Source organism: Pseudoalteromonas sp. OF5H-5 (assembly GCF_021530695.1).
Lineage (GTDB): Bacteria > Pseudomonadota > Gammaproteobacteria > Enterobacterales > Alteromonadaceae > Pseudoalteromonas.
Genome location: NZ_JAKGBF010000004.1, coordinates 173015 through 230685, shown reverse-complemented (window position 1 = coordinate 230685; position 57671 = coordinate 173015). Strand labels below are relative to the sequence as shown.

The 57671-nt window shown below is 42.3% G+C and carries 46 protein-coding genes and 4 tRNA genes (2 of these 50 running past the window's edge); 36 read left to right on the top strand and 14 right to left on the bottom strand.

Annotated features, from left to right (window positions below; translation table 11 throughout):
* The 4 genes from L1271_RS07775 to L1271_RS07760 form a co-directional block, all read left to right on the top strand.
* Nucleotides 1-122: the end of an acetoacetate decarboxylase family protein gene (locus tag L1271_RS07775; RefSeq protein WP_235367499.1), read on the top strand. It extends 856 nt beyond the left edge of the window; only the last 122 of its 978 coding nucleotides appear in the window; the start codon falls outside the window, past its left edge; the stop codon is at nt 120-122.
* Nucleotides 123-236: 114 nt separating this feature from the next.
* On the top strand, nt 237-2477 hold the full coding sequence (locus L1271_RS07770; protein ID WP_235367498.1) for an NAD(P)-binding protein: 2241 nt from the start codon (nt 237-239) through the stop codon (nt 2475-2477).
* Nucleotides 2478-2727: 250 nt separating this feature from the next.
* Complete coding sequence (locus tag L1271_RS07765; RefSeq protein WP_102056695.1) at nt 2728-4968, top strand: TonB-dependent receptor; 2241 nt, start codon at nt 2728-2730, stop codon at nt 4966-4968.
* 102 nt (nt 4969-5070) lie between these two features.
* A complete protein-coding gene (locus tag L1271_RS07760) occupies nt 5071-7752 on the top strand; it encodes an ATP-binding protein (protein ID WP_010604604.1) in 2682 nt (893 codons plus the stop codon).
* Nucleotides 7753-7817: 65 nt separating this feature from the next.
* Here the strand turns inward: L1271_RS07760 and L1271_RS07755 are convergent, their stop codons facing one another.
* Nucleotides 7818-8654 carry a M61 family metallopeptidase gene (locus L1271_RS07755; RefSeq protein WP_235367497.1) on the bottom strand — a complete coding sequence of 279 codons (837 nt, stop codon included), beginning with the start codon at nt 8652-8654 and terminating at the stop codon, nt 7818-7820.
* A 134-nt stretch (nt 8655-8788) separates the two neighbouring features.
* On the opposite strand from L1271_RS07755, the gene L1271_RS07750 reads away from it, so the two are divergent.
* The 3 genes from L1271_RS07750 to L1271_RS07740 are packed head-to-tail and all read left to right on the top strand — an operon-like array spanning nt 8789 to nt 10638.
* Complete coding sequence (locus L1271_RS07750; protein ID WP_010604606.1) at nt 8789-9178, top strand: hypothetical protein; 390 nt, start codon at nt 8789-8791, stop codon at nt 9176-9178.
* The gene (locus L1271_RS07745) at nt 9160-10152 is read left to right on the top strand and encodes an NAD(P)H-quinone oxidoreductase (protein WP_206472824.1); all 993 of its coding nucleotides are present in this window, start codon (nt 9160-9162) and stop codon (nt 10150-10152) included. Before L1271_RS07750 ends, L1271_RS07745 begins: the two co-directional genes overlap by 19 nt.
* 57 nt (nt 10153-10209) lie before the next feature.
* Nucleotides 10210-10638 (top strand): GNAT family N-acetyltransferase, encoded by a 429-nt coding sequence (locus tag L1271_RS07740; RefSeq protein WP_102056700.1) that lies wholly within the window; start codon nt 10210-10212, stop codon nt 10636-10638.
* Nucleotides 10639-11254: 616 nt separating this feature from the next.
* Here the strand turns inward: L1271_RS07740 and L1271_RS07735 are convergent.
* From L1271_RS07735 to L1271_RS07720, 4 genes are all read right to left on the bottom strand, one after another.
* Nucleotides 11255-11331 (bottom strand) — tRNA-Val (locus tag L1271_RS07735).
* Between the two features lie 11 nt (nt 11332-11342).
* Nucleotides 11343-11419: transfer RNA gene (locus L1271_RS07730), tRNA-Val, on the bottom strand.
* 124 nt (nt 11420-11543) lie between these two features.
* Nucleotides 11544-12539, bottom strand: a complete 996-nt coding sequence (locus tag L1271_RS07725) for a DUF3080 family protein (protein ID WP_235367496.1) — start codon at nt 12537-12539, stop codon at nt 11544-11546.
* A complete protein-coding gene (locus tag L1271_RS07720; RefSeq protein ID WP_235367495.1) occupies nt 12514-13872 on the bottom strand; it encodes an MATE family efflux transporter in 1359 nt (452 codons plus the stop codon). Before L1271_RS07720 ends, L1271_RS07725 begins: the two co-directional genes overlap by 26 nt.
* A 175-nt stretch (nt 13873-14047) precedes the next feature.
* On the opposite strand from L1271_RS07720, the gene L1271_RS07715 reads away from it, so the two are divergent.
* On the top strand, nt 14048-14689 hold the full coding sequence (locus tag L1271_RS07715; protein WP_010604611.1) for a riboflavin synthase: 642 nt from the start codon (nt 14048-14050) through the stop codon (nt 14687-14689).
* Between the two features lie 124 nt (nt 14690-14813).
* On the opposite strand, the gene L1271_RS07710 is transcribed toward L1271_RS07715, so the two are convergent.
* Together L1271_RS07710 and L1271_RS07705 are read right to left on the bottom strand one after the other, a co-directional pair.
* The gene (locus tag L1271_RS07710; RefSeq protein WP_102056703.1) at nt 14814-15017 is read right to left on the bottom strand and encodes a CPXCG motif-containing cysteine-rich protein; all 204 of its coding nucleotides are present in this window, start codon (nt 15015-15017) and stop codon (nt 14814-14816) included.
* Between the two features lie 70 nt (nt 15018-15087).
* Nucleotides 15088-15942: a fructosamine kinase family protein gene (locus L1271_RS07705; RefSeq protein ID WP_102056704.1), complete on the bottom strand. Its 855-nt coding sequence runs from the start codon at nt 15940-15942 to the stop codon at nt 15088-15090.
* 125 nt (nt 15943-16067) lie between these two features.
* Between L1271_RS07705 and L1271_RS07700 the strand changes: the two genes are divergently transcribed.
* Nucleotides 16068-16760, top strand: coding sequence for a DUF445 domain-containing protein (locus tag L1271_RS07700; RefSeq protein ID WP_235367494.1), 693 nt, complete (start codon nt 16068-16070; stop codon nt 16758-16760).
* Nucleotides 16761-16824: 64 nt separating this feature from the next.
* Here the strand turns inward: L1271_RS07700 and L1271_RS07695 are convergent, their stop codons facing one another.
* On the bottom strand, nt 16825-17169 hold the full coding sequence (locus tag L1271_RS07695; RefSeq protein WP_235367493.1) for a DUF3718 domain-containing protein: 345 nt from the start codon (nt 17167-17169) through the stop codon (nt 16825-16827).
* Nucleotides 17170-17611: 442 nt separating this feature from the next.
* Here L1271_RS07695 and L1271_RS07690 point away from each other — a divergent pair, with 442 nt between their 5' ends.
* Nucleotides 17612-18994, top strand: a complete 1383-nt coding sequence (locus L1271_RS07690) for an amidohydrolase (RefSeq protein WP_010604616.1) — start codon at nt 17612-17614, stop codon at nt 18992-18994.
* A gap of 12 nt (nt 18995-19006) precedes the next feature.
* Nucleotides 19007-20236 (top strand): amidohydrolase family protein, encoded by a 1230-nt coding sequence (locus L1271_RS07685; protein ID WP_235367492.1) that lies wholly within the window; start codon nt 19007-19009, stop codon nt 20234-20236.
* Nucleotides 20237-20288: 52 nt separating this feature from the next.
* Here L1271_RS07685 and L1271_RS07680 read toward each other — a convergent pair whose 3' ends face one another.
* From L1271_RS07680 to L1271_RS07660, 5 genes are read right to left on the bottom strand one after another with little or no spacing between them, the layout of a single operon-like run.
* A complete protein-coding gene (locus L1271_RS07680) occupies nt 20289-20618 on the bottom strand; it encodes a TusE/DsrC/DsvC family sulfur relay protein (RefSeq protein ID WP_045989037.1) in 330 nt (109 codons plus the stop codon).
* Nucleotides 20619-20623: 5 nt separating this feature from the next.
* The gene (locus L1271_RS07675; RefSeq protein WP_235367491.1) at nt 20624-20878 is read right to left on the bottom strand and encodes a DsrH/TusB family sulfur metabolism protein; all 255 of its coding nucleotides are present in this window, start codon (nt 20876-20878) and stop codon (nt 20624-20626) included.
* Nucleotides 20875-21234, bottom strand: coding sequence for a DsrE family protein (locus L1271_RS07670; protein WP_102056708.1), 360 nt, complete (start codon nt 21232-21234; stop codon nt 20875-20877). Before L1271_RS07670 ends, L1271_RS07675 begins: the two co-directional genes overlap by 4 nt.
* Nucleotides 21231-21584 carry a sulfurtransferase complex subunit TusD gene (gene tusD / locus L1271_RS07665; protein WP_010604621.1) on the bottom strand — a complete coding sequence of 118 codons (354 nt, stop codon included), beginning with the start codon at nt 21582-21584 and terminating at the stop codon, nt 21231-21233. The genes L1271_RS07670 and tusD overlap by 4 nt, the downstream gene beginning before the upstream one ends.
* A gap of 55 nt (nt 21585-21639) precedes the next feature.
* The gene (locus L1271_RS07660; RefSeq protein ID WP_010604622.1) at nt 21640-22305 is read right to left on the bottom strand and encodes a Bax inhibitor-1/YccA family protein; all 666 of its coding nucleotides are present in this window, start codon (nt 22303-22305) and stop codon (nt 21640-21642) included.
* Nucleotides 22306-22602: 297 nt separating this feature from the next.
* Here L1271_RS07660 and L1271_RS07655 point away from each other — a divergent pair.
* The 22 genes from L1271_RS07655 (at nt 22603) to L1271_RS07550 (ending at nt 52117) form a co-directional block, all read left to right on the top strand.
* Nucleotides 22603-22693, top strand: a tRNA-Ser gene (locus L1271_RS07655).
* 42 nt (nt 22694-22735) lie between these two features.
* Nucleotides 22736-22826 (top strand) — tRNA-Ser (locus tag L1271_RS07650).
* Nucleotides 22827-22998: 172 nt separating this feature from the next.
* Nucleotides 22999-23376 carry a hypothetical protein gene (locus L1271_RS07645; RefSeq protein ID WP_211868821.1) on the top strand — a complete coding sequence of 126 codons (378 nt, stop codon included), beginning with the start codon at nt 22999-23001 and terminating at the stop codon, nt 23374-23376.
* A gap of 121 nt (nt 23377-23497) precedes the next feature.
* On the top strand, nt 23498-23956 hold the full coding sequence (locus L1271_RS07640) for a GAF domain-containing protein (protein WP_010604624.1): 459 nt from the start codon (nt 23498-23500) through the stop codon (nt 23954-23956).
* On the top strand, nt 23956-24234 hold the full coding sequence (locus L1271_RS07635) for a hypothetical protein (RefSeq protein ID WP_102056709.1): 279 nt from the start codon (nt 23956-23958) through the stop codon (nt 24232-24234). Before L1271_RS07640 ends, L1271_RS07635 begins: the two co-directional genes overlap by 1 nt.
* Before the next feature lie 15 nt (nt 24235-24249).
* Nucleotides 24250-24900, top strand: coding sequence for an RNA chaperone ProQ (gene proQ, locus L1271_RS07630; protein ID WP_010604625.1), 651 nt, complete (start codon nt 24250-24252; stop codon nt 24898-24900).
* 10 nt (nt 24901-24910) lie between these two features.
* Nucleotides 24911-26947 (top strand): carboxy terminal-processing peptidase, encoded by a 2037-nt coding sequence (gene prc / locus L1271_RS07625; protein WP_102056710.1) that lies wholly within the window; start codon nt 24911-24913, stop codon nt 26945-26947.
* A gap of 225 nt (nt 26948-27172) precedes the next feature.
* Entirely contained in the window at nt 27173-28654 is a 1482-nt protein-coding gene (gene nhaC, locus L1271_RS07620; protein ID WP_010371552.1) for a Na+/H+ antiporter NhaC, read from the top strand.
* 135 nt (nt 28655-28789) lie between these two features.
* A complete protein-coding gene (pepN, locus tag L1271_RS07615; RefSeq protein WP_235367490.1) occupies nt 28790-31375 on the top strand; it encodes an aminopeptidase N in 2586 nt (861 codons plus the stop codon).
* Nucleotides 31376-31597 carry a DUF2835 domain-containing protein gene (locus tag L1271_RS07610; protein WP_010604628.1) on the top strand — a complete coding sequence of 74 codons (222 nt, stop codon included), beginning with the start codon at nt 31376-31378 and terminating at the stop codon, nt 31595-31597.
* Between the two features lie 249 nt (nt 31598-31846).
* A complete protein-coding gene (locus L1271_RS07605) occupies nt 31847-33946 on the top strand; it encodes a DUF1302 domain-containing protein (RefSeq protein WP_010604629.1) in 2100 nt (699 codons plus the stop codon).
* A gap of 11 nt (nt 33947-33957) precedes the next feature.
* Nucleotides 33958-35325, top strand: a complete 1368-nt coding sequence (locus tag L1271_RS07600) for a DUF1329 domain-containing protein (RefSeq protein WP_017218691.1) — start codon at nt 33958-33960, stop codon at nt 35323-35325.
* Nucleotides 35326-35403: 78 nt separating this feature from the next.
* Nucleotides 35404-36405, top strand: coding sequence for a WD40/YVTN/BNR-like repeat-containing protein (locus tag L1271_RS07595; protein WP_235367576.1), 1002 nt, complete (start codon nt 35404-35406; stop codon nt 36403-36405).
* Nucleotides 36405-38726, top strand: coding sequence for an efflux RND transporter permease subunit (locus tag L1271_RS07590; protein ID WP_235367489.1), 2322 nt, complete (start codon nt 36405-36407; stop codon nt 38724-38726). Before L1271_RS07595 ends, L1271_RS07590 begins: the two co-directional genes overlap by 1 nt.
* A gap of 211 nt (nt 38727-38937) precedes the next feature.
* On the top strand, nt 38938-43776 hold the full coding sequence (locus L1271_RS07585; RefSeq protein ID WP_235367488.1) for an NAD-glutamate dehydrogenase: 4839 nt from the start codon (nt 38938-38940) through the stop codon (nt 43774-43776).
* Nucleotides 43777-43914: 138 nt separating this feature from the next.
* A complete protein-coding gene (gene pyrD, locus L1271_RS07580) occupies nt 43915-44925 on the top strand; it encodes a quinone-dependent dihydroorotate dehydrogenase (RefSeq protein ID WP_235367487.1) in 1011 nt (336 codons plus the stop codon).
* A 121-nt stretch (nt 44926-45046) separates the two neighbouring features.
* Complete coding sequence (locus L1271_RS07575; RefSeq protein WP_081489945.1) at nt 45047-45574, top strand: cell division protein ZapC domain-containing protein; 528 nt, start codon at nt 45047-45049, stop codon at nt 45572-45574.
* A gap of 90 nt (nt 45575-45664) precedes the next feature.
* Nucleotides 45665-46048, top strand: a complete 384-nt coding sequence (locus L1271_RS07570) for a zf-TFIIB domain-containing protein (protein WP_235367486.1) — start codon at nt 45665-45667, stop codon at nt 46046-46048.
* 92 nt (nt 46049-46140) lie between these two features.
* Nucleotides 46141-48252 carry a bifunctional 23S rRNA (guanine(2069)-N(7))-methyltransferase RlmK/23S rRNA (guanine(2445)-N(2))-methyltransferase RlmL gene (gene rlmKL / locus L1271_RS07565; RefSeq protein WP_235367485.1) on the top strand — a complete coding sequence of 704 codons (2112 nt, stop codon included), beginning with the start codon at nt 46141-46143 and terminating at the stop codon, nt 48250-48252.
* The gene (locus L1271_RS07560) at nt 48245-48475 is read left to right on the top strand and encodes a glutaredoxin family protein (RefSeq protein WP_010604639.1); all 231 of its coding nucleotides are present in this window, start codon (nt 48245-48247) and stop codon (nt 48473-48475) included. The genes rlmKL and L1271_RS07560 overlap by 8 nt, the downstream gene beginning before the upstream one ends.
* Before the next feature lies 1 nt (nt 48476).
* Nucleotides 48477-50393, top strand: coding sequence for an ATP-binding cassette ATPase Uup (gene uup / locus L1271_RS07555; RefSeq protein WP_010371512.1), 1917 nt, complete (start codon nt 48477-48479; stop codon nt 50391-50393).
* 8 nt (nt 50394-50401) lie between these two features.
* The gene (locus L1271_RS07550; RefSeq protein ID WP_102056717.1) at nt 50402-52117 is read left to right on the top strand and encodes a DUF3466 family protein; all 1716 of its coding nucleotides are present in this window, start codon (nt 50402-50404) and stop codon (nt 52115-52117) included.
* Nucleotides 52118-52233: 116 nt separating this feature from the next.
* Here the strand turns inward: L1271_RS07550 and L1271_RS07545 are convergent, their stop codons facing one another.
* Entirely contained in the window at nt 52234-52743 is a 510-nt protein-coding gene (locus L1271_RS07545; RefSeq protein ID WP_010371507.1) for a DUF2062 domain-containing protein, read from the bottom strand.
* Between L1271_RS07545 and L1271_RS07540 the strand changes: the two genes are divergently transcribed.
* From L1271_RS07540 to lpxK, 3 genes are all read left to right on the top strand, one after another.
* The gene (locus tag L1271_RS07540) at nt 52723-54969 is read left to right on the top strand and encodes a DNA internalization-related competence protein ComEC/Rec2 (RefSeq protein ID WP_323054419.1); all 2247 of its coding nucleotides are present in this window, start codon (nt 52723-52725) and stop codon (nt 54967-54969) included. The two genes, L1271_RS07545 and L1271_RS07540, sit on opposite strands and share 21 nt — an antisense overlap.
* 62 nt (nt 54970-55031) lie before the next feature.
* Nucleotides 55032-56771 carry a lipid A export permease/ATP-binding protein MsbA gene (gene msbA, locus L1271_RS07535; RefSeq protein ID WP_235367484.1) on the top strand — a complete coding sequence of 580 codons (1740 nt, stop codon included), beginning with the start codon at nt 55032-55034 and terminating at the stop codon, nt 56769-56771.
* Nucleotides 56772-57671: the 5' portion of a tetraacyldisaccharide 4'-kinase gene (gene lpxK, locus L1271_RS07530; RefSeq protein WP_102056719.1), read on the top strand. The gene runs 84 nt beyond the window's last position; 900 of the gene's 984 nt are visible here — the first part of the coding sequence; it begins with the start codon at nt 56772-56774; the stop codon falls past the right edge of the window.

The window sequence follows — 57671 nt, the reverse complement described above, 5'->3', positions numbered from 1 at the left end:
TTGGCATTCCAATAGGCAAAAGCGAGGTCAAGCTACCTTACTTTGTGAAAATGGACTTCGATCAGGCAGGAGTGGAAGAAATTGTTTCCAGTGCTCAGAGTATCGCTAACCTCCATCGTTAGTGTACTGGTGGCATAAAAAACACGATTTTTTACTAAAGCGATATTTGCATGTTTAGTTGTCTTCCTATGTGGCTTTAGATGTTGCTCGTCAACAGGTTAGAAAAAGGAAGGTTTATGAGTAAACAAAAAGTAGCAATACTTGGCGGCGGTGTTTCGGCAATGACTGCTGCGGTATACATGACTGAACAAGACGATTGGCAAGAGCGCTATGATATTACCGTTTATCAGCAAGGTTGGCGCTTGGGGGGCAAAGGGGCGAGTGGTCGTAATGCTGAATACGGCGAACGTATAGAGGAGCACGGTCTTCACGTTTGGTTTGGTGCCTATGTCAATTCTTTTAGGGCAATTGAGACCGTTTATAATAAGCTTGAGCGCTCAAGTGATATCCCCATTCACACTTGGCAACAAGCGCTAAAACCACATAGTTTGGTGGTGTTGCAAGAATATATTGATCAGCAATGGCAAACTTGGTCAGTAGATTTCCCTGAGATCCCAGGTAATCCAGCAGATGGCACACTCGATTTACATTTTTGGCAGATTTTAAAATTACTTGCGGCTTGGCTACACAAGTGGGTTGATGATTTGGAATGCGAAGTTGAGAAAACCCACAAATCCACACAACTCAAAACTAAAAAAGAAAGAGACAAAACGCTGCTTGCTCACTTGGGACAGGAAGTTAAAAGCTTTTTTGATAGTGTAGAAGAAAAGGCTAGAGCTCTATTTGATGACGCAGAAAATCAAGCCCAAGAGGTCGTATCCACACCAAAGCTGTTAATAACGCAACTTAGTAATTTTCTAACGGTACGTGAAGCTGATCATCGTTTAGAAAATAAGAAAGATCACTTAGTTGTTTGGTATATGGTTCGAAAAATTAGGCGCTGGTTGCAGTCTGAAGTAAATGACTTAATTGATGACAACCCTGTCATTAGACGTCTATATATATGCATAGATTTAGGTGTTGCGATGACCATTGGCATGCTCCGAGACAAAGTCTATTCACGAGGGTTTGGTTATCTTGATCAATACGATTTTAAACAGTGGCTCAAGCGCAATGGCGCAAATGAATTGCTGTCTGTGGAGTCTGCACCAGTCCGCGGCTTTTATGATCTCGTTTTTGGCTATGAGAACGGTGATTTTAAAAAGCCGAATGTTGAAGCGGGAGTTGCGGCTTTGGCCATGCTTCGGATTATGCTGTGTTATCGCGGTGGTGTGATGTGGAAAATGCAAGCGGGAATGGGAGATATTATTTTCTCTCCTATTTATGAGCTGCTCAAACATCGAGGCGTTAAGTTTGCGTTTTTTCATCAGGTTGAATCGTTACACTGTACACAGGATGATGATGGTCATTATGTTGATAGCATTCAATTAATTCAACAGGTTAAACTAAAAGAGACGCAAAGTTACGAGCCTCTGGAATTAGTCAAAGACTTGCCATGTTGGCCAAGCTCGCCTCTGTGGCAACAAATTGACCCGCAGCAAGTGGCACTACTTAAAGAACATGAGATTAACCTAGAGTCTTACTGGTCTAATTGGGAGGCGGTTTACCAACAAGCATTTGGACAGAGGTTACCGAGAAAAACACTAAATAAAGGTACTGATTTCGATTTAGTGATTTTTGGGATCTCAGTGGCAAGTCTTGAGCCACTTTGTCAGCAATTATTGGCTAAAGATAACGGCTTAAAGTTGCAAGCTGAAAAGGTCAAAACTGTTGCGACTCAAGCATTACAGTTGTGGCTTACTAAAACTGACAGTGAACTGGGTTTTCACGATCCTTCTGGTAGTAATGAGCCACCAATATTAAGCGCATTTTCTCAACCTTTTGACACTTGGGCCGCGATGTCTAATTTAATTGAGGTTGAAGATTGGCCAAATACACAGCCAAATAACATTGCCTACTTTTGTAGTGCTTTTACCTGCGCAGATTATCCACCTCCGAGCGATCATGAGTTTCCTGAGCGCATGAAAGCTCAGGTAAAAGAAAACGCATTGCAAAAACTTAGATTACAGATGCAGCCACTGTGGCCAGAGGCTTATCATGGTAACGACTTCGACTGGAACGTATTGTTTGATGTTGATAATAACGAAGGTGAAGTTAGGTTCAACACTCAGTATTGGAGGGTGAATGTCGACCCCAGTGAGCGTTATGTCTTAAGTGTTGTTGATAGCAGTCAATTTCGACTGCCTACGGACGGCTGCATATTCAATAACCTCTACATTACTGGAGATTGGATTAAAACCGGTGTCAATGCAGGTTGTGTTGAAGCTGCTGTGATGGCTGGCATGCAAACGAGTAGAGCCATCACCGGATATCCTCAAAACATTAGTGGAGAATCAGGGTTTGAGCCGTTTAAATAACCGAGCTATTACTCTTTAGGCGCTAAACGAACGTTTGGTTTTTGAACCGTTAGTTGTACAACTGTATTAGCTTAACCTATATTCTACGCCCTGCAATTTGCAGGGCTCAAATTCCACCTTGGTATAATTTGTATGTATTATGAACGATAACTTGAACCTTAAAAAGGTAATCGGGTTCATTTGTTTGGGGGTCTTTTTAATTCAGCTATACTGATAGTGCAATTGCATGATATAGCTCGGGATTCAAACTATGCCACATCCAAATGTGCTGTTAAATACGATAACACTAACATTACTCTTAGCAGTCTCGATGGAAGCATCAGCACAAGTCGAAGAAGAAATCGAAGTCATTGAGGTATACGCCCAAAAAAGAAAGCAATCTATCAATGATGTTGCTATCGCTGTTAAACCCATATCCGGACAAGTCATCACTGACGCCGCGCTGAAAGATACGACCGAACTAGGTAGTTTAGTTGCGAATGTAAAAATCAGTCAAAATGCAGCTGAGGGTACGCCCCCAGCGGTCAGCATTCGAGGTGTCGGACTTGTCGATTATAACACGGCTAACACTTCTCCGGTTGGGGTGTATTTAGATGGTATATCTGTTGGGTCTGCGAATAATCAAATCATTAACTTGTTTGATGTTGAACAAGTTGAAGTGTTGAAAGGTCCACAAGGTACACTTTTTGGTAGAAATACCACTGGGGGGGCAATTTTAGTGCGCACGGCGCGCCCAACAGATGGTGATTTTGCTTCTGTCAGTGTAGGGGTCGGTTCTGACTCTTTATCAAGAGCTCGTGCGACGCTCAATTATAGCCTAGATCAAAATAGCGCGGTGCGACTTGCAGCTAGCCACAATAACTATGAGTACACAACGTATAACTTACAGCCTGACGCTCCTGAGGCGTATATGGAACAAAATGATGTTCGACTAAGTTATTTTGGCGAGTTTGATAAGTTCAGTGTTTTTGTGAAATTAGATTATGGTCATTGGAATGGACTGGTTCAGCCGGTCGGGAATATCGGATTATTCTCAAACCCTTTGGATGGTTCATTATGTTCTCCAGCCCAAGCGGGCACTAGCAACTGCGTTGATGCGCTTGGCTTTAATATTGGCAGTGACGATTTTTGGGCTGTACGGGTAAATAATTATCAAAAACATCACAGTATAAGCAAAGGCGTTACAACAGAGGTCGCGTATGCACTGGATGACCGGTCTCAACTTATTTATCTTGGGGCTTTCAATCGCTTAGATAGGATACATGGATTTAATTGTGATGGAAGTCCATTTTCATTGTGTGAAGGCGAGTTAGGACTTAAAAATGAAAAGCTGGTGAATGAGCTTAGGTTTGAGCAAAGTATGGAGACCGGCTTTCTAACGGTAGGTTTATTTCAACTAGAAGAGCGTATTTATCAAGATAATTTTAATGACTTATTACGTGATTTTAGGGGAACCCCTAATGGTGCAAGTGCGGCGACCTTTTTCTATGATAATGATATTAAAGTAAAATCAATGGCCTTATTTGGTCAATATGAATATGAAGTTAGTGAGCATACAGATGTACTCGTAGGAGTAAGATATAGCGATGAAGATGTGAAGTATGACTCTTTTTCCTATTTAAACGTGCCTTTTGGAGGTAATCTCGCTGGCATTTTAGTTCCTGCCTACGACATTGAGGGAAAAGAGTCCGATAGTAATTTGTCTGGAAAATTGTCGGTTATCCATAAAGTTAAATCGGATAAAAGTGTTTATTATAGTTTATCTAATGGTGTAAAAAGCGGCGGCTATAACGGTGGCTTCCTTATTTCGAAGGATGCCGCGATACAGGCAAGTTATGGCCCTGAAGAACTAATCGCTCATGAAGTAGGCGCTAAGCTGTTATTTAATGACCTTAAACTTCGTACAAATTTGGCTGCTTTTTACTATGATTATAAAGATCAACAGGTATTTATGAATCAGGCTTCAGAAGTACCTGGAGCGCCGCCTTATCAGTTACTTGAAAACGTAGGTAAGTCCAAAATCTATGGTGCTGAGATAGAAAATACTTGGTATCTATCGGAGCAAACTCAGATAGGCTTAGATGTAGGGTATATACCTGAAGCTAACTTTGAGGAGTTTATCGATCCAGTTGGCGTTGTATTGACCGACAATCGTTTACCGTTTACATCCGAATGGAATATCTCTGGGCAAATAAATTATGCATTTAATTGGGATGAAGTTAGTATAAAAAGTAGAATAGCATTTGATTATCAAAGCGAATATTACTTTGACCAAAACGAATCTCCGTATGCTAAGCAACCCAGTTATATGCTTTGGAATGCTAATCTACAGCTGGAGTATAGAGACTGGCAGTTAGGTATTTGGGGTAAAAATCTTCTAGATAAAGAGTATAGCCACCTTAAATTTGACCTGAGTAGTTTTTTGGGAATGTTAGAAGACTTTAAAGGTGAGGGAAGAAGAGTAGGCATGGATGTAACATATCGATTTTGATTTTGCTTAATCACTATACGTATAAGTCACCTGACTTGGGGGTTGAAAACTTGCAGATACAATACCGAATCACAGGTAACTTTACTGAGGTAACAGGCTAGAATGCGTTTACTCCTGATCATTTTCAGCATAATTCTGGTTTCTAGTTTTGCCTATGCAGATCAGGCTGTGTTGAAATTGACGCAGCCTTGGCAATATCAAAATTTACACCATGTTGGAAAGGCTTATGAGGCAAATTCTAGTACAAGATTTCCTCAAAACTGGGCTGAATTGAGTGCGTGGGAATCTATTCATGAACCACTAAAAAACAGAGCGCTGTTTTCTGGTCGTTATTTCTTGGTTACTAAAGTCAGAAATGAAACACCCTTAAATGAATTTGTGCTTTATCCATACAATACGGTATTAAGCAAAGTTGAGTCGAGGATATATACACCGGAAACAGTCTTGCGAGTTTTCTCTGGGGGTAAGGTCGAAAATGAATTTGCATTTCATTATGGTAATCAAGTCAAGTTGGAGCCTAGTCAAGATTATTATATCGTTACTCTCTTCGAGAGTGATTTCTTTTACACCCCGGTAAAGTTGACCATTGAGCCTCTTAGAGACTTTCAGCAGGAAGTGGTCTATGAAAATCTTATTATGACGCTTTGTTTTGGTGTCGGCATTGTTTTGGGGCTGTATAACTTATTAATCTACATCGGCTCTAAAGATATCACTCATTTTTATTACGCATTATTCACTTGTGTGTGGGTATTTGCGTGGAGCCATTTTTTTCATATTCCCGACGAGTTATTTGGGTTTTACTCTGCAAACTTACATTGGTTAGGTTTTGCGCTTGCGCCATTAACTAACGCGTTATTTTATATCCATCTTCTAAAACTCAAGGACGTTCATCCAAACTATGTGTCGATTTCTATTTGGCTTGGTGTGATAGCTGCGCTTGGACTACCGTTTTGTATTCTTTTCCCTGGCTTTGGTTTTATTTGGGCGACTTTAGTAACGGGGTTAGCGCTTTGCTTCGGACTATTTGTTGGTATTACGCGTTGGACTGAAGGATTTAAGCCCGCTCGCTATTTTGTAATGGCATATATTGCAATGGCGATCCCCAATATGGTGGGTAATTTAACGAACTTAAGTTTGCTGCCTGAATCGTCGAGTAACTTATATCTTTACGGTCTAATAGGTACTGCGCTTGATGCATTACTGCTGGCCTTCGCAGTTGCGGACAAGTTTAGAATTACCAGTGAAGAAAATATAGAACTCAATAAAAACCTTGAAGCAAAGGTGTTAAAGCGGACCTATGAGTTAGAGCAGGTGGCCTCAGAACTTAGAGATGCTAGTGAGGCAAAAAGTCGATTTTTGGCAAACATGAGTCATGAAATAAGAACACCAATGACGTCAATTATTGGCTATGCCGATGGCATTATGCTCGGAGATATTAAGCCACATGAGCGTAATCACGCTATCTCCGTTATTTTGCAAAACTCGCGTCATGTACTTGGGCTAATTAATGATATTCTGGATATGTCTAAAATTGAGGCCAATAAACTAGAAGTTGAGTTGGTGGAGTCAAACCTTTTTCAAGCGATTGCGCATGTCGATTCATTATTGGGTAAGCAAATTAGAGATAAAGGACTGGAGTTTGCGCTGAATTATCATTTTCCGCTGCCTGATTTTGTGGTTATTGATCCCACTCGTTTGCGACAGATATTACTAAATCTCACATCTAACGCAATGAAGTTCACGACGGTTGGTAAAATCTCGATTGATGTGGCGTGTCAAAACGAGCGTCTCATGATTACAGTGCGAGATACCGGGATAGGAATGACAGCGGACGAGCAAAAAGAATTATTTAGCGCGTTTTATCAAGCTGACTCTTCCACATCAAGGAAATATGGTGGGACAGGGCTTGGACTAAATATCTCCAAAAGCTTAGCGAGAAAGTTAGATGGTGATATTTCGGTAGAAAGTGAGGTAGGCTCAGGTACTGCCTTTACTCTTACTGTTGGCCTATATACCACCGAGAAAACAAAGTGGGTGCAAAGTCTCGCTCAAATCGGTGATGTTCGTGAACAAGGCACAATACCTGATGAAATAAATCAAGAGCTTAAAGGTGAGGTGTTATTAGCTGAAGATAACACAGACAATAGTAAGCTTATTAAGCGTATTTTAGAGCGTATGGGTTTATCTGTGACGGCGGTTGAAAATGGTCAGCTAGCGGTACAGGCGGTACTAGATGGTGATTTCGATTTGATATTAATGGATATCCAAATGCCTGTAATGGATGGTGAGCAGGCGTTTAGCTTTATTCAGGCAACAGGGTGTAGCACGCCTGTGATTGCATTAACTGCCAACACCATGCAGCATGAAATTGAGCGTTACTTAAAACTTGGATTTAGTGATCATCTTGCAAAACCTATTGATAGAGTCGTGTTCAGTCAAAAGGTAGCCTATTATTTGGATATCCAAGTCGACGAGGAAGTTGATCTTCCTGAAGCCGAATTTTATCAGTTAAAACAACAGTATATTTCTGGGCTGCATGAGCAAATCATTCAGATAAAGAATCAAGCTAAGTATCAGGACTACGATGCGTTAGCAAGAACAGTTCATGCGATTAAAGGTACTGCTGCGATGTTTGATTGTATTGATATTCATAAAATTGCAAACGAGTTGGATGTTAAGCTGAAGAATAAACAACTAGAGTGTGTTGAAGTGCAGCTAACTGAGTTACTTGGTGCGATGACAACCGCTATTGAGTCAGAAAAGCAGCAAACCAAACAAGCTTAGGATTCTACGCCTTGTTAATATTTATAGCGGATAGGCATGATAATGAAAGGATTTTATACAACACCTTATCTTAATGGCTGCAGACTGTAGATTTGAGCCTTACTTAGGTCAGGGAAGTCCTTCCGCTGTTTATAGTTGGCATATAGATTGGAAAATATTGTGGTTTTGGATAGTTTATCTAGACTCGCAATAAATAAACGTCCACTGTTACGGTCTCCCGATATTACACTGCCTTTACAACACTGCTGAAATGAGGAGATAAGCGCTCTGATTGTGTTCTTATTGCCCGTATCCTGCAGTGCAATTTCTGCTTCTATAAAGAATGCAACCCCACTCCAATAGACTCTTTGTTGTGCGTTTAATGACCACATTTGTTCGCTCACTGTTTTAAGTGCTCCTTTATTCATTCGCGTATTTTTTGCGCCTCGGCTGAGCCCTGAGATTAGTCTTGTACGAAACTCTGCAACATTAAAAATATCGTTCTCTAGCATAATGACATTTTGTAAATAGGTAGCAAGCCCCTCTGCAAGCCAGAAATCTGAGTGGTCAAGCAACGGGTGATAAAGGTGAGCAATTTCATGGTACAAGGTCCAATCTTTAATCAACACTCGGCTTGAGGTAAATCGTTTGATTTGGAGTAGAACAGCGTCGGGTTTGCCACGTTGAACCGTGGCCCATGGCACAGGCTCAGATGCGAATAAGCTCGGTTCAATGATAAATGGAAGTGTATATTGTTGTAATATTCCCAAGGAACGCTCTGTTGCTTTAACACCGTGTTTTAGCCAAGTTTCCACATGTTGTCTATCACTGCGACTGATCCAGCTCTTATATTCGATTTCAATTTCGGTTGCCTGAGTGGATGCAATTAAGCCAAACAACAGTATAAACATTAATAATTTCATTATTTTCTCTACAATGGTTACTTTGTAAATAGACCTGAGAACGCATTATTTCATTCTTGATGTTGAGATTATCTCAACTGACCTGGTTGGGTGATTGTGTAAAACTGAATAAAACAACGTTAAAGGGAAATAAGATGAAAGTCACCGCACTTAGTTTATTGTTATTGAGTCCAATTGCTTTGGCAAACCCACTTTTAGGTACTTGGGAATTTGTTGAGGGAAAATATGCCACCACAGATGGCATTGTATCAGCGCAAGCGCCTAGCTTGACGTCGATAAAGTTAATTACTGAGGCTCACCACAGCTACATTACGCAAAGTGAAGGAAAGTTTAAATACGCTGGTGGAGGGAGTTACAAAATAGAGGGAGATAGATTTATCGAAACCTATGAATATGGAAATGTTACTTCCTTACTTGGTCGAACGATGTCATTCAGCTACAAGATTGATGGTAATTTATGGCATCATGAACTGTATGAAGATGGTAAGTTCGTCGAGAAGGAAGTATGGAAAAAAGTTCAGTGATCCCAAAGAAGATGCGTTATATCAGTCACGCATCTTCTCAGCTTCAAATCCAGTACACCGAAACACCAACATTGAGTGCAAAGCAAGTGCTAATCAAAGTGCATGCGTTTGGGGTTAATAGAGCAGACATTTTGCAAAAGCAAGGGAAATACCCTGCGCCTGAAGGCGATAGTGAGATATTGGGTCTGGAAGTGTCTGGAACGATAGTTCAAGTGGCGTCTCCTGAGTTTGAATATTTACTTGGTGATCAAGTGTTCTGTTTAACCTCTGGAGGCGGCTATGCTGAGTACGTGGTTGCACAAAGTGAATTACTCATGCCGTTAACCAAAGGCTTGTCATTGAGTTATGCGGCAGGCTTAGCAGAAGTATATCTTACGGCCTATGATGCGATTGTGCGAACTGGGCAGCTAAATTCTAATGGGATTTTACTGTGCCATGGCGGAGCTTCGGGTGTTGGTAGTGCTGCCATAAGGATTGCAAAAAGGCTAGGTGCAACGGTCATTACGACCCAAAGTAGCAAGGAAAAGGCCAAGTACGCAAAGGCTCTGGGGGCAGATTACACTATTAATTATTTAGACTGTGATTTTGCTGAAGAAATGAAAAAGCTTGGTTTGAAAGCAAATGTCATTCTTGATCCAGTCGGTGGTGAATACCTCAGAGCGAACCTAAGAGTTGCAGCAATGGATTGTCACTGTGTGATGCTCGCTATGCTAGGCGGAAGATATACAGAACTAGACTTTGCCAAGTTACTCGCGAAAAGGTTTAACTTGCACGGAAGTACGTTGAGAAACCGCTCATTGGACTATAAAACGGAATTAGTGAAAGATTTTCTGAATGAGTTTGGCTCGGACCTGCCGGATCAGACAATGAAGATACCAATATATAAGGAGTTATATTGGGATGAAATTGAGCAAGCCCACGATATTCTCGAACACAACCAGAACCTCGGGAAGGTGATAGTTAGAGTTAGTTGACTGTTTATTTATACAGTTGTTATGCTATAACTCTTAGTGATTAGAGGAGTGATTATTTTGACGTTCAAAATTGAAGAGAAAGTACCTTGCCCAGAGGAATATTGTGATTTGCGAATAGCCGCTGGATTATCTGCAAAATCTCTAGAAGCAGCCACAAGGGGACTACCTAACTCATTATATGGGGTTGCAATTCGACATAACGAACAACTTGTGGCAATGGGCCGGGTGGTTGGAGACGGAGGTTGCAATTTTGAAATTGTCGATGTTGCCGTCAATCCGCTTTATCAAGGGCAGGGATTAGGGCGTACAGTAATGGAATATATTGATGGTTACTTAGCATCAAATGTTTTGCCGGGCTCATATGTTTCAATGATTGCAGACGAGCCAGCCTTTTACGAGAAACTGGGTTATCGCTTAGTAGCTCCAGCGAGTCAAGGAATGACAAAGAAGTTCACAGTAGGCTCCATTAAAAGCTCTAAAGTTTGAATTTTCAACTTTTTTCTTGGTAGATTAAGAAATAGCGATAGATATAGATAACTTTTGAAGGGTTGCAACTGAGTGGATTCGAACCACCGAGCTTTGGCACGGGTTATAGAGACTAGGTAGTGCTTTTTCTTTATTTGAATTAGATCTAAGGTTGGTACAATCGAATGGATTCTTATTAGATAAGACTGAATATTTAGGATTGGTACAACCGAGTGGATTCGAACCACCGACCCTTGGCACGGGTTATAGAGAGTAGGTAGTACTTTTCTTTATTTGAATTAGATCTAAGGTTGGTACAATCGAATGGATTCTATTAGATAAGACTGAATATTTAGGAGTGGTACAACCGAGTGGATCCGAATTATCGACCCTTGGCACGGGTTATAGAGAGTAGGTAGTGCTTTTCTTTATTTGGATTAGATCTAAGGTTGGTACAATCGAATGGATTCTTATTAGATAAGACTGAATATTTAGGAGTGGTACAACTGAGTGGATCCGAATTATCGACCCTTGGCACGGGTTATAGAGAGTAGGTAGTGCTTTTCTTTATTTGAATTAAATCTAAGGTTGGTACAATCGAATGGATTCTTATTAGATAAGACTGAATATTTAGGATTGGTACAACCGAGTGGATTCGAACCACCGACCCCTACCATGTCAAGGTAGTGCTCTAACCAACTGAGCTACGGTTGTATTATAAGATTTGGTACGACCGAGTGGATTCGAACCACCGACCCCTACCATGTCAAGGTAGTGCTCTAACCAACTGAGCTACGGTCGTACAATAACATTCGTTTATTAATTGTTTTCAGGTCTGTGCCTGTCAACGCGTTGTAATATATAGTGACTCAGCTAACGGATCAAGCGGCTTTCAGTAATTTTTTGATTGTTTGCCTTTTTTTTGTTCATACTGGAGGGATTTCACACAGCTCGTAAAATTTTTTCCACCATTTTACATGTGCTTTCGCAGAATCTTTAAGGTTATCCAAGTGTTGTTGAAGCGTGAGCGGATCGGCAAGGTTATTATTTTGATACAATAGGTGAATAGGCTGCCAGGCAGCGATCAACTCTTCCGTAGAAAGAGATAGCATTGCCTGATACGGCTGAAGAATGGATAAATAATACTTGTTAAAGATATTGTTTATGATCTGTGCCTGCTTTTTATTTCCGCCGCTTTTGCAAATGCCATCTTTTAGCCTAAGTTGTTGTAATTGGCGTGTAGTCGCATTATTCAGCTGAGTCTGTTTACGGACGCTTGTAACCAAAGATGAGACAAATCGCTGAGAAAGCACTTTTAAAGCGGGTGTGAGCGTGTCTGGGCTGAGATTTTCTGGCGTATCCATGTTTATTACCAGCTCTGCGAGCTCGTTAACGGCCTCTAGCATGTTGCCGTGGGCTGCTGGCAACTCTAGTGGTACTTCTTCAGCGATTAACAAACTCAAACTTGCCAACTCTCTTTCAAATGTCATCATATGAAGAAAGTGGCGTGGAAGCTGTTGTTTCTTATCCTGTACTGCTTGAGTTAATGTTTGTTTCAGCTCGTCGCTCGTGTTTGGATGCTGAATGCAGTGAGGAGCTTGTTGAATAAATAAGATGGTGTATTTCAAGCGTTCACTTGGGTAACTTACTTTCCCTAATTGATTATTGTGCGCAGCGATGAGATTTGTGACTTTGCAGTGTCCAGCGGTCGCGATGTCTAACATAGAGATAGTTAGCTCACTTGTCGGCAATGGCACTTTTTCGACCTCCGGATTGTAAAGTGGCGCTGGGAGTACCACCTCTATGTCAGTTGCGCTCGCCAAACGTTGTTGATATTCAACGGCAATATCGGTCGGCTGCTTGCTGCAACCGGCCAAAGTAAAAAGTAATAGCGTACTAGCTATTCGCTTGACTAATCTCAAATTTCACCCGTTTGTTTACGCATGTCACCAATAATACTGCCGCCGTACTCAAGCCAATAATAATACCAATCCAGAAGCCTTGAGGACCCATTGCAGGCGTTATTAAATCGGTCTTTGCTAATACATAGCCTAATGAAAAGCCAATTAGCCAATATGATACAAAGGTAACCCAAGATATTGGCTTAGTATATTTTAGCCCCCTTAACACACCATTTGCCGAGACTTGTAATGCATCGGGCAATTGATACAAACAAGCCAGCACCATAATGCTGGTTGCAAGAGCGGCTACTTCAGTATTGTTGGTATAGAGCCAAACAATCTGATCTCTTCCTATATACGTAATGAGTGCGACAAATAGAGCAATTAAGGTGGCCAAAAGAAACGCGGTATTCACCGAAAGCTTAAGTTGGTCTAAGGCTCCTTGTCCAGTTAGGTTACCGATCCGGATGGCAATAGCCATCGACAAACTTAATGGCATCATAAACAGCATTGTAGTGACGCTGGCTGCAATTTGGTGACCGGATACGGAAATAGGACCTAGATCTGCAATAAATAATGGAATGCACGCAAATAGCGTGACCTCAAAGAAGGTAGCCAGTGCAATTGGGAAACCAAGTGCTGCAACATATTTCATCATAGTTAAACTCGGTTTGGTAAAACCGCTAATGAGGGCCTTTCCATCTATGTGTTTACTGTTCAAGCTATACACCCACTGTGCAATTGCCATTGACCAAAGCACGATGGATGTAGCGAGGCCACAGCCCGCACTACCAAGCGCTGGCGCGCCAAATTTACCATAGATGAAAATATAGTTAGCAACGACATTGATACAAAGACCAACAATACTGATGTAAAAAGCAGGCTTTGTTTGGCCAACCCCTTCGGTGACATTGCGGTATACCGTAAAGATCAAAAAGCCCAAGAGACCCCATTTCACAAAATCAATATAGCCTTGAGCGAGGGCCTGAACATTCTCACTTGCCCCAATATTTGAAAAAACAATAGAAGTAAAGTTCGCTAAAACCAAACCGACGGTAAAAAGCGCTAAAGCGAGATACAAGCTTTGCTGGAAAAATCGTTTGATCCCTGCGGGGTCATTAGCACCATGGCAATGCGCAACAATACTCGTAAGTGCAAGTATGATCCCTTGTAAACTAAAAATCAAAGGGTTCCAAACACCCGTAGCAATAGAAAGAGCAGCTAAGTCTTCAGCACTGACTTGACCTGCCATCATCGTATCAACGACGGTCATTAAGACTAAAGTAACTTGAGCGAGAAAAACGGGGATCGCAAGTTGAAGCAAGCGCCTGGCTTCCCAAGTTGAAAAATTCATGGTGAGATACTACTTAAGGCGTAAAAACGTTAGTTTATTTTAGTGCTTTGTTTTTAGCAAAATTTTGCGGCTAGCAGCCGCAACTATTTTTATCTAGTCGGATATTCAATACAAATTAAGTACATCTCTTAGTGCGATTTCGCTACAATCTCAAGGATAAATTAAGAGGGTAGATATGTTTACAGGAATTGTTCAAACAAAAGCGACGGTGGTGTCGGCGAAGCAGGTCGATAATATTTTAAAATTAGTTATTTCTGTTGGTGCTGAATACCTCGATAAGCTGACCTTGGGTGCGAGCATAGCAATTAACGGATGCTGCCTAACGGTGGTGCACTTCGAACAGCCAGAAAATGACGTGGTAGGGCAAGTTTGCTTTGATGTGATTGATGAAACATTGAGACTCACTAATCTAGGTGAAGTACAAAGAGGGTCACAGGTAAACTTTGAGCGCTCGATGACATTTGGTACAGAACTCGGCGGTCATATAATTTCAGGGCACATTCAAACAAGCGCGAATATCAGTGAAATACATCGCAACGAAGGCAACTGTAGGATGCATGTAGCATTGTCAGAAACGTGGCATAAGTATGTTATGTACAAAGGCTTTATTGCGGTAAATGGTGCGAGTTTGACTGTGGGGGAGCTTGATCACACCGGCTTTTGGTTACACCTAATACCTGAAACGCTGGCGCTTACCAATTTGGGTACGATGCGTGTGGGAGATACTGTGAATATAGAGGTTGACCAACAAACCTATACGATTATTAATACCGTTGAAAACTACATGAAGAAGCAAACTCTATTGAAGCACAACTAGTACCTTGCCCGAGTAACGCCCTTTACCTCTATTTGCAGGTACCAAAAGCATTAGCTAAGGTTGTGTCAACTTGATAAGCAGCTCGCAAATGAGCTGCCCGTAATCTATAGCGCTTCTGCTTTGATTAAAACACTTGTTCGTCGTCGCTATCAACCCTAAGTTCAAGCTTATTGTGCAGTTGGTCTAAGTGCATATTTAGGTGTATTGGATTGCAACAAGCAGCACAGTCTTCGAAGTAGTCCTGATCGCCTTCACTTGTATCAAGATTGACAAAAATATGATGTCCACAATGCGGACATTCAATACGTTGTTGATATAGGTTTTTCATTGGCCCTCCACCTGAATTGGCCAAACTAAATACCTTTTAACTATAGCGCATTGTGACGAAAATATGGCAGTTATTTGAGCAGGGCTTGCACTTGTTCTGCCGCATCCCGTATGTACTTGCCAGCAAACAAGTTTGCTTGCACCAGAAGAGGATATAAGCGATAAATGTCTAAACGTTCAGGTGAATTTTCTGCGAGTGGATAGATAGACTCGTAACCACGATAGAAGTCATCTGGTAGTGGAGCGAATAACGAAGCCATCGCAATATCAACTTCTCTATCACCATAATAGCAAGCAGGGGAAAATAGCACGGGTTTTTGATGGCTAAAGCCAATGTTACCATGCCAAAAATTACCGTGAACTAGAGACGGTTGAACTTGGTGTGGAAGAAGTGGCTTAAGCTGCTCCACAAATGTGTCGATATCAGTGAGGATAATCCCTTTTTCAGCGAGCAGTTGTAGTTGCCAACCAATTCTTTCCTCAGCAAAAAAAACTTCCCATTTTTTGTGCCATTGATTTGGTTGCGGCAGCTCATGAATGTAATTGTCTTCTTCTAGGCCGTACATTTCCTGTTCATGACGTTGGTGCATTTTAGCAAGGCTTTGACCGCACTCAAGCCAGTTTTCATTGCGATGATCTAGTTCTAACCATTCCAGTACAATAAAACAAAATTCAACACTCGTACCCAGTGTTATTGTATCGGCCACGAGGAAATCAGAGTCGCGAATAAGCTTTTCACGATTAGATGCTTCACACTCAAATCGCTCTAAAGCTTGAATAGGAGCTACTTTGACCAAAAATTGATGGGTATCGTCTGCAATCTTATAAAGTTTTTTAGACCCATAACTTTTTAAGGTTTGCTTCGAAGAAAACTCAAATGCGTCATGGAGAGATTCAGAGATTTGTTGGTTGACTTTGTTCCACATAAGTTAGATCCAACATATTCACTTACTCTAAAATATGGTTGAAATTCTCAAGATCACAAATACTTGAGGCCTTTTTCTAAAAAAAATAAAATATCATGTCTGTCATTTTATCCAAGGGAAGTACATTGAATAAAAATATCATCACCAATCTACTGGCGATACTGCTAACCGGTACTGGCTTCGCACTGGAAAACGATGTGTTGTTTTCGGTTGGATTGTTTGCACTATCTGGTGCAATGACGAATTGGTTAGCGGTACATATGTTATTTGAGAAAGTGCCTTTCCTCTACGGTTCAGGGGTTATCACGCTTAAATTCGAGTCGTTTAAAACGTCGATTCGAGATCTCATCTTGAGCGAGTTCTTTAGTAAAGAAAAACTAGAAAAGTTTCTCGGCAAGGAGCACCCAAAGTTTGACTTGGCACCTATCGCTAATAAAGTCGATTTAAATCCTGCGTTCGACCGTTTGTTAAGTGTGATTGAGGCGTCTCAATTTGGCGCGATGTTACAGATGTTTGGTGGGACTGAAGCTGTACAACCGTTGCGAGAACCATTTATAGAGAAAATGCGATTAGCAATAGTTGAGCTTGGTGAACAGCCAGAGTTTGATGCTGCAATTGGTGAGTCACTCAGTAATGGCCTACTTGGCGATGATTTACATCAAACCATTGAAAAAGCGGTAGATGAGCGACTTAATGAGCTAACGCCGCAAATGGTAAAGGAAATTGTACAAACCATGATTAAGACTCACTTAGGTTGGTTAGTTGTGTGGGGTGGGGTTTTCGGTGGTCTATTTGGGTTGTTGGCTGCAATCGTATAGTAGAAAAAGGCGTAGTCAGGGATTGCTACGCCTTGCTTTTTTGTTTACAAACATGTCGACATGACTACTTTGAACCTGAGACAAAAATAGTCTTTTGGTCTACTTGAGCGATGTCTTTGATGCTGGTCCGTGTACTGCTGTCTACACCGAGGAAATCAGCGGCTTTGTTGAATCCATAGGTGGCTGCAAATTTACCGATTGGCATATCATTACAGTGTAGTTTTTCCTCGACAACTCGTTTTTTGAGGTGGTTATCTTTAATGGTGTGGAACAGGTGGATTCTATTGTCTTTGACAACCGACATACAAACTTTGGTGGCTCTGCTATCATCCGCAGCAACAAAATCTGCTGCAGAAGTTGTTCCTACTACTAAAAGCGAGGTTGCACATACTAAATTTAACAGTTTCATGATTAGCTCCTTGGCTATCTCTAGGACACGTTATTAGTATTGCGAAAGTTTTCATGTAATGCTGTAAACCAAGTAATTCTGAATGTAATAGAGTATGTCAAATGTGTACAAGAATTCTAACTGCATGTAAAATATTAGATTATTTTATTTCTGAAGATACAGATAGTTGAAACTTTTTTTGCTATAAAATACTATTATCGATAATTTAACACCTCATTCTTACATTTACCTCTTATCTGCTACTTGTGTGTCAAAACGTGTCAATATAGATGCTAATTTACATTTTGTAATGGCAGCTAAGCCTTTTCAAATTACTCACTGATGACAACATGCGTTATAATATCCGGACGTTCGTCGTAATTACTTGTGACTGAAGCTCATAATTGCGTAAAGTGCGATGGCATGAGTTAAAGTCACAAAAAAACAATAGAGATGACAAAAAATGTATAAATTTGCTCCCTCCATAGTCGTAGCTGGCATTGCCGCAGCTTTGATGGGCTGTCAGGATAACGGCCCACAAAAAGAAAAAGTTACCATAGAGAAAAACCCATACCCAAGTACTTACAAGCCTGTACCTTCTCAATCAACCCTAATCACTAACGCAACCGTTCTGACCGGAACCGGTGAAAAGATAGAACAAGGTGATGTATTTATTGTTGACGGTAAAATCAAGCAAGTTGGTAAAGACCTATCTGTTACGGCAGATATTACCATTGATGCTGAAGGTAAATGGGTAACACCTGGCATCATCGATGTACACTCTCATTTAGGGGCTTACCCCAGCCCAAGCGTAGAATCGCACAGTGATGGTAATGAAATGATTAATCCTAATACTTCACAAGTATGGGTTGAGCATTCTGTATGGCCGCAAGATCCTGGCTTTAACCGAGCTAGAGAAGGGGGGATCACCACGCTACAAATCTTACCTGGCTCTGCAAACCTATTTGGTGGTCGTGGTGTTACCTTAAAGAATGTGCCAGCACCAACAATGCAAGCAATGAAATTCCCAGATGCGCCATATGGATTAAAGATGGCATGTGGTGAGAATCCAAAGCGTGTATATGGCTCCAAAGGTGTTGCCCCTTATACTCGCATGGGTAACATGGCAGGATACCGTGAAGCTTGGATTGAAGCTGGTGAATATAAGCGCGCTTGGGAACAGTACGAAGCCGAATATGCTGCTGGCTTGAATCCGGATGCACCAAAACGTGATATCAAGTTCGATACGCTTCGTGGTGTGCTAGATGGTGAAATCTTGATCCATAACCATTGTTACAAAGCGGAAGAAATGGCAATGATGATTGACTTGTCTAAAGAGTTTGGTTATCACGCAGGAACCTTCCACCACGGTATTGAAGCATACAAGATTGCTGATTTGTTAGGTGAAAACGGTAACTGTGCAGCGCTGTGGCCAGATTGGTGGGGCTTTAAGATGGAAGCCTATGATATGGTTCAGGAAAACGTTGCAATTGTTGATGCAGTGAAAAACTCATGTGCAATTGTTCACTCGGATTCAGATACCACAATTCAACGCTTGAATCATGAAGCCGCAAAAGTGATGAACACGGCTAACCAGTCTGGCTTTAACATCAACGAACAGCATGCAATTAAATGGATCACCTCGAACGCTGCTAAATCGTTAGGCATTCAGGATAAAACAGGATCGCTTGAGCAAGGCAAACAAGCCGATGTAGTAATTTGGAACACCAACCCGTTTAGCGTGTACTCTCGTGCAGAGCAGGTCTTTGTGGATGGTGGTAAAGTCTATGATCGTCACGATGAAAAATATCAAGCGGTTAGTGATTTTATGTTAGGTCAAAAGTAAGGAGTTGATGAGATGAAAACCATGAAACTAACCATGATCACTAGCGCATTGCTAGCTCACTCTGTTGCTTTTGCCAATGTTACCGCAATTACTAATGCAACGATCCATACCGCGACAGATGCTGGCGTACTTGAAGGTGCGACCTTAGTTATCGAAAACGGTAAAATAAAAGCGATTAACCCAGACAACGTGACTGCTGATGTAACGATTGATGCCAGCGGTAAGGTTGTGACTCCAGGTTTTATCGGCTCAATGAACCAACTTGGTTTAGTTGAAGTTGGTGCTGTTGCTGCTTCTCGTGATGCTGGTGATGACGATGCCGGCGCAGACTTTGACGCAAGCACCGCATTTAATCCACGTAGTAGCTTAATTGCCTATGCAAGGAAAGGCGGTGTAACGCAAAACTTTGTCGCGCCTTGGGGTGGTAAAAGTGAGTTTGCAGGGCTTGGTTTTGTTGTTGACTTATCTGGTGAATTTAACAGTGTGACCGACAAGCAAACAGCGTTAATTATTCATCTGGGTGCCAAAAGCAAAGGGTCTCGTGCAAAAGCGTTAGATAACGTTGTTAAAAAGTTTGAAGCACAGCAAGAAAAGCTTGCTAAGAAAGACAAAAAAGACGAGGGAAAACCGAGTTCAGAAGAACAGGTGTTAACTCAAGTGCTTGCGGGTGATATGCCTGTGATTGCGACGCTTTCAAGAGCGTCGGATATTCTTGAAGCGATTAAGCTAAAAGAAAAGTTTGGTTTAGATCTGATTATTCAGGGGGCAGATGATGCGGTAGTGGTCGCTGAGCAATTAGCTGAGGCGAAAGTACCAGTTATTTTGAGTGCGGTATCAAACCTACCAGCTAGCTTTGACTCAATGCATGCAAGTCTAGATAACGCAGGTAAGCTTGAGAAAGCAGGTGTCAATGTCATCCTGTCAATTGGTGGTGATGGTAGTCATAACGTCTACCAGCTACGTTTTGATGCAGGTATTGCTGTAGCAAATGGCATGAGTCATGAAGGCGCACTTAAGGCGGTTACCGCTAACCCTGCGAAAGCACTGGGCATTGATGGCGGTGTGATTGAAGCAGGTAAACGTGCAGACATCGTAATGTGGAGTGCGGATCCTTTCGAATTCAGCACCACAATCGATAAAATCTGGATCAATGGTGAGGAAGTGTCTACTGAGTCACGCCACGATAAACTAAGAGACAGATATACGACAGATTCTGATATGCCAAGAGCGTATACGAAGTAATGTTTTTATACAGGGCCTCATTTGAGGCCTTTTTTAATTCGGTTGTCCCGTCCTAAATACACTTGGCGGGTTTTGGCAATCCTGCTATTTTTGTTGCTTGTTTGGCTGGGCCTTTTGGAAATAACTTATATAAATAGATGCTATTACCTTTATCCTCGCCTAGTGCTTTAGCCATTGCCTTTACCAGCATACGGATCGCGGGGCTGGTATTGTATTCGAGATAAAAATTTCTCACAAACTCAATGACTTCCCAATGTGCATCTGAAAGCTCAATATTTTCTTCTGCGGCTAGAAGTGGTGCTAAATCTTTAGTCCATTGAGTATGGTCTAGCAAATAGCCTTGTTTATCTGTCTCGATAGTTTGGTTGTTAAATTCTAGCATGATGATTACCAAGTAATTGAATTGTTCATCGTAATGGTCAGCTCAACCCAATCTTTGTCAGAAATAAGCTTTACTCCGGCTTCTGGGACAATACCTCTGGCACTGGCGCAAGTTTGCAGCATCACCACATTTGCATCTCCAGCTGAGATACGCGTTTGCCCAAAGCAGCCATCATTACATAATAAAATTGTGTCTTGATGGGATACAAACTGCAGCTGATCGCATGCTTCTATACTAGAAATAATATGTAGCGTACTCATAGTGTCACCACAAAGTCATGTTGTTTGATTAACGCAAGGATTTCATGTTGATTTTTGATTTCAGTAGCAACAGCAAGGGAGTGTACCGATACGTTAAACTCCTCCATCGCTGACTGACAGACATAAACCCGCTCGACATCATAAATTTCCAGAGTTTTTAATTGTTTAAACATGTCTTTTAAACCCAGTATTGGCGCATTGAGGGTTTTCTGGAGTGATAGCACAGCAGAACCGGTAAAAAGCCAGCTTACTTGTTGATCAATCGCTGCATAGATTAGTGCGACATCCAGCGCTTCTTTCAGGCTATTTTGGTCAAATGGACTGGTTTGAGAAATGATTAGCACGTTTTTACTCATTTAAACTGCATCCACTTATCAGACTTACTCGAGATCATGGCAAACTCCGCAAGGCCAGCAACGGTGAAAGGGCTAACGTCTTCGATGCTAACGCCGCGTTTTTCCGCAGCTGTGACACACAGCAACAGGGGGATCCCTTTATCTTTGATGCGTTGCCAAAGTGCGTTGACTTGCAATTCGTCGGAAGCGTGTACGATATTTTGACTGGCGTGATAAACACCATCTTGGTATAAAAAGATACACGCGATTTGATGGTCACTTTTAATAGCGGCATCGACATACCGTTCTAGTAAAGTTAACTTTGACTGTGCAGCTACGCCAAAGTGAACTGATATGGCTATTTGACTCAAATTTTACTCATAAAAAAAGCCCCGTAATGGGGCTTATTTTATCAGAAATTCTGAGTTAGTCATCCGACGCGCCTAAAAGGGCAAGGATACTGGTAAATAAGTTATAAATACTTAAATACAAGCTCACAGTTGCAAGCACGTAGTTTGTTTCGCCGCCGTTGATAATTCGGCTTGTATCATAAAGGATAAAGCCAGACATTAATAACACGACTGCCGCGTTAATTGCCATAAACGCGATGCTAGATCCAATGAACAAGTTTACTAGGCTTGAGATAATAACCACGATTAAACCAACCGTTAAAAAGCCACCCATAAATGAGAAGTCTTTTTTCGTAGTTAGTGCATAAGCTGATAAACCGAAGAAAATTAACGCTGTTGTGCCAAGTGCTTGTGCTATCAACATGCCACCATTTGGTAGTGCAGCATAGTGATTAAGCATAGGCCCAAGGCCGAAACCTAAAATACCAGTAAATAAGAATACAAGACCGATAGCAGAAGATGAGTTTGCTTTTTTACCGATAACAAAAAGCAAACCAAATGCAACTAATGAACAAACAATACCGGTAAATGCTGGTAATGCCATTGTCATTGAAATTGCGGCTGTTACTGCACTAAACGCTAATGTCATTGCCAATAGGAAGTAAGTGTTTTTCAACACTTTGTTTGTTTCCATTGTCGACATGACAGGTTTTGCAGTGTTGTATGAATGATTGAATGCCATGATTCAAGCTCCTTAATAAAACATGCTGATCCCAAAAATAACTAAGATAAGAGTATCAATTGTTATATGTTGGGGCAATGATTTCTGGATCAATATCTGTCGTTAATTGGGTCTCTACAGTAATATTTACTCAATACGTAAGACTTTGAATATTTTCAAAAGTTCGCTGAAATATCTAAAATACGCATAATTTTGACTGGTTCTTAGACGAATGAGCCAAATTTTACGCAAATGATCAAATAATTGAAAAAAAAGCTTCACAAGCGCATAGGGATTCTCTATTATTCGCCCCGCTGCGGAGAGATGGCTGAGTGGTTGAAAGCACCGGTCTTGAAAACCGGCATACGTTAATAGCGTATCTAGGGTTCAAATCCCTATCTCTCCGCCACTTATTTTAGATTCGTGCTATTAAGCGTGGATCATAGGTTTTGGAGAGATGGCTGAGTGGTTGAAAGCACCGGTCTTGAAAACCGGCATACGTTAATAGCGTATCTAGGGTTCAAATCCCTATCTCTCCGCCACATTTAAAGCCCTCATATTTGAGGGCTTTTTTGTTTCTGATAACAGAAATCTCCGGTCACCAGTATACTCTCGATAAAAATACCTATTAGACCAAAGTCGGCTAGTGCAGAGGCACTGCTTGCACAATACTCAGTAGTGTTGAATGAATAATTAGTGTAGAGAGTGTTGAATATGAAACAAGTTGGCAAAGGAGTAGGGTTCTCTTTATTATCACCGTTAATCGTGGGTGGTGTGCTTGGGATTTACTACAGCTTTACACTCGGTCGCAGTGAGATGTTCTTTAACTTAGTACTCAGCGCAATTTCTAACGCATACATCGTTGGTCTTGCAATGTGCCTATTCGTTGTTCCCGGATATATCCTTATGTTTAGGTACAACAAGGTGCAATATGGTGGTCTGTTAACACTGGGCTTACTTGGTGGTGCGGTATTTAGCTATCTTTTCGCTGCACAATCGGGTGTCGGTTTTATTGTTAACGCCTTAATGTCAATGCTCGCAGCGGGGCTATTCTTGTTTGGTTTGCGGGCAGGTCATCGTAAAACTGAGTGATAATTAACCGAGCAGTCTCAGTTTTACAGATAATTAATACTTTTTCAGTCGAAAAGGTTTTAATTATTTCTCCGAAAGAGTACCTTTAGCTTTTGTCGTTCAATTCGTGAATTTGATGGTAATGCAAAAGCAAGACTTTTATCAGACTTTAGTTAAACAGGCTCAAGGGCTAATCAGTGGTGAACACAATGTGATTGCCAATATGGCAAACTTGAGTGCGCTTTTATTTACAACTCTTGAAGATATCAACTGGGCAGGCTTTTATCTTATGGATAGCGCTGAAGAGTTGGTTCTTGGGCCATTCCAAGGCAACCCAGCCTGCATCCGAATTCCTGTTGGTAAAGGGGTATGTGGCACAGCAGCTGCAACTTGTGAAACGCAATTGGTTGAGGATGTTCATGCGTTTGCAGGCCATATTGCTTGCGACGCAGCATCAAATTCAGAAATCGTGATCCCTGTTTTTAAAGATAATAAAGTGATTGCCGTGCTAGACATTGACAGTCCTAGTCTGGCAAGATTTGACGAGCAGGATAAGATCGGATTAGAAGCGTTAGTTAAAGTGTTTGAGGAAACGCTTTAATGAAAGATATGCTTCAGGTACAAGATTATTTGTTTTCTTACGCCGATGTTGGTGATTGGGAAGGCGAAGAAGAAGTTGTTGCAGAACGCTTAAATGAACTTATTCATCACGCATGGGATTTACTTCCCGAAGATTTAGACTGTGACACAATAGATAGGCTCATAGAAGGTATTTGGGAACATCTTCGCGGTGATTTAGCGCTTCTTGAAGCAGAGATAGAAGAGCTAATTGACTGGGTTACACACTATATAAACTCGTCGCTCGATGAGCAGATGTAATTAATAGGTTTAAAAATGGAAACCACAAACAAGCTAAAAGACACAAATGAAGTATTAGACTTCTTATTTTCAGAATTTCCTAACTGCTTCAAGCAAAAGGAAGGGATTAAGCCATTAAAGGTTGGTATTTTCAAAGATATCGCTGAGCGTATTGAGGGTTCTGACAAAGTCAGTAAAACCCAAGTACGTCAAGCGCTTCGTAAATACACTTCAAACTGGCGTTATCTCGAAGCAGTCACTAAGAACGAGTTTCGTGTAGACCTAGACGGCAATCAGGCTGAAAAGGTTGAACAAGAGCACGTTGAACACGCAGAAAAAGCATTGGCCGAGAGCCGTGCCAAAATGGCTAAGCGTAAAAAGCCGCAGCGTCCAAACAATCGCGATGGCGAAACAAAATCTTACAAAAAGAAACCTCACTCAAGGGATCGTCAAGACCAAAAACGCCCTAAAATGAGTAATAAACCTGCTGAAGTTAAACCTAAGCGCAGTGGTAAAGTTGAACCTTTACCGGCTGAACAGGTCAAGGTTAATAACAAAGTTAAAGTTAAACTTGGTCAAGCGCTTGTTAACGCTACTATCACTGAAGTCAAAAATGATGAAGTGCACGTAGAGCTTGTAACAGGAATGCAAGTTAAAACTAAAGCAGATAGCCTATATATTCAGTAAGGAGTTGTATATGAGTAAAAAGTTACCACTCATTTCCCTAGTCGCCGCGTTCGTATCGAGTGTTACTTTAGCCTCAACAAGCACAGTCACTATTAAGGACTTGCCAGTTCTTAAACCTGAAGCGCAACACACCACGGCTAGTAAACGAGTGACTAACCTATTTACTCGGCAACACTACAAACGCTTCAGCTTTGATGACAGCTTATCGGATAAAATTTTCGATCGTTACGTAGAAGCCATCGACTTTAACAAGTCTTTGCTTTTGCAGTCGGATATCGATAGTTTTCAACAGTATCGTAAGCAATTTGATGATGCATTGATCTCAGGAAAACTGGGTTTTGCTTATGATATGTTTAACCTAAGCATGAAGCGTCGCTTTGAGCGCTATGATTTTGCCATTGGCTTACTCGACAAAGAAATGAACTTTGACAAAAAAGATGAGTTCATTTTTGATAGAGAAGAGCAAAATTACGCAACCGCGACAAGCGAGCTTGACGAATATTGGCGCCAGCGCGTTAAATCTGATGCGCTGCGCTTAAAATTGACTGGGAAAAATTGGGAAGAGATCAAAGAAGTCCTTACCAAGCGCTACAAGAATGCGCAAAAACGTCTAGTCCAAACGAATAGTGAAGATGCATTCCAAGTAATCATGAATGCGTTTGCACGCAGCATTGAAGCGCACACATCTTATCTTTCGCCACGCCGTGCCGAACAGTTCAAAATGGATATGGACTTAGAGCTGGAAGGTATTGGTGCGGTATTAAGTTACGATGAAGATTATACTGTGATCCGTAGTTTAGTCCCCGGAGGCCCTGCGGACAAAACCGAAAAGCTTAAGCCGGACGACAAAATCATCGGTGTAGCACAAGATAATAAAGAATTTGTAGATGTTATCGGCTGGCGTTTAGATGATGTGGTCGATCTCATCAAAGGCCCTAAGGGGACCAAGGTTAGACTTCAATACCTTAAAGGTACTGATAGTCACGGTACGCCAAAAGTCGTTGAAATTGTTCGTGACAAAGTAAAATTAGAAGACCGCGCAGTTAAGTCTTCAGTCTTTGAAGCCAAGTATTCTGAGCTACAAAGCAAAATAGGCGTGATAGAAATCCCAAGTTTCTACAATAATCTTTCTCAAGATGTAAAAACTGAAATCGCTAAACTTAAAGAAGCCAAAGTAGATGGGGTTATCATTGACCTTCGTCAAAATGGTGGTGGGTCGCTTTACGAAGCGACCCAGCTATCCGGTTTATTCTTTGACCAAGGTCCAGTTGTTCAGATCCATACCGCTTACAATCGTGTCGAAAGTCAACAAGATAGGGATGGCATTACCTTCTACGATGGGCCTTTGACTGTTTTAGTTGATCGCTACAGTGCATCGGCATCCGAGATTTTTGCTGCTGCGATGCAAGACTATGGCCGAGCAGTAGTGATTGGTGAGCAAACCTTTGGTAAAGGCACCGTGCAACAACATCGTGGCCTCGGTAAAAATTACGATTTATTCGAAAATCCTTTGGGAAGTGTAACCTACACGATTGCGAAGTTTTATCGTATCGACGGTGGCAGTACACAGCATAAAGGCGTGATCCCTGATATCTTGCTACCATCGGCAATCAATCCTGAAGAGTGGGGAGAGAGCCAAGAGGATAATGCGTTGCCTTGGGATAGTATCGTTCGTGCAAAATATGCGAGCCTCGATAATTTGTCGCCAACTATCCAATACTTGAGTAAGCGCCATGATGAGCGAGTAAAAGCAGAGCCAGAATTCGAATATATTTATAAAGATATTGAAGAATACAAAGCGCGCAAGGACGATAAGGCGATTTCATTAGTTGAAGCTGAGCGTATCAAAGAGCGTGAAGACCGCGATGATCTGGTATTAAAACGCACGAATGAAAGGCTGAAACGTCTCGGTTTAGAGCCAGTTAAAGATTTGGACGATGCACCAGAGGTTATTTCAGAATTAGACCCTTACCTTGAAGAGGCTGCGCTTATCACGCAGGACCTAATTTCATACGGGCGGGTAGCCAAAAACGAAGTTAAAAAATAAATAAAAGGCGCTTCAAGCGCCTTTTATTATGCCTTTTACACTTACTTTTACTTAACTAATTTTGTTATCATCTGCCAGATTTTCTAAGCTGATACTCTTTTGAGGCTTTTTGAGAATGGTGCGTGGCTCGACCACTGGCAACCTAGCTACTCAAAACGGCTCAAAACGGTATACTGCAAATAAAATAATTATAAGCATGGGTCGTCGTGCGTAGGAGTATTCCTTTTGAAACAACAAAAACAGCCGTCATTTATTGACGCCCTTATTCCGATCACATTGTTGGTCGCTTTGCTCGGTGCTGCGGTGTACCTCTATGGTGACAGCTCATCATCAGGTCCAAATCAAATAGCCCTACTTTTTGCAACATTCACTGCGGCGCTTGTCGGTCTAAAAAACGGTTTTACGTGGAAGACGCTTGAAGAAGCGATGATAAAAGGGATAACTATCTCTCTTGGTGCTATTATCATTTTATTGATGGTAGGTGCCTTAATCGGTACTTGGTTGCTGTCTGGAACAGTCCCAACACTGATATATTACGGACTACAAATTATCAATCCAAGTTGGTTTTATGCCGCGAGTTGTTTGATTTGTGGAATTGTGGCGATGAGTATAGGCAGCTCATGGACGACGGCCGCAACCATAGGTGTAGCGCTACTAGGTGTCGCGACGGGGCTTGGCTTAGATCAGGTCGTAACCGCGGGTGCAGTCATTTCAGGTGCTTATTTTGGCGATAAGTTAAGCCCATTATCTGAAACCACAAACTTAGCGCCTGCAGTTGCCGGTAGTGATTTATTTGATCATATTCAGCATATGCTTTGGACCACAGTACCTAGCTTTGTAATCGCACTTATTATATTTATTGTCATGGGCTTTAATGCTGAAGCGTCAAGTGAAGCGGGACGAATAGATGAAATTGTGTCGATACTACAAACTAACTTCAACATTAACCTGCTAATGCTAGTTCCTTTGCTGGTGCTGCTTGGGCTTGCTATCAAGAAGATGCCAGCTTTTCCGGCGATTTCAATCGGCGCGGTGATGGGGGCGATATGGGCAGTGCTATTCCAAGGAGACCTTATTGCAAGTCAAATTGATGCTAGCCAAGGTGAGTTAGTGGGCTATGTGAAATTGGTGTGGGCAACTTTCTTTGACGGTTTTGCGTTGCAAACAGGCGATGCAAAAATGGACGATTTGCTAAGTGGCGGTGGCATGTCATCAATGCTAACGACAACTTGGCTGGTGATGACGGCATTGATGTTTGGTGCCATTATGGAAAAAACTGGCTTACTTGATGTCTTCGTACGCAGCATTCTTAAAATTGCAAAAAGCACAGGCTCACTAATTGCCTCGACTATTGCAACTTGTATTGGTACAAATCTAGTTGCCGCGGATCAGTACATCGCGATTGTTGTTCCTGGTCGTATGTTCAAAGAAGAATACAAAAAGCGCGGTTTGAAGAGTGTAAACCTCTCACGTACGCTGGAAGATGGTGGCACAATCACCAGTCCACTGATCCCTTGGAACACCTGCGGCGCATATATGCAGAGTGTACTACTGATCAATCCGTTTGATTATGCCATGTACGCATTTTTTAACTTGATCAATCCTGTGCTGGCGGTCATCTACGCGTATCTTGGTATCAAGATCCTTAAGATTACGCCACCAACAGTAAACGCGGAAGAACCAAATGAGAAAGCAGGGCAAGCGTAAAATAGCGCATTTGCAATCTTGATCAGGCCTTTTCCAACAGGTCAAGTAGAAATTAAACGCCTATCCTTAGAATTGGCGATATCAAATTTGTTTTATCACTCGCCCCTTTTTGGGGCGTTTTTGTAAGGACTATATATGACTCAAAAACCACAAGCCAAATTTCTTAAAGATTACCTTGCACCAAGCCATACCGTTGATACGCTTTGCTTGACCTTTGAGTTAAGCCCAAGAAATACCTTAGTGACTGCTGTAAGTCAGTTTGTCGCTGTGAGCGATGCGACACAATTAATTTTGGATGGTGTCGACTTAGAGTTAGTATCTTGTCAGGTAAATGGTGAAGAGTGGCAAAGCCTTGAAAAATCTGACTCAGAATTGATTCTTTCTAACTTGCCAAAGGCCTTTGAGCTTAAAATTGTCACTAAAATTTCGCCGCAAACAAACACCTCACTTGAAGGCTTATACCTCTCTGATGGCGCTTATTGTACGCAATGTGAAGCGGAAGGTTTTAGAAAAATCACCTACTTTATGGATAGACCTGATGTACTGACGACATATACGGTGACGATCATCGGTGAGTCAAAGTATCGTTACTTATTATCAAATGGCAATAAAGTTGAAGAAGGAAGCTTAAGTGACGGCAGACATTTTGCAAAATGGCACGATCCGCACAAAAAGCCAAGCTACTTGTTTGCCTTGGTTGCTGGCGATTTTGATGTATTAGAAGACAACTACAGCACTAAGTCGGGTAGAGAGGTGAAGTTGGCGTTATTTGTCGATAAAGGCAATTTACATAAAGCTCCCCATGCTATGACGTCACTAAAAAAGGCCATGGAGTGGGATGAGTCAAGGTTTGATTTGGAATACGATCTCGATATATACATGATTGTCGCGGTTGATTTTTTCAATATGGGGGCAATGGAAAATAAAGGTCTGAATGTTTTTAACAGTGCCTGTGTGTTGGCAAGCCAAGAGACTGCGACAGACCGAGACTTTCACACCATTGAATCGATAGTTGGACATGAATACTTCCATAACTGGACTGGGAATCGGGTTACTTGCCGTGATTGGTTTCAGCTTAGTTTAAAAGAAGGCTTAACCGTATTTAGAGATCAGGAGTTTAGCAGCGATCTAGGTTCTCGAGGCCTAAACCGTATTGACGCGGTAATGGCGATGCGTACGCATCAGTTTGCAGAAGACGCGGGGCCAATGGCACATCCGATAAGGCCACAGCAAGTTATTGAAATGAATAACTTCTATACCGTAACTGTTTATAACAAAGGTGCTGAAGTGATCCGTATGATGCACACCTTATTGGGGGAAGCAAACTTCCAAAAAGGGATGAAGCTCTACTTTGAGCGTCATGACGGACAAGCTGTGACGTGCGATGATTTCGTTAATGCAATGATGGATGCTTCTGGTGTTGATTTAACGCAATTTAAACTATGGTACGAGCAATTCGGCACGCCAAGAGTAAAAGTGGCTACCGAGTATGACAAACAGGCACAAACATATGCAATTACGGTGAGCCAAAGCCATGCTGATTGCGACCCCGTAAAAGCGCCACTGCATATTCCTTTTAAGCTAGAGCTTTTGGATGAGCAAGGTGAAAGCATTCCGTTGCTAACAAAGCACGGAGAAATACAACGAGCGTTAGATATTACTGAATTTGAACAGCGGTTTGAGTTTGAGCAAGTTGTAAGTAAACCAGTTCCTGTATTACTAGAAGATTTCTCAGCACCTGTGCTTATGGAGTACAGCTATACTATTGATGAGTTACTACACATATTGCGTTTTGCACGTAGTGATTACGCTCGTTGGGAAGCAGTGCAGCAAATCTTTATGATTGAAGTTAAACGAGCGGTTACGTCAGACGACTTCGCACTGGATTCAAAAGTCCTCGGTGCATTGTCCTCATTGGTGGAAGCGTTAGATGGAGACCTTGCGCTACTGGCTGAGTTATTGACTTTACCAACGTTTGATACGTTAGCCAGTCAATTTGAAATTATCCCAGTAGACAAACTCGTTTCAATTTCTGATGCATTTGAAATGCAAATTGCGCAATCACTGCAATCGGTGTTTGAACACGCTTATTTATCTTTGCAAGACTCAGGCTCATTAGAAGCAAAGGATGTCGCGATCAGAGCCTTTAAAAATAAAGCGCTTTATTACTTAGCGAAAACAGATTCCGATAGTGTTGACAGCGCGCTAGATAATCAATTTTCTTCAAGCAATATGACCACTAAGTTGGCATCATTAAAAGCAGCCGTCGCCGCGCAGCACACAAAGATGGAAAGCTTGTTCAGTCAATTTGATAGTCAATGGCGTCACGATAGTCTAGTCATGGACAAATGGTTTGCATTAAGTGCAAGCTTATCCAACGACGAGGTGATATCGAATATAAATACGCTTTATGCGCATCCTTGTTTTGACAAAGGCAATCCTAACCGTGTTCGCGCATTGATAGGAAGCTTCGCAAGAACTAACCCTGCGCAATTCCATCGTACAGATGGTAAGGGCTATGCGTTATTGGGAGACCTATTAGTGGAGCTAAACAGTATCAATCCACAAAATGCGTCTCGTATGATCACGCCGTTCATGTCATGGAAGCGTTATGATGAAACGCGGCAACAGCTGATGCGGGCACAGTTGAGTCGTTTGGCTAACTTAGAAGGCTTAAGCGACGACTTATATGAGAAGGTAGAGAAGGCGCTAGCGCAGTAGATGAAAGAGTACTTCTTTTACATGGATTTGAGTTATGACAAGTGCCTCGGTTACTACTACGGGCACTATACTTCAGTGCAAGTGATTGAAGATGGGGGCAAGAGTATTCGCTTCCCCGCAGAGCGTATTCGCCCCTTTATTTCATCAATTGGGATCAGGGGGAGATTCCGTCTCATCTTGGATGATAGCAATAAGTTTCTATCGTTAGAAAAAGTCACTTAATCGAAGTAGAACTGCAAAACATATTTTATTTTTGTTAAATGAGTTTGTTATAAGCTTGAAATACGTGTTATAAATTATCTGGTAGGACGTCTTACCAAGAGTAAAATACGCCCCTAGAGGCGAAAAAGCGTTGATTTAGTGGAGCAGTATTTGTATTTTCGCGGTTTCGCTTCTATCGTTTAGACAACAAAAAACAATAACTCTAAGAGCTTAAGCTCTAGACATGACCCGCCAAAAGGGGGAGAAATAATGATAAAAAGATCGCTCTTTGTGAAAAACAAAATCATGCTCGGTCTTAGTGCGGCAGTAATGGGAGCTGCCGCCACGTCAGTACACGCGGCCAGTTTTGAGGTTGGTGATTTCGAAATTACCTTCGACTCGACTTTTTCTTATGGTCAAAGCATTCGCGTTGAAGATCGTAACTTTGATTTCATCGGTAAAAGTAATCATCCACAGTTTAACTGGGATGGTTATAAAGCAACCACTGGCAATACCATCTATTCTTCGTCACAGATCTGGTCACAACAGGGTGCCTATTCAAATAATGGTGATGCTGGTAACCTAAATTTTGACTCTGGAGATACTTTCTCTCAGTTGTTAAAAGGTACCCATGATTTAGCAATTACCAAAGATAACTATGGTTTGTTCACTCGTTTCATGTATTTCTACGACTTTGCGATGGAAGATGGGGATTTTGCGTATAGCAACCCTGTTTCAGGCAAAAAAGTTGACCCGTGTGAAGACGACGATACCAGAAAACAAGTCTGTTCGGATTTACGCTTGCTAGATGCATTTGTTTGGGCGGATTTTGACCTCAATGATGGCAAAAACCCGCTCTCCGTGCGTTTAGGTCAGCAAGTCGTTAACTGGGGTGAAAGTACGCTTATTTCCCACGGCATTAACGTCAACCCAGTGGATATTGACCGTTTGAAAGCGCCTGGCTCGGAAGTAAAAGAAGCCTTTATCCCTGTCGGTATGCTTTGGGCGTCGATTGGTTTGTCTGAAAACGTTAACCTCGAAGGCTTTTATCAGTATCAATGGCATGAAACCAGATTGCCAGCAACAGGTAGTTACTTCTCAACCAATGATTTTGCATCTGAAAACGGTTATATGCAAAACGTTCAGCTTGGTTTTACCTCAAACCCTGATATTGATCTGTATCACCTAACGGATGCATTAAACAGCTTATATGCTGATGCAACGGCCGCATTGGTTGCTCAAGGTGTAGTACCAACAGCACAAGCAGTTGGCAGCGCTGCAGCGTCCATGTATATGGCTTATCCGACTAAAGTGGCGCTTAAAGGAAAAGGGAATAACGGTAAGAGCGAACCTGATGATGGTGGTCAGTACGGTTTACGCTTAGGTATTTTCTCTCCAGAGCTAAACGACACTGAATTTGGTTTGTATTACATTAATTACCACAGCCGTAGACCTCTGATTTCTGGTAAAGCTTCTAACTTTACAGAGCAAGCGATCATGGCTGATTTAGCTTACATCGCACAAAATCAAATTACCGCAGACAATGTCACTAACTTAAATGCCTTTACTCAAGCGCAAATTACCTACCCAGAAGACATCAAACTGTATGGTTTAAGTTTTAATACCGCGATCGGTGAAACCGCATTTGCTGGTGAAGTGGCATATAGACAAGATGAGCCACTACAGATAGATGACGTTGAACTACTTTACGCAGGTATGGTTGAGCAGTTAGCCGCTGCGGGTCTGCGTGATGATTTGGCTGGTTTATCTCAGCTTAGTCAAGGGGACGATATCGCTTTTGTGGGTCCTGGTGAAGTGGCGCAAGGTTATATCTTGCGAGACACTATTCAAGCACAGTTTACAGCTACACATTTGTTCGGCCCATCGCTCGGTGCAGATAGTTGGGCTGTGGTTGGTGAAGTAGGCGCAGTTACTATTAAAGACATGCCAGAGTACGATGAGCTTCGTTTGAATGTTTCTGGTACTGGCCGAAGTGGCACGATTGAGGGGCTTTCTGGCCGAGATTACAATCTTATCCACCAAGCGGTTTCAAATGGTCCAGAGACCAATCCATTCCCATCGGCTTCTGCATGGGGCTATCGCCTTATTGCAAAGGGTGAGTATAACAACCTATTCAGTGGTGTGAATTTTTCTCCACGCGTAGTGTTCTCACATGATGTTAACGGTATCACCCCTGATCCTATGTTCTTGTTCATTGAGGATCGTAAATCGCTGGGCATTAATCTTAACTTTAACTACCTAAATTCGTGGTCATTTGATTTTGGCTATAACACGTTTTGGGGTGGTGGTAAGACGAATACCTTTGCGGACCGTGATTTCATCTCATTCAACATTAAGTATTCAATTTAAGGGCTTTCGATATGTTTAGAAAACCTACATTTATCGCAGCAACAATAATTACAATGCTGTCTGCCAGCAGCGCTATGGCTAAGATGAGCGCTGACGAAGTTGCACGTTTAGGTAAAGACCTGACGCCTATCGGTGCAGAGAAAGCGGGTAATGCTGATGGCAGTATTCCTGCTTGGAATGGTGGGATCACCGCGCCTCCAGCTGGTTATGAAGTGGGCATGCACCATCCAGATCCGTTTGCTGATGACAAAGTATTGTTCACAATTGATAAATCGAATTTAGATAAATACAAGTCATTGTTAAGCCCTGGTCAAATTGCGCTATTTGAAACGTATCCAGAAACGTTCAAAATGAACATTTACCCAACTAGACGCAGCGCGTCTTATCCGCAGTTTGTGTATGATGCAACAAAGAAATACGCATCTACAGCAGAGCTGATAGAAGGTGGTAACGGCATTAAAAATACCGCTATCGGTATTCCATTTCCGGTGCCAAAAGATGGCTTAGAAGCTATCTGGAACCACCTATTGCGTTTCCGTGGCTTGTCGATTGCACGTTTCGGCGGTCAAGCGATGCCAACGGAGTCAGGTGCTTACAACATTATCGGTTTCGATGAGCAATTATTGGTTAAGTACTCTGCAACAGATGCAACCCCTGAAGCGTTGCAAGAGTCAAATATCCTGTTTAAGTTTAAGCAGCAAGTGACAGAACCCGCACGTCTTGCTGGAACTGCATTGCTTGTACATGAAACAATGGACCAAATTTTGACACCTCGTCAGGCTTGGACATATAACGCTGGCCAGCGTCGTGTAAGACGTGCGCCAAACGTTGCATATGATGCACCAGGAACTGCGTCAGATAGCTTACGTACAACAGATGACTTTGATATGTTTAACGGCTCTCCAAACCGTTATGATTGGAAACTTGTTGGCAAAAAAGAGATGTATATCCCTTACAACAGTTACAAACTACATAGCGACAAGCTGAAGTATGATGATATCTTGATGGCCGGTCATATTAACCCAGAACACGTACGTTACGAAAAGCACCGCGTATGGGTAGTTGAAGCTAACCTGAAAGAAGGTACTCGCCATATTTACAAAAAGCGTGTGTTCTATATTGATGAAGATAGCTGGCAAATCCACGTAACGGATATCTATGATAACCGTGACCAGATGTATCGCGTTGCGATGGCACATGGCCTTAATTACTACGAAGTGCCGACGCATTGGAGTACGTTGGATGTCTATCATGATCTAAACTCTCGTCGCTACCTTGCGATTGGGTTAGATAACGAAGAAGACATGTATGACTTCAGTCAGTCTTTCAACGATAACGAGTTTACTCAGGGTGCGCTGCGCCGTGAGGGTCGCCGTTAATCAAATATTATCAGGCTGAAGCAACCTCGCTTCAGCCTTCTTCCTCCTTTCCTCTCACAACTCGAGTGTTTTCTCATGATGAAGAAGTTAGTAGCAGCCTCGATTTTAACTATGGCGCATGTAGCAGTAGCCGAAAGTAGTGATCAGATTTCTGCAAAATCAGCCCTGATGGTCGCTCACCCAGAGCAAACGCTTTTCACGGATATTACAGATAACGGTGATGCGTTAATTGCGGTAGGTAAACACGGCACAATAATTATTAAACAAGAAGGGCAAAACTGGACGCAGGCAGAGGTGCCAATTCAATCACTGTTAACCTCTGTGACATTCAAAGGCAAAGATATTGGTTGGGCTTGTGGCCACGACGCTAGCATAATTAAAACCACAGATGGTGGCAAAACATGGGCGCTAAAACAATATCTACCAACATTGGAAAAGCCTTGTCTTGATATTGAGTTTATTGACCAACAACACGGCTTTGCTGTGGGCGCTTATGGCATGTTTTTTGAAACCACTGATGGTGGTGAGTCTTGGACAAAACGTTTTATCAGTGAATTTGTTCACCCCGATGATGTTGACTACTTAGCCGATTTAAAAGAGCAAGACCCCGCGGCATACGAACAAGAAACGGCGTTTATTCTTCCCCATTTTAATCGCCTGTTGATCGCCGAAGGCATGATGTACCTTGCCGGTGAAATGGGACTTGTGGCACAAAGTGATGACTTAGGAAAAACATGGCAAAAATTTGAGCCTTTTTATCGCGGTTCATTTTTTGCTGTTGATCAAACCTCAGATAAGCAACTTATTGTTGCGGGCCTTAGGGGTAACGCATTTATTGGCAATGCACAGCAAGTAGTTCAACTTGATACTCAAAAAACGGCGACAATAAATAGTATTGCCCACAAAGATAATGTGACCTATATGTTTGCTAACAGCGGCGTAATATTCACGTTGAGAGCAGGTAAGCTAACCTCAAAACAACTAAAAACCGGCCACTCTATTTTAGCAGGTGTGGTTAAAAAGAATCAGCTAATTCTAGCTACGGAGCAGGGGATTGCTGAGGTAGAGGTGAACAACTAATGCAAGCGTTTTTAAATCAATTGGTATACGCCATCTTTAGGCATCGTATTACCGTCGTGTCTTTTTTCGTACTGACGACGATATTTTTGAGCTTCAAAGCCACGCAAATTCAGCTCGATGCTTCATTTAACAAAAATATTCCACTAAATCATGAATACATGAAAGTTTACTTGAAGCACGAAAAACAGTTTGGTGGTGCAAATAGTATTCTTATTTCTGTTTGTGATAAAGATGGTGACATCTTTAATGAGCCATTTTTCACTCAGCTAAAAGCGGTGCATGATCAGCTCTATTTTATCCCAGGTGTTAATCGTCCACTGGTGAATTCAATCTTTGCACCCAGTGCGAGATTCGTTGAGGTGGTAGAGGACGGCTTTGCCGGTGGACCTATTATTCCGGCTAATTTTCAACCTACTGAACAAGGCCTAGCGGTTGTAAAGCAGAACATTGAAAAAGCAAAAGTTGTGGGTCGTATGGTTGCGAGCGATTATTCTTGTGCCATGGTAACCGCTCAGCTAATGGAAACCGATCCGCAAACTCAAGAAAAGCTTGATACCTTAGCCTTTGCGCAAAAATTAGAGTCTGAGATCCGAGCGCCTCTTAGCACTGACAAAGTGAGCATACATATTATTGGCTTTGCGAAAATGGCCGGTGACATTGCTGATGGTGCGAAAGGTGTAGTGCTTTTCTTTGCGTTAGCAATTGCTTTTACTTTTATTATGGTCTGGATGTTCTGTAAGAGCTTTAAGCTTACGCTGCTTCCGATTGTTTGTTCATTTATTGCTGTGATTTGGCAGATGGGCTTACTCAGTACTTTGGGTTTTGGTGTTGACCCTATGTCTATTTTGGTGCCTTTCTTAGTCTTCGCTATTGGCGTGAGTCACGGTGTGCAAATGATCAACGCGATAGGTAAAAAAGTAGCGGAAGGGGTAAGCTGCAAAGTGGCTGCTGAAGCGAGCTTTAAAGCATTACTTATCCCTGGTGGCATTGCTCTACTTTCAGACACCGTTGGCTTCTTAACCTTACTGGCAATCGACATCGGCATTATTCGCGAACTTGCTATTACTGCCAGTTTAGGGGTTGCAGTTATTATCTTTACCAACTTGGTACTGCTTCCTGTAATGGCATCGTTCTTTGAGTCTGCAAATATTAAGCGACTTGGTGATGGTAAAAACGCCAGCCATGGTATGTTTGAGGCAATGCGAGAGGCCTTGGTGAAAACCACAGACAAAAAAGTGGCCAGAGTGATTTTACTTATCAGTGCAGTACTATTCGCGTTTGGCTACTGGCAATCTGAAAAAATGCGTATTGGTGATTTACATGCTGGTGCACCGGCGCTACATGAAGATGCCAGATACAACCAAGACACTTTCCTTATCTCAGACCGTTATGCAATTTCTTCTGATATCTTAAAGGTCATTGTCGAAGCGACACCTGCGGCTTGTACCGAGCACGATACAATGGAGCGTATTAGTCGTTTCCAATGGCGAGTAGAAAACTTACCGAGTGTACAATCGGCTGTTTCTTTAAGCTCCGTTGCACAAGCGGTTAATGCTGGGTACAACGAAGGTAACTTAAAGTGGCAGACGTTACCAAGAAATACCGCTTCTCTAGTTCAAGCTACCTCTCGAGTAGAGACAAGCTCAGGGCTACTTAACGGTGATTGTTCGGTGATGCCTATTATCATCTTTATGGCAGATCATAAGGCCGAATCTATCGACCATGTGATTGCGAAGATAAAAGCGTTCTCAGAAGAAGAGGGAACTGATGACGTTGCCTTTAAATTAGCATCAGGTCCAATCGGTGTGATGGCGGCAACAAATGAATCCGTTTCCGAGGCGCAGGTTCCTATGATGATCTATGTGTACGGCGCGGTGATCCTGTTGTGCCTAGCGAGCTTTAGGAGCGTGCGAGCGACTATCGCAGTGGTACTACCTTTATATGTGGTATCAACGCTGGCTCAGGCGCTTATGGTGCAGCTTGAAATCGGGTTAACAGTATCGACGTTACCAGTAATTGCTTTGGGTGTGGGAATAGGTGTCGATTATGGCATTTATATTCTATCCTCTATGATGGGACAGCTTAAGCAAGGTATGCCGTTGTCGGTCGCCTATCGAAATGCACTTGCTGAACGAGGCAGTGCGGTACTGTTTACGGGTATCACATTGGCGATTGGCGTAAGCACATGGATTTTCTCTGCGCTTAAGTTCCAGGTTGATATGGGTATCCTTTTAACCTTCATGTTCTTGGTAAATATGCTGGGTGCTGTGCTGCTTTTACCGGCAATTGGAACGCTCATCTGGTCTGACCAGAAAAAATAATGTGAATAATTGTGCTCCTTTTTATTTGGTATTGGCGATTTATATCTATTTTTTGTGAATAGATGAGCAAACAGCTGAAAAGCTTGAAATGTTTTCGTCAAAAAGGCTGTTTATTAGCGTCAGAAAGGTTAGAATTTACCTGACTCCACGCTAATAAATGGCTGTACAAATAATCTACCGTTCAAAGGTGGTATAGATTAAGGAACACATAATGACACAAAATGAAGGCACAGCTTCTGTTATCCTAGATAACGTCTGCAAGCTTATCCATAAAAAAGTCCATGCTGACAAAGTGTCACTTGTCGAAACGTTTGCCAAAACCTTGTACAGCAACATGTCTAAAGAGGATTTGGCACATCGTAACGACAGTGACTTATACGGCGCAGCATTGAGCCTTTGGAATGCCCTTGATAAAAACAAGTCTGACGATGCCGTCATTCGCGTTTTTAATCCTGAGGTTGCAAAGGATGGATGGCAATCATCGCATACGATTGTCGAGATAATCGCTAAAGATATGCCGTTTTTGGTTGATTCAGTGCGCATGGCGATGAATCGCAAAAACATAGTCTCTCACCTATTACTTCATTCTCCACTTAAGTTACAAAGAAATGATGCAGGTGCAATCACCGCAGTTTCTAACTTAAAAGCAGAACAAGAATCTACGTCTACTAAGACCGTATTCTTTATCGAAATCGACAGGCAAACAGATGATTCGGTGATCGCTGATTTTACAGCTGAGCTTGAATCTGTCTTAAATGATGTTTCTGTTGCGGTTGCTGATTGGCTACCAATTCGCGATAAATTGGTGAGCGTAAGTAAAGAGCTGCCGACCCGTCATTATAGTTGTTCAAAAGAAGAAGTTGCTGAAGCCGTCGAGTTTTTAGACTGGCTGGTTAGCGACAACTTTACCTTTATGGGCTATCGCCAATATGATTTGACTCCAGTTCAAGGTGACTATGAGCTGAAGCCAGTTGAAGGCACAAGTCTCGGCCTGATGAAGAACTCTGGTGACGATCACAGCCGTTTATTGTCTGAACTGCCTGAAGTTGCGCGCAAAGAGGCACGCAGTAACAACTTGTTGATCTTAACCAAGACAAATTCACTTTCACGCGTTCATAGACCAGCGTATATCGACTATGTTGGGATCAAGCGTTTTGATGATGAAGGTAACGTGATTGGTGAAGACCGTTTCATTGGCTTGTTCTCTTCTAGCTTCTACAACAACAGTGCGGTAGATGTTCCGGTACTTAAGAGTAAAATTAACCGTATCATGGAGCAATGTGACTTTGCTAAAGGCACACATGCATACAAGGCGGTACTCAATATTCTTGAAACCTATCCTCGTGATGAGTTAGTACAGGCTCGCGAAAGCGAGCTACTTGAAGTGGCAATGGGCGTTTTACAAACTCAAGAGCGTGACATGTGTCGCTTATTTGTGCGTAAGGATGTGTATGGTCGTTTCTTCTCTTGTATGGTTTATGTGCCAAGAGAGAGATACAACACAGCGTTACGCCGTGAAACTCAACAACTGCTAGGCCGTGCATTTAAGTCTAGCGACAAAGTAGAGTTCACCACCTTTTTCTCTGAATCAACACTAGCGCGTACGCATTACATCGTGCGTGTTGATGACAACAACATAGATTACAACGTGAAAGAAATCGAAAATAACTTGGTAGAAGCCGCTCGTACTTGGGAAGACAAGCTACAATCTGCACTTCTTGAAAGAACGGGTGAGTCTCGTGGTAACGAGTTAAACCGTAAATATACGAATGCCTTCCAGTCTGCTTATAAAGACCAAGTGTTGCCGAGTGCAGCAGTAGTAGACATCGAAAAGCTAGAGCAACTAAACGAAGATAACAAACTTGAGATGCTGTTCTACAGACCTCAAGAAGAAGCAACATCGCAGCTTGTTCGTTTGAGTCTGTTCCATAAAGCAGAGCCAATTCACCTATCAGACGTGATGCCAATGCTTGAGAACTTTGGCCTACGTGTTATTGGTGAAACACCATATGCTGTGAAGACGACTGATGGTCAAGTAAACTGGATCATGGATTTCTCTATGCTTATCGACAGCAAAGGGATCACAGATTTTGACAAAGTATCAGCACGTTTCCGTGCGGCATTGACCAATGTGTGGAATAACCGCCTAGAAAACGATGGTTTCAACCGTTTAGTGTTATTAGGTGGTCTAACTGGTCGTGAAGCATCTATCTTACGCGCATATGCAAAATACATGCGCCAAATTGGTGTGACGTTCTCGCAATCTTACATCGAAAATACATTTGACCGTTACCCGCACATTGCAGCGATGATCGTTGATCTATTCGTGAAGAAGTTCGCACCGAAGAAAGTTGCCACTGAAAAGGCGCTTCAGAAGGTTGTTGATGCAATCTACCTTGAGCTTGAAAACGTAGCGAATCTAGATGATGACCGTATCATTCGTTTGTACGTTGATATGATCAATGCAACGCTGCGTACTAACTTCTATCAAAAAGAAGCTGATGGCACGAATAAGTCGTATACGTCATTCAAGATCCAGCCAAGCGCAGTGCCAGATATGCCATTGCCATTACCAGCGTTTGAAATCTTCGTATACTCTCCACGCGTAGAAGGTGTTCACCTACGTGGCGGTAAAGTGGCTCGTGGTGGTCTACGTTGGTCAGACCGTCGTGAAGATTTCCGCACAGAAGTACTTGGCCTGGTTAAAGCACAGCAGGTTAAGAATACAGTTATCGTACCTGTGGGCTCTAAAGGCGGTTTTGTTTGTAAACAACTTCCAACTGAACGTGAAGCGTTTTTCAAAGAAGGCCAAGAGTGTTACAAGATCTTCATCCGTGGTCTATTAGACATCACAGATAACATCGTACATGGTGACATTGTGCCGCCAGTGGATGTTGTACGTCACGACGAAGACGACCCATACCTAGTTGTTGCAGCGGACAAAGGGACTGCGACTTTCTCTGATATCGCAAATGGTATCGCTGAATCATATAACTTCTGGCTTGGTGACGCTTTCGCGTCAGGTGGTTCAATTGGTTACGACCACAAGAAGATGGGTATTACTGCTAAGGGCGCTTGGGAATCGGTTAAGCGTCACTTCCGTGAAATGGACATTGACTGTCAGACAACTGATTTTACTGCAGTTGGTATTGGTGACATGGGTGGTGACGTATTTGGTAACGGGATGCTGCTATCTAAGCACATTCGCTTACAAGCGGCATTCAACCACATGCACATCTTTATCGATCCAAACCCAGATGCAGCAAGCTCGTATGTAGAGCGTGAGCGTCTATTTAATCTGCCACGCTCAAGCTGGGAAGATTATAATAAGGATCTGATCTCTGAGGGCGGTGGTATTTTCTCTCGTGCAGCGAAAGCAATTACGCTAAGCGCTGAAATGAAGAAAATGATAGGCACTAAGAAGTCGAGCATGACACCAAACGAGTTGATCAAAGCATTATTGAAGATGCCAGTTGATTTACTGTGGAATGGTGGTATTGGTACTTACATCAAGTCTAAATCTGAAACTGACGCTGAAGTAGGCGACCGTGCAAACGACGCGCTACGTATCAACGGTGGTGAGCTTGGTGCGAAGATATTTGGTGAAGGTGGTAACTTAGGTGCTACTCAGCTGGGTCGTATCGAATTTGCTTCAAACGGCGGTCGTATCAACACTGACTTTATCGACAACGTAGGTGGTGTTGCCTGTTCGGATAATGAAGTTAATATCAAGATCCTACTTAACGGCCTAGTTGCTGAAGGTGAATTGACGAATAAGCAGCGTAACGAATTACTGTATTCAATGACAGATGAAGTATCAGAATTGGTACTGAAAGATTGTTACCGTCAAACGCACACGCTTTCGGTTACTAAGTCTAAAGGTCCAGCGACGCTGAAAGAGAAAGTACGCTTTATCCATGCACTTGAAAAAGAAGGCAAGTTAAATCGTGCAATCGAATTCTTACCAACTGATGAAGAGCTAGCAGAGCGTGCGGCGGCAGGTAAAGACCTAACACGTCCTGAGCTATCTGTACTGGTTTCTTACTCTAAGATGGTATTAAAAGAGACATTAGTTGTTGATGAGATCTCAGAAAATCCATACTACCGTCAGTTGCTAGTGAACTCGTTCCCAGCACCGCTGCGCGAGCGCTTCAATGCTGCGATGGATAATCACCCGCTACGTAAAGAGATCATTGCAACGAAACTTGCAAACAATATCGTTAACGATATGGGTCTAAACTTCATGGTTCGTATGCACGAAGAGACAGGTGCAACGGATGCAGAAATTGCGGTTTGCTACTCAATTGCAAGTGCAATCTTTGAAATGAAGGAAACGTGGTCAGCGATTTCTGCGCTAGATAATAAGATCCCAGCGGCAGTTCAAACGGAAATGCTATATCAATTACGTCGTACAGTTCGCCGTGCAACGCGTTGGTTCTTGCGTCACCGTGACAAGTCTCAAACTATCGAGCAAACCATCGCGTTCTTTGCACCAACATTTAAAGATTTAAGTGCAAATCTACACAACTACATGGTTGCAAATGAAAGCGAGCAGATCGTTGATAAAGCACGTGACCTTGAATCTCAAGGTGTACCAGCTGAAATTGCACTGCGTATCGTATCGCTTTCAAGCTTGTTCTCGGTCATGGACTTAGCGGAAGTTGCACATAGCTCAGGTCGTAAGATCGGTGTTGTGTCTAATACCTACTTCACGCTCGGTGCAAACATGGGTCTACATTGGTTCCTTGACCAAATCACGGCTCAACCTGTTGCAAACCATTGGCAGGCGCTTGCTCGAGCTTCATATCGTGAAGAGCTTGATTGGCAACAGCGTTCATTGTCAGAGGTTGTGTTAAACAGCTTTGCTGGTGATGACAGTGATATCAATGAACAGATTGAACAGTGGATGGATAAGCAAGCTGGCTTACTACACCGTTGGCAGCAAATGCTAACTGAGTTTAAGACGTCGCAAAGCCATGACTTTGCTAAGTTCTCAGTTGCACTTCGTGAGCTAATGTTACTAAGCCACAACTGCGATACTTCCAAATAATCTAGAAATCGCTACAATACCCCAGCTTTGACTGGGGTATTTTTTTTGTCTAATGCCATTGGCATAATCCATTTAGCTAAAGTTACGCTTGGGTAATTTTAGCTAAGTTGATTACGTTACCAATACTGAGGAGCTACCATGTTTTACGATCTTGCGCGTCGTTTTATGTTTAATAAAGATGCGGAGTGGGCACACGATTTTGCCCTAAGCAACCTGCGCCGCTTTGCGAATACGCCAATGAGCCTTGCATGGTCTCAATCAGTTCAAGACAAACCTGTTAATTTTCTTGGGTTAGAGTTTAAAAATCCAGTCGGGTTGGCCGCCGGTCTTGATAAAAATGCTGAGTGTATCGAAGCATTTGCGCAAATGGGTTTTGGTTTCATTGAAGTAGGGACTGTCACGCCGAGACCACAAGCGGGCAACGACAAGCCTCGGATCTTTCGTCTACCCGAAGCAAATGCGATTATTAACCGCATGGGATTCAATAACAAGGGCGTTGATTACCTAGTCAACAATGTAAAAGCAGCAAAATACGATGGGATCCTTGGGATCAACATTGGTAAAAATAAAGATACACCGAATGAGCAAGGTAAAGATGACTACATTCACTGTATGAGAAAAGTATTTGAGCAAGCCTCATATATCACTGTGAATATCTCTTCACCAAATACACCGGGTCTTAGAGATCTACAATATGGCGAGGCGCTGGACGATCTATTGCAAAGCCTGAAAAATGAACAGATGGATCTGATCGCCAAGCATAACAAGTCGGTGCCTATGTTGGTAAAGATCGCACCAGATGTTGATGGCGTTCAATTAACTCAGATAGCAGAATCATTAGTTAATAATCGTATCGATGGTGTTATTGCAACTAATACAACATTAGCCCGTGATGCGGTAGAAAACCTAGAGCACGGTAATGAAGCAGGCGGTTTGTCTGGTAGACCTGTTCGTGAAAAATCGACGCATGTTGTCAGCGAATTGAAGCGTATTACCGACGGTAAGCTACCAATCATCGGTGTAGGTGGTATTGACAGTGCGGAATCTGCAAAAGAGAAATTTTCAGCTGGTGCAGATTTAGTACAAGTCTACACAGGCTTTATATATGAAGGTCCAGCGCTTGTTAAAAAGATCGTTTCGTCCTTATAAGGATCGGTCATATAACTAAATGATCCAAAACAAAACGTTATTATAAAAAATTTCATCATTGCGTTTTTCGCGTTATACTCCCACTTACTAGTTGAGCTAATTGGTTGGTGGGAGAGAAGTTTTGCAAGCTTCAAAAGAGTGGCAATGGATCCGCTGCACAGAAAGGAACAGGTTGTTAATTGATTTGGGTGACGAGCTTCAGCTTTGCACGCCTTTTCGGTTGCGCCACCTTACTGAGGACTCAACCGCTAATCCCAATTTTAGTCTCAGCGAAGCTGAATTTTATCAGAGTGTATTTTCCTACCTTTGCGGGTTTGGCGTTTGGAATGAGCCCAGATGCTGCCAAATCGCTTTAAATGCAACTGCGGCAAAGTTTCATCTGCAACCGATGCAAGCAAAAAGCTGGTTTTTTAAGCCATATTTTGGTGGTGAACCTGTGAGTGAGGCGGTTGTGTGTTTAAATTCCAAGTTAAGCCGCGGCGAGTTTCTAATTATCGAGCATGATGGTCAGTCAAGTCTTTGTTTAAGCTTGAATGAGCAATTTATTCTTGATGAGGGAATAGAGCTTGAACAATTTCAAGCGATAAAAGTACTGAACGATCGGTTAGCGCCTCTTGTGTTAACACACCGAGTTCATCAAAGCGCATAGCCAATTTCATCCCATCGTTTTATTGACCAGGAATTATTTCCTGTATTAATCTGTACCTAATTTGAGTTGTTTGCTGATCTAGGGAACAGAATGCGCTGCCTCTGCGATAAAACATTAAAACTAACTTATGCCGACGCTGAAGGACATTGCGGTTATCAATGTCAGTCATGCGGTGCCATTTGGCTGCCGCGCAAATTTATTGATTCCATTAAACATACTTATCATTTTAGTTATACCGATTTTATTGCAAAGCGGTCGTTGGTTGAGCGTGACGCTTTACAATTATGCCCTGATGATGGTCATACACTTAAAGACTATACGCTCTTTGAAGCTAGTTTTAGTGAGTGCGGGTGCTGTGGTGGCGTGTGGTTTGAAAAAGGGGAGCTCCATAACTTACTGCAAAATTACCAAAGCAAGAACTCGAACATAAGCGCGCTAGATAAGTTAGATTTTCTGAACTTGCTAAATTTTTAACGTAATTTATCCCCATACAACCAAGCTCAACTAATAACTAACGATAACTTGTGTGTTATACTGCGCCCAGTTGAAATTTAAGGGTATTCAAATTGCAATTTATCGCATTGACATCTATTGGTGTAGAGCAGTTACTGGTTGAAGAATTAACCGAGTTTGGTTTTGAAATAAACAAGCAAACCGTTGGTTCAGTTAAGTTCACAGGCGCTAATCTAGACGTACAAAAGTTCTGTATGATGACACGATTTGCAACGCGCGTGATGTTGCTAATCGATGACAAACCAGAAGTGAATGACAAAGATTCTCTCTACAAGTTTGTTCGTTTTCAGGCATGGCAAGATTGGTTTAGCCCAAAGCAGACCTTTGCAGTAGAGTTTAATGGTACGAATAATGCGCTTAAAAATACGCAATTCTCTGGTCTGGTGGTTAAGGATGGGATCGTTGACTACTTCAATGACCTGTTTGAACAACGTCCAGATGTTGACAAACAGACACCTGACATTCGCATCATAGCGAAATTATCTAAGCAAGGCTGTGCGCTATATATCGATTTCTCGGGGCCTCGCTTATCTGATAGAGGTTATCGTGACAAACAAGGTAAAGCGCCAATTCGTGAACATTTAGCGGCAGCGCTGGTTAAACGTAGCGGCTGGCTTGAAGATACTAATAAGCCGCTTTTTGACCCCTGCTGTGGTTCTGGCACGTTATTAATTGAAGCGGCATCTATGGCGCTTGGCTTACCTACTAACCTTAATAAAGATTTTGCCTTTAAACGCTTGCCGAGTTTTCGTGAAAGTAAGTTCACCGAGCTTAAAGCACAATTAAAGGTACAACCAGAGCACAAGAGCTTATGGCTGATCGGTAGTGATATCGATGAACGTGTGCTGTCAATTGCTGAGCGTAATGCCAAGCGCGCAGGCGTTGAGTCACATATTAAGTTTAAGTTTGAAGATGCCAATCACCTTAGCCTTGCTGCTAAACGTCCTGGCACTGTGCTGAGTAACTTGCCTTATGGCGAACGTCTAGGTGGTATGGCTGAAATTATTACGCTATATCGCAATATGGGTATCGCCTTTAAAAAGCACTATAAAGACTGGAATTTGGCGTTACTTGCGAGTGAAGAAAGCCTATTAAAAGTGCTAAAACTAGCGCGTAAAAAGTCTTATAAATTCAAAAATGGCCCGCTCGATGTGCTGCTTAACTTGTATGAAATGAATGAAATGCAGGTACAGCAAAATAAACAGAGCAGTGGGCTTAATTTTGAAGGCTCGACTGCGTTTGGCAACCGCTTGAAGAAAAATCTACAAGGCTTAAAATCTTGGCTGAAAAAAGAAGACGTTAATGCATATCGTGTTTATGACGCGGATATCCCTGAGTACAATGTTGCGGTTGATGTATATAACGACAACGCAGTCATCTTTGAATACAAAGCGCCAAAAGAAATTGACGATAGCGTTGCACAAAAACGTTTGCAAGACGTGATCACACTGACCGCCGAGCAGCTTAATATCGACCCGCTAAACATCGCGGTAAAAGTAAGAAAGCGCCAAAAAGGTCAAGAACAATACAAAGCCCTAGACAAGCAAAACCGTACTGAGGTAGTAGAAGAGTACGGTGCTAAGTTTAAGGTTAACCTATTTGATTATCTCGATACTGGTCTATTCCTTGACCACCGTTTAGCCCGCAAGTTTATTCAGCAACATTCGAAAGATAAACGCGTGTTGAATCTATTTGCATACACAGGTAGTGCTTCTGTGCACGCTGCAGTTGGCGGTGCTAAGTCTGTTACCACAGTAGATATGTCAAAGACCTATCTAAAATGGGCTGAGGAAAACTTTGAGCTAAATGGTTTGAAGAATCCACGTTTCAGATTTGAGCAAGCGGATTGCTTAAAATGGCTTGAAAGAGCAGTTGGTCAATATGATTTGATATTCTTAGACCCACCAACATTCTCTAACTCTAAACGTATGTCTGACGCATTTGATGTACAAAGAGATCATTTAAAACTATTTGGTTGGGTAAAGAAGATATTAGCACCGAACGGTGTACTACTGTTTTCTAACAACAAACGCGGATTTAAAATCGATGAAATGGGACTTGCGGCACTTGGCCTAACCGCTGAGGAATACTCATCGCAAACCTTGTCTTTGGATTTTAAGCGTAACAAACAAATTCACAACAGCTGGTTGATCCGTCATGATTAAATGTACTTTATTTCACACCGATGGTTGTCATCTTTGTGAAGAAGCATTGGCGATGTTAATTCAATTTTTGCCTGAAGCCGAAATTGAACTCGTTGATATCGTCGATAGTAAAGAGACGATGACGGAATATCAATATAGAATTCCAGTGATTAAAAAAGGCGAGACAGGTCAGGAACTTGGCTGGCCTTTTACTCAACAACAACTACAAGAATTTATAGAATAATATGGATCTCATTCGAATTGCTAAAGCCCAACTAGCTTTTGGTTCACACCCTATACTTGACCAAGCTGATGCCGTTATTGAATCAGGCGAGCGCGTTTGTATTGTGGGCCGAAATGGTGCCGGTAAATCAACGTTACTGAAAGTACTTGATGATCAAGTTCAACTTGATGATGGTGAAATCAACCGTGTTGGTGGATTAAAAGTTTCAAGGCTAGAACAAGACCCACCAAAGGGCGCAAATGGGTCGGTCTTTGATTATGTTGCAAACGGTTTACCTGATGTTGCTGAGCTACTCATTGAATTTCATGAAGTCAGTGAAAAACTACAAACCAGCCAGTCAGATAAACTGATGACCTCGCTTGAGCGCCTGACTCAGCGATTGGAAAGCGAAGATGCGTGGCGTTTTGAGTCACGGATCAAGCAAGTGCTTAGCCAGTTGCAATTAGATGCGAATATGCGCCTAGAAGAACTTTCAGGTGGCTGGCTACGCAAAGTTGCACTGGCCAAAGCCTTGGTGAGTGACCCAGATTTACTGTTACTCGACGAGCCGACTAACCACCTTGATATGCAAAGTGTCATCTGGCTTGAGCAGTTCCTGAAAGAGTTTAAAGGGGGGATCGTGTTTATCTCTCACGACCGTGCCTTTATTCGCGCAATGGCGACCCGAATTTTAGATTTAGACCGTGGCAAGTTGGTTTCATACCCTGGAGATTATGCGCAATATCTAGAACAAAAAGCTCATGATTTAAAAGTGGAAGAGCAACAGAATGCCTTGTTTGATAAAAAGCTTGCCGAAGAAGAAACTTGGATAAGGCAAGGGATCAAGGCCCGCCGAACCCGTAACGAAGGGCGTGTGCGAGCACTAAAAGCGCTTCGTGTTGAGCGCAAGCAACGCATCGAGCAACAAGGTAAGACAGACTTCAACATCGAGACGGCGGATCGTTCCGGTAAGCTGGTCTTTGAAGCGAAACATTTAGACAAAGCATTCCAAGAAAAATGCATTGTAAAGGACTTTTCAACGCTGGTGATGCGTGGCGATCGTATTGGCTTGGTCGGTCCTAATGGAGCAGGTAAAACTACGCTGTTAAAAATGCTTTTTGGTGACATTAAACCTGACGCAGGCAGCGTAAAACAAGGCGTGAACCTGGAAGTTGCGTACTTCGACCAATACCGTGAAAAATTGGATGAAGAAGCAACTGTGCAGGATAATGTCGCAGAAGGTAAGCAAGAAGTAATGATGGGCGGCCGCTCACGTCATGTGCTTGGCTATCTGCAGGACTTTTTATTTCCGCCTGCGAGAGCTCGAACCCCTGTAAAGGCATTATCAGGCGGTGAAAAAAACCGCTTATTGCTTGCAAAGCTCTTCCTTAAGCCTTCAAATATTATTGTGCTGGACGAGCCGACCAATGACTTGGATATTGAGACGCTTGAGTTACTTGAAGAAATCTTAAACCAATACCAAGGCACGGTGTTAGTCGTCAGCCACGACCGAGAGTTTATCGATAATACCTGCGGCAGTGTCTGGGCGTTCGAAGGCGAGGGCTTGGTGACAGAAATTGTTGGCGGTTATAGTGATTTTGAACTGTACCAGCAAAGACGAGAGCAGCAGAAGAAAGAGGCACAAAAGGTTCATCAAGAAAAACAGCAACAAGCCGAGACTAAAAAAGCAGCTGCACCAGCTCGTTCAAATAAGCTGAGTTACAAATTAAAACTTGAATTAGAGTCGCTGCCCAGTAAAGTAGAGGAACTTGAAGAGGCTGTGAATAAACAACAAGCGCTGGTCAGCGATCCAGACTTCTTTAAACAAGATCAAGAAACGACCCACAAGGCATTGAACCATTTGACTGAGCTAGAGTCGAAGCTGGAAGCCGCGTTTGAACGCTGGGAAGAACTAGAAGCATTACAGAATCAGCAGTAAGGATTAAAATGAAATTTAAACTTTTAGCCGCGAGTGTCGCCGTAGCCCTTTCACAACAAGCGGCCGCTGCCACCTATCAGTTAACTGAATTACCAAGACATGATAACAGTAAATATAGCTACGTGTCGGACGCAAATGAAGCTGGAGACGTGATTGGTCATGCTTCCAATTTATTTGGTGTTAAGATTGATGTGTCATATATCGACTTCGATGATTCAACACTGAAAAGCGATTATGACAGTGTAAAGAAGCAATATGAGCAGATAGAAGAAGAAATTACCTTCACCTTAGATGATATTCAAAATAATGATGCTGCAAATACCAACGCACAAGCTCATGCATTTATGCTTTATCACTTAAGTCGAAGAGGGGCTAATCAATTTCAAACTGTTGTTCAAGCAATCTCTCTTACGTACAACAACAATACTGCTGAAGAATTTGTAGTATATGATGAACAATCTCCTGATTACGAAGGGCTAACTCGCTCGGTCACTAACTATCTTACAAGCATCGCAGAAGACGGTACAATAGTGGGCTGGGGCTCTGCACCTTTTAAAAAGATAACTTTTACTCCTGAGGGTGAAACAGAAGAAGAAACTTATTTTGTACGCGATTGGCGAAATAAAGGAATTTTGGTAACTCCTGCTGGTGAGAAAGTTAGGCTGGAGCCCGCATTTACTGAGCATGGCGGTATTTCTATCGCGACAGACATCAAGCAAACTAACGAAGGTGGTTATATTGTCGTCGGGCAAAGCTCTACGTCATTATCTCAAAGAGCAATCGAAAATATAGCGGATGATTGTGATGGTGTAGATGAGCCAGTGGATGTTTGCATCCAGAGTATCAGCACTCCATATCACACTAGGGCATATAAATGGACTTTTGATAACAACTTTAATTTAGTTGATGCAACAGATTTAGGGCTCGGTTTTACGCCTGATGAAGATAGTGAAATTGCATACTCTAGTATTGCTGTTGCGACTAACTCGGATGGGTTAACCGTTGGTTACTCTCGAGTACGTAGACAAAGAGATGATAGACTACTGCCATATGAACAAGCTGTTTATTTCGAAGACGGTGAAATCAAACGAGTTAGAGAAGTTGAGAGCTTTATTGAATATAGCCAAGCAGTCGATGTGAATGACAACGGTACCATAGTTGGTGTATTTGGACGTTTCAGTGGAGGCTCTAGAGACTATGACGCAACTGGCTTCTACTTTAATACTACAAGTGCTGAGTTTAAGGAGATGCCCACATACTTTGAAGGTTCAGCAACAGCAATAAATGACATTAACAATAATGGCTTTGTTGTTGGTCAAGGTGTGATTGAAAAGAGTGGTTCAAACCGTCGTCGTGAAGCCTTCTTATATGAAATCGGGGCGGAAAAGCTAGTGAACATTAATTCTCTTCTTCCCTGTAAGAGCGATACCTTCCCTTACACGATTGCGGAAGCAGTAAAAATTACTGACGATAACAAGATCTATGCGATTGCCACCAAAACGGTTGAAAGACGCAATACACTTGGTGAAATTGAGAAGGACAGCAAAGGTGAGACTGAGTATGAGTCGGTAAGCTTACCGGTTCTACTTACGCCAATTTCTGGTGAACCTGAAAGCTGTACACCACCTGAAGCAGAGACATATGAGCGTCAATCTGCAAGTTGGTCTTGGCTTAGTTTACTCGCGCTACCACTAGTGGCGCTGAGAAGACGTCGTAAAGCCTAAAGTACAATTTATACGATAAAAAAGCCCGGAAGGGCTTTTTTTGTGTTTGAAAAGAAATATTCGCAAATTCAATTCGATATTTAATTCAAGCGATAAAAATCTTAACTATACTGGTATTAGCCTTGGCCGCGACTTTGCCACGCTTTATTCACTGAGCGTCGCCACAGGTAGTCGATACCGAAAAAGCCAATAATGGCGGCAAGTGTTGCGCAGATCAAAGAGCCGACGATAAATGCAGGCCCAATCGTTGTTAGGCTTTGTGCAAGCCATTCCCAACTTGCCTCAAAATGGAATGGTTGCTGCTCTTGACCAAGAGCAAATACACCGACTAGGTATGAGCAGTAAAATATAGGTGGCATCGTAAGTGGATTGGTGATCCACACGAGTGCAATAGACAAAGGCAAGTTAACGCGAAACGGAATCGCTAGTGCTGCCGCCAGTACCATTTGAAAAGGAACAGGGATGAATGCGAAAAATAGCCCCACCGAGAATGCGCCGCGTGCTGAGCGCCGGTTTAAATGCCACAGGTTGGCATCATGCAGTAACTTACCAAAGATTTTTAATGATTTCTGTTGTTTGATTTTATTATGATCAGGTAAAAAGCGTTGAATCGTTTTTTTCGCCATTTGCAGCTGCCATCTACTTGGATTCTGATATGTTTTGGAATAATTCTGGGTTGCTTCAGTGCGGTATTTCTTCTCGACAATTGGCGATCAGCCGCAATAAGCATATTCCTCTACTTCATGGGCCGCTATTCTAAGCTTTTTTGTCCTATATTGGCAGGATTTATTTTAGGGATTTCCATTGCTATTGGTCATTACTTTGTTTTTTATCAGCTAAAAATACCAGAAATGTGGCAATCGCAGCTTGTTACTGCTTCGGGTAAAGTTATTGAGGTTGATAATTCTGTGATTGGTGAAGCGTTAAAGGTAAAGCTTGAGCAAGTTGATGGCTACCAATTTGCCCGTTGGCGTACAGTAAACGCAAAACTCTATCGTAACTCATCCACGCCTATGTTGCGTGTCGGTGACCACATTGAATTTACGGTAAAACTTAAGCGTTATCGTAGCCGAATTAATATCGGACTCTTTAATGCTGAATTGCATGCGTTTAGGAAGCATATATATTTTAAGGGCAGCATCAAAACAATCAAGTCGGTAGTGAAGGACACTACGTGGCGAGATAACTACCGCTTATTCATAGATAAAACGCTTGATGGGCGAAGCTATGCTTGGCTGTACTATATTTTGTTAACTGGCGATACAAGCAAAGTCGACTTCGAAAACAAAACACAATTTAGAAGTCTTGGCTTGAGCCATCTGTTAGCGATTTCAGGGCTGCATATCGGAATGGTATTTGCCATCGCGTTTTTGCTGATAAAAGTCGTGCTGTATTGTATCCCGGTAATAATTTCCCAAGCAGCTAACTTACATCAATGGTGTTTGGTTTTTGCGTTACTGTTGTGTTTTGGTTACGTCATTCTCTGCGGTTACAGCGTATCGGCGACTCGAGCTTTAATCATGGCAATGGTGTGGGTTGCTTGTTACCTCTTTGCTGTGCGCCTTAAAGCGCTTCAGGTGCTAACAGTAGCGTTGACCATCGTCTTGATAGTAGACCCGTTTTCACTACTTAATCCTGGTTTATATTATTCCTTTTTTGCGGTTGCTATCATCGTAACGTTAGTGACAAAAGTTGGCAGAGGTTTAGGTGCAAAGCTACTTGCCTTAATTAAGTTGCAGCTTGCGTTATTTATCTGTCTGTTGCCACTCAACCTGTATTTCTTTTCCGGTGCGAGTATTATCTCATTGGTTGCGAACATCATTGTGATCCCGTTGGTTTCCATCGTGGTATTTCCGCTACTACTGCTTCATGTTACTGCGCTGCACGCTATTGGTTGGCAACTTCCACTTCATTTAGTTGATAATGTGTTAGTGGTTCTTTTTGAGCTGTTGCAAAAGTCTCCACTTAGTTGGGTAGATATACCCGGCGTTTCGTCCATGTTTCTAATAACCAGCTACTTAAGTGCTTTGCTGCTGTATTTATTCAGAAATTATCTTGGTTTATTACCCATATTGTTTTTCCTCGTTCAGTATCAATTTCGAGCCTCTCCGCTATGGCAAATCGATATCTTTGACGTGGGTCACGGAACGGCAGTGTTAGTTTCTCGCAATAACAAAGGGCTGCTCTATGATGTGGGGGCCAAGTATTTTGGTTATTTTTCGATGTTCGAGTTTGTGATCAAACCTTATCTTTTGAATAATCGAATTACGCTGCAAGATACCATCATTAGTCATAATGATGGCGACCATAATGGTGGCGTTGATGACCTCATTGCCTATGATGGCGGAAAATCGTTACAGCGTTTTCACCCTGCAAGTCCAGCTGATAGTTGTGTGCTAGGAACACATCAATTTCAAGGGCTAGACGTATCTGTGATCTGGCCTCAAGAAGTGTCGAACAATGACAATAATAATTCTTGTGTGGTTCGTATCTCTGATGGGCGTTTTACGCTTTTATTACCAGGAGATATTGAGAAAATAACTGAAACTAAGCTGCTTAACATTGAAAAAGAAGCACTCAAGGCCGATATATTACTGGTTCCGCATCATGGTAGTGGCAGCTCTTCAAGCGAGCAGTTTATTCAAGCGATTGACCCTGATATAGCGATATTTTCTCGTGCCTTTTATTCGCCGTGGAAAATTCCCAATGAGAAAGTGATTGAAAGATACCAAAGAGTAGGAAGCACACTATTGGATACCGCCTTAGATGGCCATATAAAGATCTCAATTTTTGCTCAAGAAATTACAGTTGAACGAGCTCGGGAAGTGGAAAATTACTGGTTTCTCAGATAATCCATTCAGTTTTAATGATTTGAAAGTTACAATAATGCCATATAGAAAAGTAGAGGCTGGCAATGCAACCAACCGACAAGCAGATTTACGCTAGATTATTTAGCTATGTAAAAGACTTTAAACTCGCTGCCATATTTTCAGTAATTGGCATGATAGGGTACGCTGCGATGGACGCTTCGTTCGTTGCCTTAATGGATCCGTTTATCGATGAGGGTCTCACTGCAGGCAATCGCGATGTACTAAAATTGGCTCCCTTTGTTGTCATCGCGTTAGTTATTGGACGCGGCATCTTTAATTATATGGCATCGTATTGCTTGTCTTATGTCGGGTCGCAGGTTGTGCGTGCTTTGCGACAGCAACTATTTGAACACATGTTGTATCTACCAGTGTCGTTTCATGATCAACATTCTAATGGTGAAATGATATCAAAAATCACTTTTGATACGGAGCAGGTACAGCAAGCCGTCACTAAGGCACTTCAAGTGCTGATCCGTGAAGGCGCATTTGTTTTTTTCTTACTTATCACGATGTTTTATGCAAGTTGGCAGCTATCGCTCATTTTCTTAGTTGTGGTACCGATCGTGGCGGTGATCGTTACTGTGGTGTCTAAGCGCTTCAAGAAAATTTCCAAGAATATTCAAGATGCGATGGGAGAAGTGACGAAAAGCTCTGAGCAAATGATGGCGGGTCATAAAGTCATTCATGGCTTTGGTGGCCAAGAAAAAACCATCTCTCACTTTGCTAAAGTTAATAATCATAACCGTCAGCAACGCGTAAAAATGGATGCGACTAAAGCGCTGAGCGTATCTATCATCCAAATCATAGCGGCGAGCGCAATGGCGGTGATACTCGCGATTGTCGCGATGCCTACTATGGTAGACAAAATTTCATCGGGCACTTTTGTCACTTTGATCACCTCTATGATGATGATGCTGCGTCCTTTAAAACAACTTGCCAATGTGAATAGTGACCTGCAACGCGGGATCTCTGCGGCGAAAAGTGTGTTTGCGGTGATTGATCTTGAACAAGAAAAGGACACTGGCACTCAGTCTTTATCTCGTGCTCAAGGTAACCTACAAGTCAAAGACTTAACCTTTACTTATCCATCTAAAAACGATCCGGTGATTGAGTCATTAAACCTTGAAATCAAAGCTGGGCAGAGTATTGCGTTGGTAGGTAGAAGTGGCTCAGGCAAATCAACTATCTCTAATCTATTACCACGTTACTATGATATTGAAGCGGGCAGTATTGAGTTAGACGGCACGAACATAAATGATTACCAGCTTGCGGATCTACGCGCGCAGTTTTCCATCGTGTCGCAGCAAGTGGTGTTGTTTAATGACACCATTGCAAACAATATTATGTACTCGTTAAAGCAACCCTTATCGCAAGAAGCCCTAGAAAAAGTAGTAAAACAAGCCCACGTCTGGGAATTTGTTAAAGATCTTCCTGAGGGTCTAAATACCGTTGTTGGTGAAAATGGCGTGATGCTTTCTGGCGGACAACGACAACGTATCGCTATCGCGCGTGCTATTGTGAAAGATGCACCTATCCTTATTTTAGATGAAGCAACATCAGCATTAGACACAGAATCTGAGCGTTTGATCCAACAAGCGTTAGAAGAGCTGATGGCCGACAAAACAACCATAGTAATTGCCCATCGGTTATCGACAATCGAGCGTTGCGACTGCATCTATGTGCTAGATAAAGGTAAGATCATCGAACAAGGCAAGCATGCTGAATTGGTCGCGCAGGAAGGGGTTTATTATGCACTTTGCAAAATGCAGTTTGGTGAGCAATAAATGGCATCCAAAATAGAGCAAAGTTGGTATAAAAAACCGGGACTACTAACACTATTATTGCTTCCGCTAAGCCTGTTATTTGGACTTATTAGCTCGGTTAGAAAGGGGCTTTATCAACTCGGCTTTTGCCCTGCGTACCGCTCGCCTGTTCCGGTTATTATTGTCGGTAACATCAGTGTGGGCGGTAACGGCAAAACGCCATTTGTACTTTGGTTAGTCCCTTTTCTTGAAAATCTTGGTTTTAAGGTTGGGGTGATCAGTCGAGGCTACGGTGCAAAACCCAGTTCAACCCCATTTTTGGTCACTGAAGCGACCTCAACGGAAGAGGGCGGTGATGAACCTTGTTTGCTCGCCAAACGATTGAAATGCCCAGTGATGATTGGTGCTGATAGACAAGCCAGTATTGAAAAATTATTGGGTAATAGCGATGTAAACATCATCGTCAGCGACGATGGGCTACAGCACTATAAATTGGCACGAGATATTGAGTTCTGTATTGTTGATGCTGTGCGACGCTTTGGTAATGGCTTATGGATGCCAGCAGGGCCGCTTAGGGAATTACCTAAGCGTATTCAGAGTGTTGATCTTGCCGTATATAATGGTGGATGCGAAAGTTATTCCTACACGTTAGAGACCGTTGGTTTTTTTCGTGTTACAGATGATAGTCCAGCATCCAATATTGAAATGGCTGGCGCTTCAGTCTGTGCTATCGGCAATCCCGCGCGATTTGAAAATACGCTACGAGATAGGGGGATTGTTCTGAGTGAAAGCCTACATTTTGCGGATCATCATCCATATCAAGCGTCCGACTTCGCGCAAATCGATAACGGCGCTATTTTTATGACAGAGAAAGATGCGGTAAAGTGTCGCACTTTTGCAAAAGATAATTGGTATTACCTC

Excerpts from the sequence above, each read along its gene's own strand:
- L1271_RS07770 (WP_235367498.1), top strand. The coding sequence starts at position 237 with ATGAGTAAACAAAAAGTAGCAATACTTGGCGGCGGTGTTTCGGCAATG.
- L1271_RS07765 (WP_102056695.1), top strand. The coding sequence starts at position 2,728 with ATGCCACATCCAAATGTGCTGTTAAATACGATAACACTAACATTACTC.
- L1271_RS07760 (WP_010604604.1), top strand. The coding sequence starts at position 5,071 with ATGCGTTTACTCCTGATCATTTTCAGCATAATTCTGGTTTCTAGTTTT.
- L1271_RS07755 (WP_235367497.1), bottom strand. The coding sequence starts at position 8,654 with ATGAAATTATTAATGTTTATACTGTTGTTTGGCTTAATTGCATCCACT.
- L1271_RS07750 (WP_010604606.1), top strand. The coding sequence starts at position 8,789 with ATGAAAGTCACCGCACTTAGTTTATTGTTATTGAGTCCAATTGCTTTG.
- L1271_RS07745 (WP_206472824.1), top strand. The coding sequence starts at position 9,160 with ATGGAAAAAAGTTCAGTGATCCCAAAGAAGATGCGTTATATCAGTCAC.
- L1271_RS07720 (WP_235367495.1), bottom strand. The coding sequence starts at position 13,872 with ATGAATTTTTCAACTTGGGAAGCCAGGCGCTTGCTTCAACTTGCGATC.
- L1271_RS07715 (WP_010604611.1), top strand. The coding sequence starts at position 14,048 with ATGTTTACAGGAATTGTTCAAACAAAAGCGACGGTGGTGTCGGCGAAG.
- L1271_RS07710 (WP_102056703.1), bottom strand. The coding sequence starts at position 15,017 with ATGAAAAACCTATATCAACAACGTATTGAATGTCCGCATTGTGGACAT.
- L1271_RS07705 (WP_102056704.1), bottom strand. The coding sequence starts at position 15,942 with ATGTGGAACAAAGTCAACCAACAAATCTCTGAATCTCTCCATGACGCA.
- L1271_RS07695 (WP_235367493.1), bottom strand. The coding sequence starts at position 17,169 with ATGAAACTGTTAAATTTAGTATGTGCAACCTCGCTTTTAGTAGTAGGA.
- L1271_RS07690 (WP_010604616.1), top strand. The coding sequence starts at position 17,612 with ATGTATAAATTTGCTCCCTCCATAGTCGTAGCTGGCATTGCCGCAGCT.
- L1271_RS07685 (WP_235367492.1), top strand. The coding sequence starts at position 19,007 with ATGAAAACCATGAAACTAACCATGATCACTAGCGCATTGCTAGCTCAC.
- L1271_RS07680 (WP_045989037.1), bottom strand. The coding sequence starts at position 20,618 with ATGCTAGAATTTAACAACCAAACTATCGAGACAGATAAACAAGGCTAT.
- L1271_RS07675 (WP_235367491.1), bottom strand. The coding sequence starts at position 20,878 with ATGAGTACGCTACATATTATTTCTAGTATAGAAGCATGCGATCAGCTG.
- L1271_RS07670 (WP_102056708.1), bottom strand. The coding sequence starts at position 21,234 with ATGAGTAAAAACGTGCTAATCATTTCTCAAACCAGTCCATTTGACCAA.
- L1271_RS07660 (WP_010604622.1), bottom strand. The coding sequence starts at position 22,305 with ATGGCATTCAATCATTCATACAACACTGCAAAACCTGTCATGTCGACA.
- L1271_RS07645 (WP_211868821.1), top strand. The coding sequence starts at position 22,999 with ATGAAACAAGTTGGCAAAGGAGTAGGGTTCTCTTTATTATCACCGTTA.
- L1271_RS07640 (WP_010604624.1), top strand. The coding sequence starts at position 23,498 with ATGCAAAAGCAAGACTTTTATCAGACTTTAGTTAAACAGGCTCAAGGG.
- L1271_RS07635 (WP_102056709.1), top strand. The coding sequence starts at position 23,956 with ATGAAAGATATGCTTCAGGTACAAGATTATTTGTTTTCTTACGCCGAT.
- proQ (WP_010604625.1), top strand. The coding sequence starts at position 24,250 with ATGGAAACCACAAACAAGCTAAAAGACACAAATGAAGTATTAGACTTC.
- prc (WP_102056710.1), top strand. The coding sequence starts at position 24,911 with ATGAGTAAAAAGTTACCACTCATTTCCCTAGTCGCCGCGTTCGTATCG.
- pepN (WP_235367490.1), top strand. The coding sequence starts at position 28,790 with ATGACTCAAAAACCACAAGCCAAATTTCTTAAAGATTACCTTGCACCA.
- L1271_RS07610 (WP_010604628.1), top strand. The coding sequence starts at position 31,376 with ATGAAAGAGTACTTCTTTTACATGGATTTGAGTTATGACAAGTGCCTC.
- L1271_RS07605 (WP_010604629.1), top strand. The coding sequence starts at position 31,847 with ATGATAAAAAGATCGCTCTTTGTGAAAAACAAAATCATGCTCGGTCTT.
- L1271_RS07600 (WP_017218691.1), top strand. The coding sequence starts at position 33,958 with ATGTTTAGAAAACCTACATTTATCGCAGCAACAATAATTACAATGCTG.
- L1271_RS07595 (WP_235367576.1), top strand. The coding sequence starts at position 35,404 with ATGAAGAAGTTAGTAGCAGCCTCGATTTTAACTATGGCGCATGTAGCA.
- L1271_RS07590 (WP_235367489.1), top strand. The coding sequence starts at position 36,405 with ATGCAAGCGTTTTTAAATCAATTGGTATACGCCATCTTTAGGCATCGT.
- L1271_RS07585 (WP_235367488.1), top strand. The coding sequence starts at position 38,938 with ATGACACAAAATGAAGGCACAGCTTCTGTTATCCTAGATAACGTCTGC.
- pyrD (WP_235367487.1), top strand. The coding sequence starts at position 43,915 with ATGTTTTACGATCTTGCGCGTCGTTTTATGTTTAATAAAGATGCGGAG.
- L1271_RS07570 (WP_235367486.1), top strand. The coding sequence starts at position 45,665 with ATGCGCTGCCTCTGCGATAAAACATTAAAACTAACTTATGCCGACGCT.
- L1271_RS07560 (WP_010604639.1), top strand. The coding sequence starts at position 48,245 with ATGATTAAATGTACTTTATTTCACACCGATGGTTGTCATCTTTGTGAA.
- uup (WP_010371512.1), top strand. The coding sequence starts at position 48,477 with ATGGATCTCATTCGAATTGCTAAAGCCCAACTAGCTTTTGGTTCACAC.
- L1271_RS07550 (WP_102056717.1), top strand. The coding sequence starts at position 50,402 with ATGAAATTTAAACTTTTAGCCGCGAGTGTCGCCGTAGCCCTTTCACAA.
- L1271_RS07545 (WP_010371507.1), bottom strand. The coding sequence starts at position 52,743 with ATGGCGAAAAAAACGATTCAACGCTTTTTACCTGATCATAATAAAATC.
- msbA (WP_235367484.1), top strand. The coding sequence starts at position 55,032 with ATGCAACCAACCGACAAGCAGATTTACGCTAGATTATTTAGCTATGTA.